Below are 56,272 nucleotides of genomic sequence, written 5' to 3'. Positions count from 1 at the left end.
CCAATTGCGTGAGCAGTGGCAAAACGAATTTGGTTTAAGCGCTTACGATGCGCAGTTGCTCACACAAGATCGCGATACTGCAAAAGTATTTGAAGATCTATTGGCAATCGTTGGTAAGCCATTAGCAAAAGCGGCAGCTAATTTAATTGCTGGCGAACTTGCATCATCATTAAATCGTGCTGGTATTGCAGCAGCAGAAGCACCATTAAAGGCTGAGCATTTGGCACCATTGCTGACTCGCGTAGCGGATGGCACCATCTCCAACAAAATTGCTAAAGACATCTTTGCGATTCTGTGGGAAGAGGCTATTGCAGGCAAGGCCATTAGCACTGTGGATCAAGTGGTTGACGCCAAGGGCTTGAAGCAAATTAGCGATAGTAGCGCAATTGAAGCCATCATTGATCAAGTATTGGCAGCTAATCAGAAGTCCGTGGAAGAGTTCCGCTCAGGCAAAGAGAAGGCGTTTAATGCATTAGTGGGCCAGATCATGAAGGCCTCGCAAGGCAAAGCTAATCCTGGCCAAGTAAACGAACTCTTGCGTAAGAAGCTGGGTTAATAAAAGAACATATTTAGAAAGCAATTGATGAGCGCAATAGATCCAAAACAAGCCGAGCAAGAAGAGTTGGTTGCTGAGTGGTTGCGAGTAACCCCGGGCTTTTTTGAGCGCTACGCCGATCTCTTTAATGAGATCCGAATTAAGCACCCGCATGAAGACCGTGCGATTTCTTTGCAAGAGCGTCAGATGACAGTGTTGCGTACACAGAATCAAGAGCTCAATCGTCGCTTAAGTGAGATGTTGCACTTTGGTAGTCGTAACGATAAAACTCAGCAAAGCTTAGTTGCTTGGTTGTTGCGTTTAATGAAAGCAAACAATAAAGCCGATGTAGAGGCTGCGATTACTTCTGGTTTGGCAGAAGTATTTGAAGTGGAATCTGCGCAATTACTTTCACCAAATTCTGCTTTTGGTCCCTGGGTTGATACGCCCTTGTGTGGCTCGGCAAAAGAACTAGCTGCTGCCAGCGTTGACTTACTCGCCAGCCAAACGACTATCGATCCTGAGTGGCAAAGCATGGTCGCTATTGGCTTGCCGCTTGGCAAAAGCATTGGCGCCAGTCAATCCCCTGCAGTGTTATTGCTGGCAAGTAAAGACGAGTCACGCTTTACGGCTGATATGGGCGCGTTCTATTTACGTCAGATTGCTGAATTAACTGCTGCAGCTTTGGATCGCATCCAGGCTTATGAAATTAAAGGCGACTGATCTTCACCCCCTCATGCAAGAGTATTTGCATGAGTTGCATGTGTTGCGTCAACTCTCGCCACATACGCTCAAGGCGTATGGCATGGATTTGAGCGACCTCCAAAACTTTGCTCTTGAAGACTCTATTGAATTATTAAAGGTAAGCAATGGTCATGTGCGTCGTTGGGCTGGTCGTTTGCATTCCAAAGGCAAATCCTCAAGAAGCATTGCGAGAGCGCTATCTGCATGGCGTGGCTGGTACGACTGGCTCAGCGAAAAGGATGCGCGACGTGATGTGCGCGCAGGCAAGGTAACAAGCACGCTCGTTGCCAATCCCGTCGATGATGTCATGGCACCCAAGCGCCTGAAGTCTTTGCCCAAAGCCCTATCTGTTGAGCAGGCCCTTACCTTGGTAAATCAAGCGGTCAAAGAGGCAGAAGAGAAAAAGGATTTGGAGTCGATTCGGGATGCGGCGATTATTGATTTGCTTTATTCATCGGGCTTGCGTCTTTCAGAGCTTCTCGGCATTGATGTGATGCAAAGTAAAGATCGTCAAAATGAATCTGCTGGTTGGTTGGATTGGGATGCTGCTGAGGTCACTGTTTTGGGTAAGGGCGGCAAGCGGCGTTCGGTTCCGGTTGGTGTGCCCGCCATGAAATCTCTTATGGCATGGCGAGAGCTGCGCGATGCCGTAAGCTACACCGAAGAGTCAATCGCACTATTTTTATCTGCCACAGGCAAGCGTTTATCGCCACGCACTGTGCAGGCGCGCTTACGCACCTTGGCAATGCGCGCCGGCTTACCAACGCATGTGCACCCCCATATGATGCGACATAGTTTTGCAAGTCATGTGCTGCAATCATCCCAAGATTTGCGCGCTGTGCAAGAGATGTTGGGCCATGCCAGCATCGCCAGTACCCAGATTTACACCTCGCTAGATTTTCAACACCTTGCTCAGGCATACGATAAAGCGCATCCACGCGCAAAGGCTGGCAAAGGTTGAGGAACTCGGTAAGATAGAAGGTTTCCCGCTTTGGGAAACTTTGGCCTCTAGATTTTGATTGGATCATCCATGGCATTAATTCCGGTAACCATTTTGACTGGCTTCTTAGGAAGCGGCAAAACAACTTTGCTCAAACACATTCTCACTGAAGAGCATGGCAAAAAAATTGCTGTGATCGAGAATGAGTTCGGTGAAGAAAATATTGATAACGATATCTTGGTGCAAGACAACCAAGAGAATATTGTGCAAATGAGTAACGGCTGTATTTGCTGCACCATTCGTGGTGACCTCGTTGAAGCACTAAATGAGCTTTGGGAACAGCGTAAGGATAAGAAGATTAGTTTTGATCGCGTTGTGATTGAAACGACGGGCGTTGCTAATCCCGGTCCTGTAGCCCAGACTTTCTTTATGGATGACGATGTTGCTGATCACTATGTCTTAGATGCTGTGGTTACCCTAGTGGACGCCAAGCATGGTCAGCAGCAACTCAATGAGCATGAAGAGGCGCAGCGCCAGGTTGGCTTTGCCGATCAAATCTTTATTACGAAGACAGATTTAGTTACTCCCGCAGAAGTAGACGCTTTGCGTAATCGTCTGATGCACATGAACCCAAGAGCGCCTATTTCTGGCATTTCTAAGGGTGTGGTGCCGTTGAATGCTGTTTTAGATCTCAAGGGCTTCAATTTGAATGCCAAGCTGGATATTGATCCTCACTTCCTGGAGCAGGATGACCACGATCATGAGCATTGCGGCCATGACCATAGTCACGATCATGATCACAGCACCTGCGGCCACGTTCATAGCCATGACCACCACCATGGTCATGCGGGCCATACAGACCGCATTCAATCCTTTGTTTTTCGTAGTGATAAACCCTTTGATCACAAAAAGTTGGAAGACTTCCTTGGTGGCATCTTGGAGGTCTTTGGAGAGAAGATGCTGCGCTATAAAGGCGTCCTCTATGTGAAGGGAAGTGCCCGAAAAGTAGTGTTCCAGGGGGTTCATCAGATGATGGGCAGCGATTTAGCTGGTCCTTGGGGTTCAGAACCCAAGCAAACCCGTATGGTATTTATTGGCATCGATTTGCCTAAAGACACCCTACTGGCTGGGCTCGAAGGCTGTTTGGCCTAGAAAGATTCGGGTACAATCCGCCGCCACGGTCAATATTATGAATATTGAGAAATATTGATTCGAGGGCTGTAAAAGTTTGGCAGAATGAGGCAATAATGCTTCAAACCAAGGAAGAATGAGATGACGGTAAAAACAGCAACAAAACCAGCAACTGCTGCAAAAGCAAGCAGTAAAGCTGCGAGCACAAAAGTTCCAAAAGGCGCGCCTTTAACGGAGGCTGAATTGCTCAAGATGTCCGAGAAGGACTACATGAATGCTGCCCAGTTAGATTTTTTCCGTCAAAAATTACTTACTCTCAAGGATGACATTCTAAAGAATGCCTCTGAGACAACAGAACACCTGCGTGAAAATATTTTGGTTCCAGATCCTGCGGATCGTGCCACGATTGAAGAAGAGCATGCTTTGGAATTGCGTACACGCGATCGCGAGCGCAAGTTGCTCAAAAAAGTAGAACAAGCTTTAGCGCGTATTGAATCTGGTGACTATGGCTGGTGTGAAGAAACTGGTGAGCCAATCGGCTTGAACCGTTTGATTGCAAGGCCTACAGCCAATTTATCTCTTGAGGCTCAAGAGCGTCGTGAACTCCGTCAAAAATTATTTGGCGAATAAATTTTAAGTAGCAATGACTAAGCATTTACCAACTATTAGCGATATCCCCCCTTTGTTGAAAGCGGAGATTCTGGCTGAGGCTTTGCCTTACATCCGTTCGTATCACGGCAAAACGATCGTGATTAAGTACGGTGGAAACGCCATGGTTGAAGAGCGCCTCAAAGAAAGTTTTGCGCGCGATGTTATTTTGCTCAAACTTGTTGGCATGAACCCTGTAGTGGTTCATGGCGGCGGACCACAAATTGATGAAGCTCTTAAGAAAATCGGTAAGACCGGTACCTTTATTCAAGGTATGCGCGTGACCGACGAAGAAACCATGGAAGTGGTGGAGTGGGTTTTGGGTGGTGAAGTGCAGCAAGACATCGTGATGTTGATTAACCACTTTGGTGGCCAAGCTGTAGGCTTGACTGGTAAAGACGGCGGACTCATCCGCGCCAAAAAAATGTTGGTTGCCGATGAAAAGAACGCTGGCGGAACAATTGATTTGGGATTTGTTGGTGAAATTGAGGCCATTAATCCTGCAGTTGTAAAAGCCTTACAAGACGATGCTTTTATTCCGGTGATTTCTCCGATTGGATTTAGCGAAGAAGGCCAGGCCTACAACATCAATGCAGACTTAGTTGCTGGCAAGATGGCTGAAATTTTGCACGCAGAGAAGTTGGTCATGATGACGAATATCCCAGGCGTGATGGATAAGAATGGCACCCTCTTAACCGACCTCACTGCCAGAGAAATCGATGGCTTGTTTGCTGACGGCACGATTTCTGGCGGCATGTTGCCCAAGATTTCCTCTGCTTTAGACGCAGCAAAGAGCGGCGTTAATTCAGTGCACATTATTGATGGTCGTATTGAACATTCTTTATTGTTAGAAATTCTGACCGAGCAAGCGTTCGGTACGATGATTCGTTCTAGGTAAGTAAATAAGCATGCGCGAATCTTTAGAGCCGGCAGATATTAACGACAGCAGTGCTGATGCTGGTAAGGCACGTAAGCGTCCCAAGCCGGGCGAACGCCGTCTGCAGATCCTGCAGGTCCTTGCAGAGATGTTGCAAAACCCGAAGGGTGAGCGCGTTACCACAGCTGCATTAGCAGCCAAAATTCAAGTTTCAGAAGCGGCCTTGTATCGCCATTTCGCAAGTAAAGCGCAGATGTTCGAGGGCCTCATTTCGTTTATTGAACAAACGGTCTTTGGTTTGATTAATCAGATCAACCAAAAAGAAGAGTCTGGCCTTGCTCAGGCACGCGGTATTTTGCAAATGCTTTTGTTCTTTGCAGAAAAGAATCCTGGTATGACTCGCGTTTTATTGGGCGATGCCTTGTTGCAGGAGGATGATCGTCTGCAAGAGCGTATTACTCAAGTCTTAGATCGCGTTGAAGCATCTCTTAAGCAGGCTTTGCGCATTGCCCAAACTCAAGGTGGCAATTGGTCGCAGCTTGGTCAAGAAGAGGTTAGCATTCGCGCTGCCATGTTGATGAGTTTTGTTTTGGGTCGTTGGCATCGCTTTGCCCGTAGCGGGTTTAAGAAGTTGCCCACCGAAGCTTCTGATGTTAGTTTGCGCCTTCTCCTGTCAGAATGAGCGAGCTAAATCTCTCTAGAAATACTATTCATTTTGCCGAGCCCCTGCCTTTGCAGAGTGGCGCTGTGTTGTCTGGCTACGATTTAGTCATTGAAACCTACGGCAAGCTTAACGCAGACAAAAGTAATGCTGTTCTAGTTTGTCATGCACTCAATGCGTCACATCATGTAGCCGGTCCAAGTCCAGAAGATCCGGCAGATATCGGCTGGTGGGACAACATGATTGGCCCAGGCAAACCTGTTGATACCAATCACTTCTTCGTTATCGGTGTAAATAATTTAGGTTCATGCTTTGGTTCAACTGGACCTATGAGTATTAATCCTGCAACTGGCAAGCCTTATGGCGCTGAGTTTCCAGTGGTCACTGTTGAAGACTGGGTGAACACCCAGGCGCGCTTGGCAGACAAGTTGGGTATTCGTAAATTTGCCGCCGTGATGGGCGGTAGTTTGGGTGGTATGCAGGCAATGGCTTGGGCCATTCAGTTTCCCAAGCGAATAGAGCATTGCGTTGTCGTTGCATCCACTCCAAAACTGAGTGCACAGAACATTGCATTTAATGAAGTGGCGCGCAATGCCATTTTGTCTGACCCCGACTTTCATGGCGGTAACTATTACGAGCATGGCGTAGTGCCTAAGCGCGGCTTGCGTTTAGCCCGCATGGTTGGTCACATCACCTATTTATCTGATGATGATATGGCCGAAAAATTTGGGCGCGAATTACAGCGCCCTAATGGCGAATCTAATGACTACCGCTTTAGTTTTGATGTTGAATTTGAAGTTGAAAGTTATCTCCGCCATCAGGGCGATAAGTTCTCAAACTACTTTGATGCCAATACTTATTTGCTGATTACCCGTGCGCTTGATTATTTTGATCCTGCACGTCGTTACGATGGCAGTCTTAATCGCGCCCTAGCTGAAGTGCAGGCCAAGTTTTTGGTGGTGAGCTTTTCAACAGACTGGCGCTTCCCGCCGAATCGTAGTCGCGAGATTGTGGAATCTTTGCTGAGCAATAAGAGTGAAGTGACTTATGCAGAGATTGATGCGCCTCATGGGCATGATGCCTTCTTATTAGATGATGCTCGATATCACAATCTGGTTCGAGCCTACTTCAAGCAAATGCGCGAGACTCAAGTATGAGCAATCAAAATAAACGCGCCGACTTTGCCGCTATTTCCAATTGGATAGCACCGAATACTCAAGTGCTGGACCTTGGTTGCGGCGATGGTAGTTTCTTAGAGTTTCTACAGAAGCAAAAGCCAGTTCATTCCTATGGTGTTGAGATTGATGATTCACGTGTGCTGTCATGCGTGCAAAAAGGTTTGAATGTTATCCAGCAGGACTTAGAAGGTGGTTTAGCACTTTTTGAAGACAGTAGTTTTGATACGGTTGTTTTGTCACAAACTTTGCAAACCATTCATCAAACTGAAAAGATTTTGCGTGAAGTTGTGCGTGTAGGAAAAGAATCGGTAATTTCGTTTCCTAACTTTGGTCATTGGTCGCACCGCCTTGCTGTGGGCTTAGGCCGTATGCCAGTCTCTAAGAGCCTGCCTTATCAGTGGTACAACACACCAAACGTGCGGGTACTCACTGTTACTGACTTTGAGAAGCTAGCCTCTAATCTTGGGCTAAAGATTCTCGATCAATGCATCTTGCACGAAGGTCGCCAAGTTACTTTGATGCCGAACCTTTTTGGCAGCCTTGCCTTATTCCGCATTCGTCGCGCCTAGGATAAAAATACAAAGGTGTTAACTGCAGTCCAATCTTGGATAAAAGATTTTCGGGTTTATCTCGAATGGCCTTGCTTGCGCATGCTATTCCTGGGCTTCTCCGCGGGCCTACCTTTGCTGCTAATTTTGGGAACCCTTAGTTTTTGGTTGCGTGAAGCCGGCATTGATCGCAGCACTATTGGCTACTTAACCTGGGTTGGTTTGATCTATGCCTTTAAGTGGATGTGGGCGCCTCTCGTAGATCGTTTGCAAATTCCCTTGCTAACGAAATTGTTTGGGCGCCGCCGCAGTTGGTTGCTCTTTGCACAAGCGCTCATCATTTTGGGTCTGGTTGGCATGTCGACTTCAGATCCAAAGCTCGCGCTCAATTCGATTGTCTGGTGCGCCTTGTTGGTGGCCTTCGGTTCTGCTACTCAAGACATTGCTTTAGATGCATTTCGGATTGAATCTGCCAATAGTGATTATCAGGCAGCTTTAGCTGCAACCTACCAAACCGGATATCGACTGGCTTTGATTTGGGCTGGTGCCGGCGTTCTTTGGCTTGCTGCTCGTGCTGAAACGGGTAGTGGATACGATGCGAGTGCATGGCAATTTGCTTATCTCTGCATGGCTGCATCTATTGGCGTCGGTGTGATTACAACCTTGCTAAGCAAAGAGCCGGTCAAGCATGAGTTAGCAAAAGTGCGTACCGCCAAAGCATGGCTATATCAAACGCTTGTTGAGCCCTTTGCAGAATTCATCACCCGCTATCGTTGGCATGCAGTATTGATTTTGTCTTTGATTGCCGTATATCGCATTAGCGATGTAGTGATGGGCATTATGGCTAATCCGTTCTATGTAGATATGGGCTACACCAAAGATGAGGTGGCAGCAGTCAGCAAAGTATTTGGAGTGGTTATGACTTTAGTGGGCGCATTTCTTGGTGGCGTACTTACATTACGATTTGGTGTGCTCCGCATTTTATTTGTAGGCGCTGTTCTCTCTGCGGTCAGCAACTTATTGTTTGCCTGGTTGGCAACACAAGGCCATGACTTGCATGGCTTGATTTGGGTAATTTCTGCAGACAACCTTAGCTCAGGTATTGCGAGTGCGGCCTTTATAGCTTTCTTATCTTCACTGACGAACATCCGCTACTCAGCCACTCAATACGCTTTGTTTAGCTCGATGATGTTGCTGCTGCCTAAATGGTTGGCGGGCTTCTCAGGGGTGTTTGTTGATAATTTCGGGTACCAGACATTCTTCTTTGGTACCGCCATTATTGGTGCTCCGGTGTTGCTCTTAATTTGGGCCACGATTCATTTCAAGATCGTGCAGATCAAAAAAGAAGGAGAGTAATCTCCCCCGCTGTTTTTTATTGCAATTTACTGCCGCTTAAATTTTCCAGTCGTAATCCACAGTGAGTGGTGCGTGATCTGAAAATTTTTCATCTTTATATACGGTGGTTTTCTTAGCGGTTTGCGCAATACCTGGTGTGCTAATGTGATAGTCAATGCGCCACCCCACGTTTTTTGCATAAGCCTGTCCGCGATTACTCCACCAGGTGTAACAAGTCTCAGTCGCTTCGGGCTCGAGCTGACGATAGACATCGACGTAACCTACTTTGCTAAATAGATTGGTTAGCCATGCGCGTTCTTCGGGTAAGAATCCAGAATTTTTGAGATTACCTTTCCAGTTCTTCAGGTCGATTTCTTGATGGGCAATATTGACGTCTCCACAAAGCACAATCTCTCGACCTGATTTTTTGAGGGCTACGAGATGTGGCAAAAAGCTATCAAGATAGCGGTATTTAGCCTCTTGACGCTCAGGCGAGCTGGAGCCAGAGGGCATGTAAACCGAAATAACAGAAAGCCCTTTAAAGCGCGCCTCTACATAACGCCCCTCGGCATCGAACTCTTCATTGCCGTACCCGTATAAGACCTCATCAGGCTTATGAGGGGTATAAATGCCGCAGCCGCTATAGCCCTTCTTCTCGGCATGGTGGAAGTAGGCATGCATACCATCGGGATTGAGAATGGCGTCTTCCAAATCATCGCGCTGGGCTTTGAGCTCCTGCATACAAATGAAGTCAGCCTTTTGCTTTACGGCCCATGGCAGAAAGCCTTTTTTGACTGCGGAACGGATACCGTTGAGGTTCGCGGAAATGATGCGTAACATGTAGGCCTATGAGCTCAAATAATTCAAATCAAGATAACTTTATACGTTTTGCCTTAGAGGCAAAGGTTTTGTCCTTCGGGGAGTTTAAAACCAAAGCTGGCAGACTCTCGCCTTATTTCTTTAATGCTGGTGAATTCAATGACGGCGCTCGTTTGAGTGCGCTAGGCCGCTACTATTCCAAAGCATTACAAGAGTCGAAGCTGCAATTCGACATGCTTTATGGCCCAGCCTATAAAGGAATCACGTTAGCAGCTGCTACAGCAATCGCTTTGGCTGATGATGGCATCAACGTTCCTTACGCCTATAACCGCAAAGAAGCCAAAGATCATGGTGAAGGCGGAGTCTTGGTGGGTGCTCCTGTTAAGGGGCGAGTAGTGATTATTGATGACGTGATTTCTGCTGGGACCTCTGTGAGAGAGTCGGTGGATCTGATCCGCAAGGCGGGTGCAGAACCTGCTGCAGTATTGATTGCTTTAGATCGTATGGAGCGTTCAGGTAACGCTGTGGATATTGGCGATAAATCTGCTGTGCAAGCAGTAGAGCTAGAGTTTGGTTTGCCAGTGATTTCGATTGCGAACCTGACTGGCTTGATGTCGTTTCTGACAGCATCAAGCGATACTCAGCTAACGAATTATTTGCCCGCAGTAAAAGCGTATCGCGAGAAGTACGGCATCTAAGAGCACTCGCTCTTAGATTTCTGTTTCACCTTCAAATACCGTGACTGCCGGGCCAGTCATGATGACTGATTGAGCAACACCGTCAACGGTTCCAGCCCAAGCAACCTGTAAGTCGCCGCCGCGTGTATGCACCTTTACTGGTGAATCTAATAAACCTCTGCGAATGCCAGAAACAACTGCCGCACATGCGCCGGTGCCACAGGCCAAGGTTTCACCAGCACCACGCTCAAACACGCGCAATTTAATTTCATTGCGATTGATAACTTGTAGGTAGCCTGCATTTACTTTTTTGGGGAACGCTGCAAACCCTTCAATCTCAGGACCTTCTTCAAGTACGGGCGCGCTATCAACATCGCCAACCACTTGAACTGCATGTGGATTGCCCATAGATAAAACACCAACCAAGCTGTCGTGTGTAGCTGGGTAGTTCAGCGGAAGCGCATATAGCGTCTCTTGAAACTCTTGTACGCTAGCCAAACCAGTTGCATTAAATGGAATGTGACTATGTTCAAAAATAGGCGCGCCCATATCCACCTCTACTTGCCCATCAGGATGAGATTTGAGGGTAAGCACGGTGTGCGCTACTTCAACGCGCAAGGGATTCTTATTGGAAAGACCTTGATCTAATACAAAACGTACAAAGCAACGAGAGCCATTGCCGCATTGCTCCACTTCACCGCCATCAGCATTAAAAATGCGATATCGAAAATCGGCATCTGGGCGCGTCGCTTTTTCAACCAGAAGAATTTGATCTGCGCCAATGCCGAATTGGCGGTGTGCCAATGCTTGCCACTGTTCACGCGTAATGCCGCTCAGGTCTTGATCGATGCCATTGAGCACAATGAAGTCATTGCCAGCACCATGCATTTTGGTGAAGCGTAGCTTGCGTAGTGGATTGTTTGTATTAATGCTCAAAATATTTCCATTTAATCGTAAAGACTCGGCTCGCCTGGCGGCCGATGTTTAAAGCGTTTATGTACCCAATAGTACTCCGCTGGTCTTTCACGAACAAGCTCTTCAATATATTGGTTGAGGCGCGCAGTATCCTGTTCCACATCATCGCTTGGAAAGTTAGGTAAGGGCGGACTGATGTGGCAGGTATAGCCTTTGCGATCTTTATTTAACGTAGTTGTCATAAGGCACACCTCAGCCCCGCTGAGCCTTGCTAGGCGGGATACAGAGGTAATGGTATTTGTTTGGATACCGAAGAAGGGAACAAAGACCGAATCCCGCGGCCCTAAATCAATATCAGGCGCAATAAAAATAAAGTTACCCGTTTGAATTTCGCGAATGAGATCGCGTAAGCGACTCTGTCTTTCAATGGACTTGCCACCAAAACGATTTCTCCATTCAATCATTTTTTGATTGAAGAAAGGATTCTTCATATTTTGATAAAGACCGGCACCGCGTGGCCAATCGTGTTGAGTAGCCAATACGGAAAGCGCCATAAAGCCACCTTCAAGGCCAACAAAGTGTGGATTAATGAGAAGGCGTGGTTTGCGATCTCCTAAGGTGATCGCTGATTCAATGGTGACGATATCGGTAATTTGTTTGCCACTACCAAGCCAGATGCGGCTTCTCTCTAGTACGCTGCGACCAAATAATTTCCAATGCTCAATTGCAAGCTTGTCTATTTCTTCTTCGCTCAGATTCGGAAAGCACAAACGCAAATTGGTTTTGACTACTTTGCTACGCCCATTCGGAATATGTGCTGCAAGCCAACCTAGGCCATAGCCAACATGGACAGTAATCGTATAGGGTAAAAAAGCAAAGAGGCGCAGAAGACTGAGCGCCAAGAAATTGAAAAGGTTTTGTAACCAGGTCATTCCAGAAATGATAACGAATTAATTTAATTGCTTGGAGGCAATTCTGCACCAGCGGGATGCTTGTAGCGGTTGTAGGACCATATGAATTGTTCTGGTGCAACAAGGACTGCATTTTCAATAGCAATGTTTAGCTCTGCGGCGGCAGTGTTGGCATCTTCAGATAACGGCGTAAGGCGAGTTGCTTGCATTAGCCAGCCTTGGCCGATACCTTTACGCTTAGCGGTAAACATCACGACTGGAGTGTTGTTGCGGTTAGCAAGACGAGCTGGCAATGGTGTTGTGTAAGCTGGGCGCCCGAAAAATGGTACCCACACACCCTCACCACCGCTAGGCACTTGATCAGGAAGAATGCCAATGGCCTCACCCCTTGTGAGTGCTCGAGTCATTTGACGTACGCCATTAAGGTTGGTCGGAACAAAATGCATATTGGGATAGGCGCGACCTTCTTCCACCACTTCATTGAGCCATTCTTGGCGTGACGGACGGTACAGAATGGTTGCAGGGAAATGTTGCGCCAAGACGCGGGGAATAATTTCAAAGCCGCCTAGATGGGGTGTAAGCATAACCAGGCCATGCCCTTCGCCAATCGCCGCTTCAACGACATCCCAGTTTTGCACATCAACTAATTTCAGTGCTTTTTGTGGGTTGCGCCAAATCCACAGGCTATCTGAAAACAGCATTCCAGATGCTCTAATGGCCTCCCAAAGCTTGAATGGCAATTTGCGAGCTTGGACTACGGCTTCATATTGAGGTCGAAAGAGTGAGCGGTATTGCTTTGAGCCAACATAAGCGAGCATGCCTAAAAAAGCCCCAATTACCTGAACCAAGGCAAGAGGAAGCACGGCAATCGTATTGAGACAGAGCTTAAGTAGGAGTTTTTGCACCCCCTAATGATATTCAATGCCGCTCTTACTGTGTGGATTTCAGCCTGCCTTGCCCAATTGGCAGCTTTTCGGATAGAATCCTTTCATCGCTGAGTTAAGGCAACTTGCAGGGCGATTCATAAATTCTGCTAAAGCGTCGCCGTTGTAGTTCCTGGCACGTCGAGTTGTCCCAATGATCGTGTTAATTAATAAAGGAATATGCAATGGCAAACGATTACTTCTTTACCTCAGAATCTGTTTCTGAAGGTCACCCCGATAAAGTAGCAGACCAAATTTCTGATTCGATTCTTGATGCTATCTTGGCTCAAGATCCAACTGCACGCGTTGCAGCAGAAACATTGTGCAACACCGGCTTGGTAGTTTTGGCTGGTGAAATCACTACTAACGCAAACGTTGATTACATCCAAGTTGCTCGCAATACTTTGCGTGAAATTGGTTACGACAATACTGATTACGGTATCGACTACAAAGGCTGTGCAGTATTGGTTGCCTATGACAAGCAAAGTCCTGATATCGCTCAAGGCGTTGATAAGGCTCATGACGATGGCTTGGATCAAGGCGCTGGCGACCAAGGTTTGATGTTTGGTTACGCTTGTGATGAAACTGCAGAGCTCATGCCTTTGCCAATTCATTTGTCACATCGTTTAGTTGAGCGTCAATCCCAATTGCGCCGTGATGGCCGTTTGAACTGGTTGCGCCCTGATGCAAAGTCACAAGTGACATTGCGTTATGTAGACGGCAAGCCTGACTCTATCGATACAGTTGTGTTGTCTACTCAGCATGATGAAGATATATCTCTCGAAAAGTTGCGCGAAGCAGTCATCGAAGAAATCATCAAACCAGTATTGCCTAAGCATTTAATCAAAGGTGCGATTAACTTCTTGGTTAATCCAACGGGTCGTTTTGTGATCGGCGGTCCACAAGGTGATTGCGGTTTAACTGGTCGCAAAATTATTGTGGATACCTACGGTGGCGCAGCTCCTCATGGCGGTGGCGCTTTCTCTGGAAAGGATCCGTCTAAGGTTGACCGCTCTGCAGCATACGCTGGCCGTTATGTTGCAAAGAACGTGGTTGCTGCTGGTTTGGCAAGCAAGTGCTTGATTCAGATTTCTTACGCGATTGGTGTTGCTAAACCAACTTCAGTAATGGTGAGCACATTTGGCACAGGCAAGATTTCAGATGAGAAGATTGCTCAATTGGTTTCTGAGCACTTTGACTTGCGTCCAAAAGGCATTGTGAAGATGCTTAACCTCTTGCGCCCAATTTACAAGAAGACTGCTGCTTACGGCCACTTTGGTCGTGAGGAGCCAGAATTTACTTGGGAGCAAACAGACAAGGCGGCTGCATTACGTGCCGCAGCAGGTCTGTAAGTAGGAAATACGCAGTTTGTAGGTGTATTGAGGCGAAATATGCCGTAATTGTTTACAATTACGGCATACCTTCAAGGAGCGTTGCAAGGAATGCTGAGACCCAGTACTTCCCCAGGCTTGAAGGGAGTGGATTCCTAAACGGAGTTTGCTAATTGCAACCGCGCTCGCTAACCCATGATTCAATGGCTAGCGAGTTTCTACTCCAGCATTGGATCGTATTTAGCTGGAGCATTAATGAATACCGTTTCTGATTTAAATAACTTTGTTGCAACTCGTTGCGCAATTGCTGATATCACTTTGGCTGACTTTGGCCGCAAAGAAATCGCGATTGCTGAAACTGAGATGCCTGGCTTGATCGCTATTCGTGACGAGTTTGCTGCACAACAGCCGTTACGCGGTGCACGCATTACTGGTTCATTGCATATGACCATTCAAACAGCTGTGCTGATTGAAACCCTGGAGGCACTTGGTGCTGAAGTTCAATGGGCATCTTGCAATATTTTCTCTACACAAGATCACGCTGCTGCAGCAATCGCTGCTAATGGCACTCCTGTATTTGCGATCAAGGGTGAAACCCTTGAGCAGTACTGGGACTTTACCCATCGTATTTTTGAGTGGGCTGATGGCGGATACACCAACATGATTTTGGATGACGGTGGCGATGCTACTTTGTTGTTGCACCTTGGTGCGCGCGCTGAAAAAGATCAAGCTTGCTTGAATCACCCAACTAGCGAAGAAGAAACCATTTTGTTCGCAGCCATTAAGAAGAAATTGGCGCAAGACCCGATTTGGTACTCAACACGCCTGGAAAAAGTAAAAGGCGTTACAGAAGAAACCACTACAGGCGTACATCGCTTGTATCAAATGTTCGCCAAGGGCGATTTGAAGTTCCCAGCAATCAACGTAAACGACTCCGTTACTAAGAGCAAGTTCGACAACCTCTACGGTTGCCGCGAATCTTTAGTTGATGCAATCAAGCGCGCTACTGATGTGATGGTTGCCGGTAAGGTTGCAGTGGTTTGTGGCTACGGCGATGTGGGCAAAGGTTCTGCACAGGCATTGCGTGCTTTGTCTGCTCAAGTGTGGGTTACTGAAGTAGACCCAATTTGTGCATTGCAAGCTGCGATGGAAGGTTACCGTGTTGTAACGATGGATTACGCCGCTGACAAAGCAGACATCTTCGTGTCGGCAACTGGTAACTACCATGTGATTACGCATGACCACATGGTGAAGATGAAGAATCAAGCCATCGTTTGTAACATCGGCCACTTTGATAATGAGATCGATGTTGCTGGTATTGAGAAATACAAGTGGGAAGAAATTAAGCCACAAGTTGATCATGTGATTTTCCCGGCAGCCAATGGCAAGCCTGAGAAGCGCATCATCATTTTGGCTAAAGGCCGCTTGGTTAACCTCGGTTGCGGTACAGGACATCCTTCTTACGTAATGAGCTCTTCATTTGCAAACCAAGTGATTGCGCAAATTGAATTGTGGAATGCAGTAGGTACAGATAAATACCCAATCGGTGTTTACACATTGCCTAAGCATTTGGATGAGAAGGTTGCACGCTTACAGCTCAAGACTCTCAATGCAGAGTTGACTGTGTTGTCAGATCAGCAAGCTTCCTACATTGGCGTAACGAAGGAAGGCCCATATAAGGCTGACCACTACCGTTATTAATCCAATCACTGTTCAATAGATACCTAGGCCCAAAATCATGGAATTAAGCGTCGAATTCTTTCCTCCAAAAACACCTGAAGGTGAGAGTAAGTTGCATCTTGTGCGTGAGCGTTTTTCTGAAACGCTTAAGCCTACGTTTTATTCCGTGACCTTTGGTGCCGGTGGTTCTACACAGTCTGGCACATTAAAAGTGGTGAGTGATATTCATGCTGCTGGTGCAGCGGTTGCCCCCCACTTATCTTGTGTTGGTAGCTCACGTGAAAGCGTGCGCGAGATGCTCAAGCAATATCAAGCCTTAGGCGTAAAGCGTATTGTGGCTTTGCGCGGTGACTTGCCATCTGGCATGGGCCAGTATGGCGAGTTTCATCATGCCAATGAATTAGTTGAATTTATTCGTGCAGAAACAGGCGATTGGTTTCATATCGATGTCGCTGCATATCCAGAAACACATCCACAGGCGAAGTCACCTGCTAGCGATGTTGATTTCTTTGTGCAAAAAATGAAGGCGGGCGCGAACTCTGCAGTCACCCAGTATTTTTATAACAGTGACGCCTACTTCCGTTTTGTGGATGAGGCATATGACCAGGGTGTTACTCAGCCGATCATCGCGGGCATTATGCCGATCACCAATAGCAGCCAGTTATTGCGATTCTCAGATGCATGCGGCGCAGAAATTCCACGCTGGATTCGTTTGCGTCTTCAATCTTATGGCGATGACATTGCATCTATTCGTGCATTTGGCGAAGAGGTGGTGACTGACTTGTGTGACCAGTTATTGACTGCTGGCGCGCCTGGAATTCATTTCTACTCGCTCAATCAGGCTGATGCAGTTTTGGCTATTGCAGATAACTTAGATTTAACGAAGTAATCCAGACTCCGTCAGGAGCATATCTAAGGGCTCATCGTGCGTTTGAGCAGCCCATTGAGAATCATCTAATTTTTGCCAATTAAACCCAATCCCCATGCAAATGAGGTTTGGGTTATTTTTTCGTAGCTGCGCCAGAGTGCGATCGAAGTAACCACCCCCGTAACCCAGACGCCAGTAATGTGTTTTGCCGTCAACTACAGAGCAAGACCAGCCAACACAGGGGATGAGGATGCAGTCAGGGGTCAGTTGCGGGCGCGCAGGATTTTCTGGGTTGGGCTCTGGTACGCCATGCTTGCTTGGAATTAATTGATCCCCTTGGCGCCATTCATAAAAATCCAGATGTTTATCGGGGCGCGCAAATGGCAGTGAAAGAGTCCTATAGGGGGCTTTTTTAGCCCAAGCAACCAAGGTAGAGCGCAAATCGATCTCATCCTGAATAGGCCAATATAGAGCGATAGATTGCCAGGAATCGCCTTGTTCCGATAGCAGTTCATTTAAGTGATCGATGAGGCGCGCTTGAATTTGAGCGTAATCATGCTCGACAGCAAACATAGTCCGTTGCTTCAATAAATTTTGACGAAGAGTTTTTGCTGAATTACCGTGCATATCGACCATTATCAGGCGAAAATTAAAGGATATAGTAATCAAGTTGTTGCCTGACTACAGTCAGGTAAATAGATATGGGGTTAGATAGTAAGAATGAAGTCCGCAATATTCAGTAGCAAGCACCTTTTGATGGCTAAGATTCTGATCTTGGGCCTAGCGCTTGGCATGTCTAGTAGCTTTGCAGAAAAAACCAAAAAGCCAAGCCTACCTAAGTCATATGAGAGCAAAGCTGCTCCCGCAGAAATTACCGATACCGATCGGATGTTTATTGATCTTCGTGAGGCTGCAAAAAAGAACGATGTATTTCGGACTCAGCAACTCTCTTCAAATTTAGCTAACTATCCATTTGATGATTACGTAACTTATTTCCGCATCAAGCCACAGTTGTTTGATAGCGCTGGAGGCGCACGTAATGACTATGGCGCGGATGCTCAAGTCGTTGCATTCTTAAATCAATATCAAGGCACTGCACTAGCAGATCGTATGCGCAATGATTGGCTTTTGGTTTTGGGTAAGCGCAGGGATTGGGCACGCTTTGATGCTGAGTACGCTAAATTTGTATTGGATGACGATACGCAAGTGAAGTGCTACTCCTTGCTATCTAAGTTGTCACAGGGCGAGAACCCAACTAAGCTAGCAATTGATTCGCGTTCAGTCTTATTGGATCCGGGTTACTTTGGGCAGGCTTGCCAAGAGTTGGTGCCCTCGCTAGTTGCTGCTGGTGGCATGACGCCTAGCGAAGCTAAGGCAATTGGCCGTGCTGCTAGTGAAAGAGGTTTTGACACTATGGCGCGCCGACTTGGTGGTGAAGATCCAATAGGGGATATTGTGAAAGCCGCTAAGGCAGATCCTGCTAAAGCCTATCGCGACTTTTCTCAAAATGCTTCGCGCTATAGCAAAGAGAACCAAGCAGTTGCATGGGGTGTAATCGGACAGTTTTTGGCTAAGAAGTTAGATCCCAATGCCGATGATGCTTATCGTTTGCAGCAAGAGCTTGGTTACAACGAACTACTTTCAGTTGAATCGCAAGAGTGGAAAGTGCGAGCTGGTTTACGTGCCAAAGATTGGCCCCTAGTAAAGAACGCGATTGATGGCATGAATCCAGCAGTGCGTGCTAAAGATCCCGCATGGACCTATTGGTATGGCCGAGCACTAAAGGCTGAGGGCCAGGATGCTAAAGCCAAAGATAGTTTTGAGTTGATTGCTGATCAATACAACTTTTATGGTCAACTGGCGCGTGAAGAGCTAGGTAAATCAAATCATGCGCCTGCCAAGACTAAGGTGACTGAGCAAGAGATTGATGCAATGGCAAGCCGTAAAGGATTTATTCGTGGTGAGCGTTTGTATGCCATGAACTTGCGCTTTGAAGGTAATCGCGAGTGGAATTGGGAATTGCGCAATATGACTGATAAGCAGTTATTGGCTGCCGCTGAGTATGCGAAGCGTATTCATCTATACGACCGTGTTGTGAATACCGCTGATCGTACAAAGCAAGAACATGACTTTAGTTTGCGTTACCCAACACCATTTAAAGAAGAGCTATCCCCCATTGCGCGTCAAATCGATTTGAATCTTGCTTGGGCATATGGTTTGATTCGTCAGGAGTCGCGCTTCATCATGAATGCTTCATCCTCTGTCGGTGCATCCGGCTTGATGCAGGTGATGCCTAATACTGCTAAGTACGTAGCCAAAAAAATTGGCATGACAAATTACACTAATGACAAGCTGAGCGACACTAATACCAACCTGACATTGGGTAGTAATTATTTAAATATGGTTCTCGTGGATCTAGATGGCTCTTGGGTTTTGGCTTCGGCGGCCTATAACGCAGGACCCTCTCGCTCAAAAGCTTGGCGTGAAAAATTATCAGGCCCAACCGAAGGCGCAATTTTTGCAGAAACCATTCCATTCACGGAAACACGTGTGTATGTAAAGAACGTACTCTCTAATGCAAATTACTATTCGTCTGTAATGAATGGCCAAACACAATCTTTAAAGCAAAAATTGGGTGTAATTGCGCCGAAGGCTGCGACTCAATCTGAACTTCCTTAAACAATTAATTGCCTCTCCAGGCAAAGAGAGCCTCATATGAAATACGACATCCTTCTGATTGGCGGCAATGGATTTGTAGGGCGAGTGATTGCGGCGCAACTCCAGCTTGCAGGCTATTCTGTATTGATTCCAACAGGCCACTTGGCTGCCGCACGTGAATTACGAATGCTGCCTAAGGTCCACGTTGAAGATGCTGATATTCATGATTTTGATGAACTGCAAAGTCTTTGTGGGCGTATTGATAAAAATGGAGCAGTGATCAATTTGGTTGGTGTTTTGCATGACAAGCCAGCTCAGCCTTATGGAAAAGTATTTAAAGCGGCTCATGTAGATTTGCCAAAAAATATTATTACGGCGATGCAGTTGCATGGCTTAAAGCGGTATTTGCACATGAGTGCACTAGGCGCAGATTCCAATGGCCCTTCCATGTATCAGCGCAGCAAGGGCGATGGTGAGGCTGCAGTCAAGGCAAGCAATTTAGATTGGACCATCTTTAGACCATCGGTCATCTTTGGTGCGCAAGATCAATTTATTAATTTGTTTTCTAAATTGACTAAGTTATTCCCTGCTATGCCTTTAGCCAACCATCAGGCTAAGTTTCAGCCGGTGAGTGTGGATGATGTTGCATCTGCTTTTGTGAAATCCTTATCAATGCCGCAAACAATTCATCAATCTTATGATTTGGTGGGCCCAACGGTTTATACGATGAAAGAAATCGTTGAGTTTGCCGCTCGAAGAGCAAAAACAAGTTGCGCCATTATTCCGGTACCCGCTTTTGTGGGCTATTTACAGGCACTCGCATTTGAGTTCTTGCCCGGACCCACTTTAATGTCTCGTGACAATATTGCCTCGATGCAATTACCTAATACTTTGCCCGCAAACAGTGTCGATGCACTGGCAGATGTATTCAAAATGAGTCGTCGTAGCCTAGAGGGCATGCAGTAATGAAAGTCTATGCAGTGGGCGGTGCTATCAGGGACACCCTGATGGGTTTGCCTGTGCACGATATTGATTATGTTGTGGTCGGCTCCAGCGTAGAAGAAATGATTGCGAAGGGCTACCGCCCTGTAGGAAAAGATTTCCCAGTCTTCTTGCATCCAGAGACTCAGGCTGAATACGCGCTTGCGCGCACTGAGCGCAAGACGGGCCATGGCTATAAAGGCTTCCATTTCTATGCCGATCCTTCCGTTACCTTGGAGCAAGACTTAGAGCGTCGTGATTTAACAATTAATGCAATGGCGCAAGAGGTAGGTGCAGACGGAAAACAGTTTGGACCAATTATTGATCCTTATAACGGTCAAGAAGATTTAGCTGCCAAAATATTCCGGCATGTGTCCGATGCATTTGCAGAAGATCCACTACGTCTATTGCGTATCGCTCGATTCTCTGCGCGTTTCCCAGAATTTAGCGTAGCAGAAGAAACACTCATAGCGTTAAAGGCAATTGTTCAGTCGGGCGAGTTAAATGCTTTGTCGGCCGAGCGTATTTGGCAGGAGCTAGCTAGAGGCTTGATTGCTGCAAAGCCCATGCATTTGTTCCAGGTCTTATTGACTACCGGTGCTGCTAGTGTGCTATTGCCGCCGACATTGGTCACCAAGTTATCTGAAGAGTCTTTTCGGGAGGCGTTAATTACGCACTTCTCATGTGCCAGTAATGGCTTGGATGAGCGTTGCGCAATTACCTTGATGGATTTGCCTGCTGGTGAAATTCGCTCTTGGGCTGATTGTGTTCGTATGCCAATCGAAGTGCGTGATTACTCTGAAATCTTTAGTGACCTGAGAGTTTTAGTAAATAAACACCTCCATCATTCTTATCAAGCTACAGATATTTTGGCTTGGTTTAACCGTGCAGATCTGTGGCGCAAGCCAGAGCGCGCTCAAGCAATTCTGAATCTTGCAGACAAGCTGGGGATGAATGTCTTGCCTTTAGTAAATGCAATGAAGAACACCCAAGCAATCAATACCGCAGAAATTATTGCAAGCATTGCAGCAGAGGATCGCTCAAATGGCGAGCGCATTGGTGGCGCCTTTGAGTCCGCAAGATTGGCTGCAATTACTGCAGCGTTGAATTCTTAAAGCAAGTTACTAGAGTCTATTTCTGCCGCGTAGACCTGGCAGATCTTCAAGGACATGGCCTGGCAGCAAACTTTCTAAGTTCTTAGAAAATGCAAAGGCCTTAAAGAGTTCACCCATCTCCGCTTCGGACAATAGTTTTTGTAGAGAGTTGGATATTGGAAGAAATGTTTCTGGGTCACTAGGATCGCCAATCTCAAGTGCGATATCGCCAATGCCTGCATCTAGTAGGTATGCAGCCTGATTAGTGAGATACACATCATCTACATTTTCTGTCAATGCACTACGTGCAATCTGTGACCAATCAACATGCGTTGTTAGGTCACAAAGACCTGGGAGATAAAAAGGGTCTTGAATCGCATGATGACGATGATGAGCCATCAGCGTACCCTCAAGTCTTTGGGGGTGATAGTACTCACTCTCCGGAAAGCCATAATCGAATGTCAGAAACAAGCCAACTTCTAAATGCTTTGCGACTTGCTGCATCCAAGCATTTGCCGGTGTGTGTAGTTCGGTGACATAGCCCTCAGAGAAGTTGCTGCTTAATAAACTCTTGGGAAGCAACTTTTGTTCAACGGGTGAACCCGCTTTCCAAGTGAGGGCCTCATTCTCGACGGCAACTCCATGCCAATACCAAAAGCCATCTTTAAAAATGATGGCATCACACGGAATGGCGTCAATCACTTCATTAGCAAGAATGATGCCTTTGAAATTTTTAGGTAATTTGCTAAGCCAATTGCGTTGTGTTGTTAGATTAAGTTGTTTAACCGTTGCATTAATGCTTTCCTGTTGACGCTGCGCTAAATCTGGCGAAATTTCAATAATGTCGTAGCGGTCTAATTGAAATCCAAGGTCATTTAGGCGTGTGAGTATGGATGTGGCTAATTTTCCTGTACCTGCACCAAACTCTAAAATTTGTGTGGGCAAGCCTTTGTCTTTGAGGCCCTCAAGTATCGGTAGGAGGGTTGAGCAAATAGCTGCGCCAAATAAGGGGCTCAACTCAGGGGCGGTGGTGAAATCCCCACCCGCACCCAGTTTGTGAGCCCCGGCGCTGTAATAGCCCATACCAGGCTCATATAAGGCCATTTCCATGTAGCGAGAAAAGGGCAGCCATCCGCCCTGAGAGGCGATTTGAGAGGCTATTTTGGCCTTTAGAAGCGCACTATGCTCCATTTCAAGGCTGGTCAAGGTAATATCCATAGCTCGCTAGTCTAAGAGAATTTAATTGAACCCTAGTTCAACATCCCTATCCCAGCAACCAAAGGCAGTTTTAGTGACTGGCGCCGCAAAGCGTCTCGGTCGAGAAATTGCCTTGCAGTTTGCCCGTCAGGGCTGGGATGTTGCTGTTCATTATGGGCGATCAGGTCAAGAGGCCGCCCAAACCGTTGAAGAAATTCAGGGATTTGGAGTTAAAGCTCAGGCTTTTCAGGCAGATTTAGCCGATGAAGTCTCGACGAATAATCTTTTTAAAGTCGTAAGTACTGCTTTTCCGCATCTGAGCTGCTTAGTCAATAGTGCCTCTATTTTTGAATATGATCGCGCCAGTTCAGATACCCCTTTAAGCGGAAAAAGCTTACAAGAGCATATGCAGGTCAATTTGACGGCACCAATTTTGTTATCTCAACTGATGTTTGAATATCAAAAAAGCAAGTCAAACAGATCAGAGGTTGTTCCATCGGTAATTCAATTGCTAGATCAAAAACTCATTAATCTCAATCCAGATTATTTATCTTATACGCTATCAAAAGCCGCACTACTTTCTGCTGTTGAATTATTGGCAATGGATTTTGCGCCGCATCTACGAGTGGTGGGATTGGCGCCTGGAATCTCGCTTCCATCTGGCGATCAAACGAATGATGGTTTTTCTAAAGCGCATCAAATGACACCACTAGGAAAATCTTCAACACCTGCAGATATTGCAATAGCAGCAGTATTTTTAGCGGAGTCTAGTGCTATTACTGGAACTACTTTATATGTAGATGGTGGACAGCATTTATTGCCCTCTACTCGCGATGTGATGTTCAAAACCAATTAAGTATTTTTAAAAAGTAAATTAAATGCACGCCATTCTTTCTCATCCTGCTCTTGTTGACTGCCGTCGCTTATTTTTGCGTGACTATGAAATCTATATCAACATCGGTGTTCATGACTTTGAGAAAAAAGCAGAGCAACGCGTTATCTTGAATGTAGATCTCTATATTCCTTTGGCGATGAATACGCCAACTCAGGATCAATTAGATGAGGTGGTGGATTACGACTTTATGCGTGAAACCATTAAGGCTAGGGCCTCTCAGGGCCATATTCATTTGCAGGAAACCTTCTGTGATGACATCGTGACAGCCATGCTGCTGCATCCTAAAGTGTTAGCTGCGCGCGTTAGTACAGCTAAGCCTGATGTGTATCCAGATTGCCACTCTGTAGGTGTTGAAGTATTTCGTATTAAGACGTCTTAGAGCAACAGTGCAGAAAAGGACGTAATAGTTATGGGCGATATTCGTAAAGTTGTCTTCGAAGAAAACAAGTTAGAGAAAAAACTCTGTCGCTTGGTTGGTCAAGCCATTGGTGACTTTGGCATGATTGAGAATGGCGATAAAGTGATGGTGTGCGTATCTGGTGGTAAAGATAGTTACGCCATGCTCGATATTTTGATGAAGTTGCGTGAGCGCGCACCAATCAATTTTGAAATCGTCGCGGTGAATTTGGATCAAAAGCAACCCAACTTCCCTGCGGAAATATTACCCAATTATCTAAAGGGTTTGGGTGTTCAATATCACATTGAAGAGCAAGATACTTACAGCATTGTGAAGCGTGTGATCCCTGAAGGTAAAACCACTTGTGGATTGTGCTCACGTTTGCGCCGTGGAATTTTGTATCGCGTCGCAGATGAATTAGGTGCAACAAAGATTGCATTGGGACACCATCGCGATGACATCTTAGAAACCTTGATGCTCAATATGTTTTATGCGGGCAAGCTCAAGGGCATGCCACCAAAGTTGCGATCTGATGATGGCAAACATATCGTCATTCGTCCTTTAGCCTACGTTCCCGAAAAGTTGCTAGAGCGTTATGCAACAGATATGAACTTCCCTATCATTCCATGCGATCTCTGTGGCAGTCAGCCCAATCTTCAGCGCCAGGTGATGAAAGAAATGCTGCGCGATTGGGAGAAAAAGCACCCAGGTCGAGTGGAGAACTTATTTCGCTCTATGCACCATATCGTCCCATCCCATTTGATGGATGGCGAGGCTTTTAATTTTAAAAGTCTGGAGATTTCCACCGAGCTCTCTGGGATTGCCGCTAGATCTGCTGGCGACAAGGCAATTGATGAGGCGGAATTAGACGAATTAGCCTGTGGAACCATGATTCAGGGGACTTATAATCCCCCTTTATGAATATCGTCATTTTGGCTGCTGGGCAAGGAAAGCGGATGAAATCCGCTCTGCCCAAGGTCCTGCAAAATCTAGCAGGCAAACCCCTCCTTCAGCACGTCCTCAGTACCGCACTTTCGCTACAGGATAAGAAGGCAAAAACAGGCCCTGTTGTTGTTGTTGGGCATGGGGCGGCAGACGTTAAATCATTTCTATTTAATGCCAGCAAAGAAAATCCAAGTTTTAGCAAAGTAGTGACTGCACTTCAGGCCGAGCAAAAGGGTACCGGTCACGCTTTATTGCAGGCATTGCCAAAATTAGATGTTCAAGAGCCCACATTAGTTTTGTATGGCGATGTTCCACTGACAGCAAAAAAGACTCTCGCAAAATTAGCAAAATTGGCGGATGGCGTGCGAAGTCAAGATAGTGCGCTTGCACTCCTGACGCAAAACTTAAGCAATCCAACTGGTTATGGCCGCATCGTGCGCGATGCCGATGGCTCGGTAAAAGAGATTGTTGAGGAGAAAGATGCAACTCCAGCGCAAAAACAGATTCAAGAAATCAATACCGGCATCATGGTGCTGCCAACAAACTCATTAAAAAAATGGTTAAAGGCTTTGCGTGCAAGTAATGCACAGGGCGAGTATTACTTAACCGATGTGATCGCCATGGCAGTCAAAGATGGCGTACCAATTCGGACAACACAGGCCGATGATGAGTTTGAGACTGTTGGCGTCAATAGTCGCGATCAACTGGCTGCACTTGAGCGCGTTCATCAACTTAATATCGCTAATCAATTAATGGATGCGGGCGTATCTCTGGCTGATCCGGCACGCATTGATGTGCGCGGTACTTTAGAGTGCGGTACGGATGTATCAATAGACGTTGGATGTGTATTTGAAGGCTGCGTTACTTTAGACGCTGGTACAAAAATTGGTCCTTATTGTGTGATTCGCAATAGCGTAATTGGTAAGGGCGTAGTGATTCATGCCTACAGCCATGTAGATGGTGCAAAAGTAGGCAATCAATCTCTGATTGGTCCATATGCCCGCTTACGCCCAGGTGCAGATTTATCAAACGACGTTCATATTGGTAACTTTGTTGAAGTCAAGAACAGCAAAATTGCTGCCAATAGCAAGGCCAACCATTTAGCTTATGTTGGTGACTCCATCGTTGGCTCAAGAGTCAATATTGGTGCCGGTACTATTACTTGTAATTACGACGGCGTTAACAAGCATCAAACAATCATTGAAGATGATGTTTTTATTGGCTCAGATACACAGCTCGTTGCGCCAGTGCGCGTAGGTCGCGGCGCCACATTGGGTGCCGGTACAACGCTCACTAAAGATGCGCCAGCAAACCAGTTGACTGTATCGAGGGCAAAGCAAATTTCATTTCAGTGGCAGCGTCCTGTAAAGCAAGAAAAAAAGAGTATTGTTAAAAAGCCAGCCGCCAAAAAAGTGGCAGCTAAAAAGGTAGCAACAAAAAAATCAGCGAAGAAGACCGCGAAGAAAGTGGTTAAAAAAGTAGTTAAGAAAACTGCAAAAGGTAAGAAATAATGTGCGGTATTGTTGGCGCAGCCTCCCATAAAAATATTGTTGATGTTTTGGTTGAGGGCTTACGCCGCTTAGAGTACCGCGGTTACGACTCTTGTGGTTTTGCGGTCATCAATGGCAATGATGCTAAACACCCAATTGAACGGGCGCGTACTACTGCACGCGTTTCTGAGTTAGCCGAGCAAGGCAAGGATTTTATTGGTACGCTTGGTATTGCCCATACTCGCTGGGCAACTCATGGCAAGCCAGATACACAAAATGCTCACCCACATATTTCCAATGGCTTAATTGCAGTTGTACATAACGGGATTATTGAGAACTACGAATCACTTCGCGCAGAATTAAAAGCTGCTGGGTATGTGTTTACTTCTGAAACTGATACGGAAGTGATCGCTCATTTAGTTCATCAGCAATATGTTGCTAGTGGGCAAAAAGATATTGCACGGTCAGTTAGAGCAGTGCTCCCAAAATTGCATGGCGCCTATGCTATCGGCGTAATTGCCCAAGACAACCCAAACACCCTGGTGGGCGCGCGCGTCGGATCACCTCTAGTGGTAGCAATCGGGGACCATGAGCACTTTTTAGCATCTGATGCCCTGGCTTTGGCCGGCCGTGCTCATTCCATGCTGTATTTGGATGAGGGTGATGTTGCAGTTCTTAAGGCGGATAGTGTTGAGGTGATTGATCAGGCGGGTAAGCCTGCCCAAAGAGAGTTGAAGCCTATGCCTGCGCAAGCTGACTCGGTTGATTTGGGGCCGTATCAGCACTACATGCAAAAAGAAATTTTTGAGCAACCTCGCGCAATCGGCGATACGCTGGCCAATATTGCTGAATTTGGTCCCAGTTTATTTAATGCAAGTCCTGAAGACTGGAAAGCCTTCGATCAAATTTTGATTTTGGCTTGTGGCACCAGCTACTACTCTGCTTGTGTTGCTAAATATTGGTTAGAGGACATCGCCGGTATTCCGACACAAGTTGAAATTGCAAGTGAGTACCGCTATCGGACTACCGTTCCTAATCCAAAAACGTTGATTGTTGTTGTTTCACAATCTGGCGAGACGGCTGATACCTTGGCTGCTTTACGTCATGCCAAGAGTTTGGGACATAAATACACTTTAGCAATTTGTAATGTGGCTAGTAGTGCCATGGTTCGTGAAACTGATTGGCATTTCTTGACCAAAGCTGGAGCTGAAATTGGTGTTGCTTCAACGAAAGCATTTACTACACAACTCTTGGCCTTATATCTCTTGGCAGTTTCATTGGCGAAACGTGCCGGCAGAATCTCTGCTGAAAAAGAAAAAGAATTACTTCGCGAATTACGTCATCTACCTAAAGCCCTGCATGCAGTGTTGGCGCTTGAGCCGCAAATAATTGCCTGGAGTGATGCTTTTGCTAAATGTGAAAATGCGCTCTTCTTAGGTCGTGGCTTGCATTACCCAATCGCACTAGAGGGTGCCTTAAAGCTGAAAGAAATTTCTTATATTCATGCAGAGGCATATCCTGCTGGGGAGTTAAAGCATGGACCGCTTGCATTGGTGACCGATAAGATGCCGGTAGTGACAGTTGCCCCAAAAGATGAGTTGCTAGAAAAACTCAAATCCAACATGCAAGAAGTAAAAGCACGTGGCGGCAAGCTCTATGTATTTGCTGATCATGACACCGAGATTGTGAATAGTGATGGCATTAACGTCATCCGCTTGCCGGAGCACTATGGCAATCTTTCGCCTATCCTGCACGTAGTTCCGCTGCAGTTATTGGCGTATCACACGGCCTGCGTACGTGGTACTGATGTAGACAAGCCTAGAAATTTAGCAAAGAGCGTCACAGTAGAGTAGGGCTAAAAAGTAATTTTTAAGCATGAAAAAAAGATTAACTACCTTATTCATGTTGATGTTTTTTAATATCAACTTTTGTCTTGCATCCAACGATCTGCCAAAGCAAGGCGACCTTATCAGTGGCAGCTATCAGGTGCATATAGATGGTCTCGCAGGAAAGAGCTTATTGAGATCTATTCCGCTGCCTGGAGGAGAATGGATTGTTGTTAGCGCCTGGGATAGACCATCAGTTAACAATGCATTAGCGGGTAACAGAATACAACCAGTGTCTCTAAGAGAAATGGTTTTGGCACAAGTTAATAAAAGCAATCAACTTGTTGCCGCAATATTTTTTACTACCAATTTAGAGTCACATGCCTACAGGTGGGACCCAAATTATTGTAATGATGTAAATGATAATTTTATTTACTCTAATCAATATGGAACGGATCTATGGCAACAGCGCTGCACTAACATTATGGCAACAGGGTATCTTCAGTCATCCACTCCAGGTCAAAATAAGGTCCGAGAGTTTTATAACTCCAAAGGAATTAAATTTGATTCAAATGCCCTTCGGGTGCAAACGTCTGAGTATGATCATCGGGGAAACATACTTCGTCTCGATCTCTTTTATTTTCCAAGCACCTATGGTTTAGAAAACCCCTCTGTTGGTAATTCAACTATGTCTCCATGGTTCAAAACAAATTACAAGCAAGATCCTAAAAAGGTGAAATTTATTGAGGGCCTACAGAAGTGGGCTGATGAGTACTCAAATCTCCAAAATAAATACTTCGGCGGATCCGATAAGCCGGTGGACAAGATAGATCTCTACAAATTTAGTAACTAATTGTTTTTAGGGCTTGAGCCTAAATTTTGTATGCTTGGTGGCTCCAAATTAGAACTTCTTTCAATTTCAATCTGCTATAGCTGAATAAATTTTCATTAGTTTGACATTCTCCTAAAGTTATGAACAAAATTCAGTAGATAAATCAGGGCTTTACGGAGCCCTGATTGCATTTTTGTGTTAAAATAACTCTTGTAAAAGAGGATATTTGTTGCAACTCATGTTTTCGTTGATAAGCCCAAGCTCAAGTTTGAAGTTAATCCCATTAATTTGTGTGGCGGTTCTCTCTGCGTGCGCGGTTGGACCAGACTTTAAGCAACCTGAGGCACCGAAGACCTCTTCATATACTGAAACCCCTCTTACCAAAAAACTCACAACTGCTCCTGGTGTGCCTGGGGGTAGTGATCAAGAGTTTGTTGAAGGTGCTGATATTGAAGCGCAATGGTGGGAGCTTTATAAATCTCCCGAGCTTGATGTACTTATTAAAAAAGCGCTTGAGCAAAATCCAAATTTAGGCGCAGCTGATGCAGCACTCCGCGCAGCCCAAGAAAACGTCAATGCACAAATTGGTGGGCAGTACTTTCCAGCAATTGGCGTTGGCGCAAATGCCTTAAGACAGAAGCAGCCATCAGCTGTTTACGGTTTGAACTATGGCACCGATACTTACAATCTGTACAACACCTCAGTAAATGTTACGTATAAGTTAGATGTATTTGGAGGGGCGCGTAGGGCGGTAGAAGGTGCGCGTGCGCAAGCAGAAGTGGCGCAGTTTCAGTTGGAAGGCGCTTATCTTTCTTTGACCGCCAATGTGGTAACTAGTGCCGTGAGGGAAGCAGCTCTTCGTGCGCAGATGCAGGCAACGGAAGAAATTTTGAAAGCTCAAACCAATCTTGCTGAAGTAACCGAGAAGCAATTAGTGATTGGTACGGTTTCAAAAGTTGACGTTACATCGCAGCGCACATTGGTTTCAAGCTCTCAAGTGGATCTGTTCAACTATGAAAGAAATCTAGCATTTGCACGCAACCAGTTGGCCGTATTGGTGGGTGAGATTCCTAGCAATGCAAATATTGCTAAATTTGATTTAGCAAATTTAAAATTGCCAGAGAAATTACCTCTCTCTGTGCCTTCCAGTCTTGTGCGCCAGCGCCCTGATGTACGAGCTGCAGAGGCACAACTAAAAGCGCAGAACGCTTTTGTGGGTGTCGCAACAGCCAACCTATTGCCGCAATTTAATATCACCGGATCGATTGGCGCTGCGGCACTGACATCAAGCAGTTTATTTGGGCCTAACTCATCTTTATGGACTCTGGGTGGCGGTATCTTGCAGCCGCTTTTCCAAGGCGGTCAGCTATTGGCGCAACGTCGTGGTGCAATTGCTAACTACGAGCAAGCTGCTTTTCAATATCAGGCAACTGTCTTAAATGCATTTCAAGAAGTGGCTAATGCGTTACGTGCTCTAGAGACTGGTGCTCAGGCACTTAAAGCAGCATCAGACGCAGAGCGTTATGCCTATGAAACTTTGGATTTAGTACAGCAGCAATACAAGTTAGGCACAGCAAGTTATTTAGCAGTGCTCTATTACCAAAATCAATATCAACAAGCAAAAGTGAAATCCGTTTCTGCACAAGCAACTCGTTTCTCAGATACAGCAGCATTATTTGCAGCGCTGGGTGGTGGCTGGTGGAATCGTGAAGGCCCCGCCTTTAAACCAAAAGACATAGCGAAAAAAGATCAAAATGAAACTTCTGGAACAAATTAAGAACAAGCTCATTGCTTTAGTTCTTGCCTTATGGGCATGGACAAAACGCAAAGCAATTGAGTGGAAATTACGCGAGAGAGCCATTGCTCTTTGGGAAAAGGCAAAAGCTTTTTGGGCTCGCATGGGGCAAAAATGGCGCGGCACTAAAGCACATGAAAAATTAATGGCTATGGAGCCACTACCCCGCCGTATGACCATCATGCTCTGCGGCGTGTTTCTGTTGCTGGGTTTAATTTTTGCTTTTAATCAGTTAAAGACCTTTTTAATTAAGAATTTTATTGCTGGAATGGGCTTACCTCCTGCAACGGTATCGACTATGGTGGTTGAGTCTTCTGAGTGGCAGCCCAAGTTAACGAGTGTTGGTAATGTGCGTGCATTTAGGGGCGTTGAGCTCAGCACTGAATTGGGCGGCCTTGTACAAACGGTACCTATTAAGTCTGGGCAGGACGTCAAAGAAGGTGATTTGCTGATTAAGTTAAATGACACTTCTGATGTCGCTCAGTTGAATTCATTAAAGGCCATGGCAGATTTGGCTAAGGTGATTAATGAGCGCGATAGGCAGCAGTTGGCAATTCAGGCAATTAGTAAAAACGTATTTGATACGAGTGCTGCAGATGCTAAATCGAAGCAGGCTCAGGTTGAGCAGCAGACGGCATTAGTAGCCAAGAAAAATCTTAAGGCGCCATTTAGTGGGCGCATCGGAATTGTGGCTATCAATCCAGGTCAATATGTGAACCCTGGAGATAAGTTGCTAACACTACAAACTTTGGATCCAATTTTTGTAGATTTCAATTTGCCGCAAAATAATGCTGAGCAAATTCAGGTTGGCCAAGAGGTGGTGGTGACGACCGATGCATTTAAAGATGCGAGCTTCACAGGCAAGATCACGGCCGTTAGTCCAAAGGTAGACACTAATACCCGCAATATTCAGGTTGAGGCTCAACTGGCCAACCCAGATAAGAAAATTCTGCCGGGCATGTTTGCTAACGTCAATATCAAGCTTGGCGATCAGGTGAAGTATTTAACTCTCCCGCAAACAGCAGTTACTTACAACCCTTATGGTTCAACTGTCTTTATTGCCAAACCAACTGGCAAGAAGGATAAGAAAGGCAATCCTACTCTTGAGGCACAACAAGTATTTGTCACAACTGGATTAACACGTGGCGATCAAGTGGCTATTCTCAAAGGTGTTGATGAGGGAGCAACCGTTGTTACTAGTGGTCAGCTGAAGTTAAAGAATGGCACGCCACTAATTATTAACAACAAGGTGCTGCCGGCAAACTCACCTGATCCAAAGCCGCAGGAATAAATAGCAGATGAATTGGACTGACATATTCATCCGTAGGCCGGTGCTCTCCATGGTGGTGAGCGCGCTGGTATTGATATTTGGACTGAAATCAATTGGCTCTTTGCCAGTAAATCAGTATCCCCAAACGCAGAATGCGATTGTGACTATCACAACAGCATATTTCGGCGCAGATCCAGAGACTATTGCAGGCTTTATTACTCAGCCACTAGAGGCCTCTATTGCTCAAGCTCAGGGTATTGATTACCTCTCTTCAACTAGCGTAAGTGGCGTTTCTACCATTATTGCTACCTTGAAATTGAATTACGACTCAAACGCAGCATTAACGCAGATACAAACTCAAATTAGTGCGGTTAAGAATCAGTTGCCACCCCAAGCACAGCAGCCGATCTTGACGGTGCAGGTTGGTCAATCTACTGCTGCAATGTACATGGGTTTCTATAGCGATGAAATTCCCAATAACGCAATCACCGATTACTTGTTGCGTGTTGTAAAGCCAAAGTTGGACTCTGTTGAGGGTGTTCAAAACGCAGAGATTACTGGTGGTCGTAAGTTCGCCTTACGCGCTTGGCTTGATCGAGAAAAGATGGCCGGCCTGGGTGTTGGTGCGGATGATGTCTACAACGCCTTGTTTGCAAATAACTATCTTTCGGCCGTTGGTAGCACCAAGGGCGATATGGTTGCGGTCGATTTAGTGGCTGGCACCGATCTGCACACCCTTGATGAGTTTCGTAGATTAGTTATCAAAAGAGATGGTGTAAATATTGTCTATTTAGAGCAGGTGGCAAACGTCACGCTGGGTTCTGAGGACTACAACACTAATGTGGCCTTTAGCGGCAAGCGCTCGGTCTTCATAGCGATTAAGGTGGCTCCACAAGCAAACCTGTTGGATGTAGCACAACGTGTTCGAGATGTAGTTCCTGATATTCAGAAGCAATTGCCAATTGGTATGACCGGCAAGATCGTTTACGACTCAACTAAATTTATTACTAGCTCTATTGACGAAGTTATTTCAACTTTGCTGGAAGCTTTGGTCATTGTGACCGTAGTGATTTACCTCTTCTTGGGCAGTGCACGTGCTGTTGCAGTGCCAGTCATTGCAATGCCTTTATCTCTTATTGGCACATTCTTCTTAATGCAGGTTTTGGGTTATTCCATTAACTTGCTCACCCTGTTGGCCTTGGTGCTGGCAATTGGTTTGGTGGTCGACGACGCCATTATTGTGGTGGAAAACGTTGATCGTCATATGAAAGAGGGCAAGTCGCCCTTAGAGGCTTCTTTAATTGCTGCGCGCGAATTGGGTGGTCCTATTTTGGCGATGACGGTCGTGCTGATTGCGGTGTACATCCCAATTGGCTTTCAGGGTGGTTTAACCGGCGCCTTGTTTACGGAATTTGCGTTTACTTTGGCCAGTGCGGTAGCGGTTTCTGGATTAATTGCGTTAACGCTCTCGCCGATGATGTGCTCTCGCATTTTTACTGAAGAACAAGAAGCCTCATCATTTGTGCAAAAAATTGATCGCATCTTTGATAAGGTGCATCACAGCTATCAAAGCACTTTGCGTGAATTATTGAGCACTTGGCAAGTCATCATTGTGATGGGCGTCATTTTGCTGGGTGGTGTTGCCTATCTTTACGCAACTGCACGTGCTGAATTGGCGCCAACAGAAGATCAAGGCATTGTTTTGATGCAGGCGTCCGGACCGCCTAATAGTACGGTTAACCAAATGCAGACTTATGCGGATCAAATTTACGCAATCGCTGCAGCAGAACCAGAGTATGAGCAGGCCTTTCAGATCACAAGTCCAACTTCTAGCTTCGGTGGTATTTTGCTCAAGGACTGGGGTGAGCGTAAGCGCAATGCCACGAAGTTTCAAGAAGACATGCAACAGAAGTGGAATACGATTGCAGGCGCACGTGTAGCCGCTTTCCAGTTTCCAGCATTGCCTGGTGCGCAGGGCTTGCCAGTTCAGGTGGTGATCAACACCACAGAATCGTATGCACAGCTCAATGAAGTATCCCAAGCAGTATTGGATAAGGCACGCCGTAGCGGTAACTTCTTCTTCGTCGATTCTGATTTGAAGATTGATAAACCGCAGGATGTTTTGGAAATCGATCGTGAAAAAGTAGCGGCTTTGGGGATGACTCAACAGCAAGTCGGCGCGTCACTCTCTGCTGCTTTAGGTGGCGGCTTTGTGAATTATTTCTCGGTATCCGGACGCTCTTATCGTGTAATTCCACAAGTGAAACAAGTTGATCGCTTAAATCCAGATCAAATCTTAGATTACTACATCCGCACCCCAAGCGGTGCTATGGTCCAGGCGCGCACTATTGCAACAATTAAAAAAAGAGTAGTGCCTCAATCAATTAACCACTTTCAGCAGTTGAACTCCGCGACGATCTCGGGCGTAAGCACACCGTTTATCTCACAGGCAGATTTGCTGGAGTTCATGCGCCAGACTTTGAAAGAAGTTGCGCCTAATGGATACAGCATGGACTATGCTGGCCCGTCACGTCAATTTATGGCTGAGTCCGGTGGCTTCCTAGTCACTATGTTCTTTGCGATCTTGATCGTGTTCTTGGTACTTGCGGCTCAGTTTGAAAGCTTCCGTGATCCGATTGTGATTTTGGTTTCTGTGCCGTTAGCTTTATTTGGTGCCTTGATCTTTATTAATCTAGGATTCACCACCTTAAACGTCTATACCCAGGTGGGGTTAGTCACACTGATGGGCTTGATTAGTAAGCACGGAATTTTGATTGTGGAATTTGCTAATGAATTACAAGAAGCTGGACGCAGTAAGCTTGATGCCATCGTAGAGGCTAGCAGCGTTCGTTTGCGCCCTATTTTGATGACGACTGCCGCGATGGTCTTGGGCGTGTTGCCATTGGTGATCGCCTCAGGTGCTGGCGCTGCGGGTCGACAGTCTATGGGTATTGTGATCTTTACCGGCTTATCGATTGGCACATTGTTCACACTCTTTGTGGTGCCCGCAATGTACTTATTTATCGGTGCCGATCACCACGCTAAGAAATTTAAACAGCAGTAAAAATACAAATCAGAGAAACTACTTAACGATATTAAGCTCTTTTTCGGCAATATCGTTAAGGCAAGTTTCTTCTTCAAGGCGTGTAAGCCACGCATTAATATTCTTAAGATCTGCGCGTTCTCCAGTTTGCTGTGGGAAGGTTTTATTTAGTAGAATCCAGCGGCTGACACAGAGGGCGAGAACGATATCGCCGATTTGAAATTGGTTGCCTGAGCAGTAATTTTTTTTGGCTAGTGTTTGATCAAGCATGCCAAGCAGTCGATTAGTTTCTTGATAGCCCTTCAAGATAGCTTGGTGATTACGTTCAGCTTCTGGGGTTCTGGTTAGCCCCAAAAATGCAATACGTAGCGCTGGCCACATCGTGCCCAATTGCCAATCCATCCATTTCTCAGATTCGTATTGAGTCTTGATGTTAGTAGTAAAGCGTCCAGCCTTGTCATGTTGACGTGCCAAGTAACGCATGATGGTATTGGACTCCCAGAGTACAACGTCACCATCTTCTAATGTGGGAACTAAACCGTTTGGATTGAGTTTTAAAAACTCAGGCGTGTTGTTGACCCCAAAGTGCAGCCCAGCATCAATACGCTCAAAATCTTTGCCTTCTTTAAGGCCCAACTCTGCAAGACACCACAATACTTTTTGTACGTTAATAGAACTTTTACGACCCCATAAACGCATCATGGTATTTCCTTGGAAGATAGCTGTAATTAGCTAGATTGGATTTCTGTGAAATCAAGACCAACAAATTTACTGCGCGCAAAAATGAGAGGCTCTCGTTCTGGATGATTTTTTAAGTTAATGACTTTAGCAACGATGATGTTGTGATCGCCGCCAATATGAACGCAAACAGTTTCACATTCGTAATAGGCTACGCAATGATCGATTTGAGTAAGTCCGCTAGCTGCAAGCTTATGGTCAATACCATTAAATTGATCCACTTTCACCGTAGCAAAATGCATTGCCAGATCTTCTTGCGAGCGTTCTAGGACGTGAATCAGGTGTTTTTTGCCAAGCTCAACCCAGGGCATGAGGCGTGAATGCTTTTTCAGGCTCCAGAGGATGAGTGGCGGTTCGAGCGAGACTGTATTAAACGAGCTAATGGTGATGCCGTGGGAATTATTTTCTTCATCCAGGCAAGTGATGACAGTGACCCCGGTGGCAAACGATGAAAAACCTTTGCGCAGCTCTTGTGAGGTAAATGGGGTCATTAGGCTTGTTTACTTTGCTTCAGTTTTTGCAGGAGCTGCAATGGTTGTGCCGGGAATAGGAATCAAGATTTCGTTTTCTTCAGCTTTTACGCACTTAAAGCGATATTCCTTGCCTGCTTTAGATAAAAAGCTGGCGCCTTCATAGAAATCATTTCTACAGGTTTTGGTTGCAAAATCCATAACATCCTGTGGAGCAGCGCTAGAGCTAATGAGGCGCATGTTGCCCATAGACATGTTGACCTGGGTTGAATAGCACCCAGACAGCATCAAGCCAGAAATCGTAGTTAATAGTAGAATTTTTTTCATGGAAACCTCCATAATCAGCAATGCTCGTTAGGATAAACCTATTAAGCAATTGCTGCGGGGAAATACCTCGCTCTAAAAGGATGAGATATGTTTAAAGCAATATTGGTAAATAAAGACGATCAAGGCTATCGTGCAGAATTGGCCCAGGTAGATGAGGCTAGCCTCCCAGAGGGCGATGTTCGTGTAAAGGTACTGTATTCCACACTTAACTATAAGGACGGCCTAGCCATTACCGGCAAAGGTCCAGTAGTGCGTAGCTTTCCGATGGTGCCCGGGATTGATTTTGCAGGCGAGGTAATAGAAAGTACTAGCCCTGACTTTAAGGCTGGCGATATGGTGCTTCTCAATGGCTGGGGAGTGGGCGAAGGACATTGGGGTGGTCTGGGGCAGCAGGCTCGTGTGAAGGCTGATTGGTTGATTCCATTACCAAAAGGATTTACTGCCAAACAAGCATTAGCAATTGGTACAGCCGGCTACACCGCGATGCTCTGTGTCATGGCATTACAAAAGCATGGACTTAAGCCAAGTGATGGTGAAGTTTTGGTAACAGGAGCTGCTGGAGGCGTGGGCAGCTTTGCCATTACGCTGCTCAGTAAGTTGGGTTTCACCGTTGTAGCCAGTACTGGTCGATTGGCCGAAGCGGACTACCTTAAAAAATTAGGTGCAGCCGAAGTAATTGATCGTGCCGCTCTATCTGCACCCGGTAAGCCGCTGGCAAAAGAGCGTTGGGCTGCTGTTATAGATAGCGTTGGTAGTCATACTTTGGCAAATGCTTGTGCACAAACCAAGAGTGATGGTGCAGTAGCGGCTTGTGGATTAGCGCAAGGCATGGATTTTCCATCCACTGTTGCGCCATTTATTTTGCGAGGCGTTACTCTTTACGGCATCAATAGTGTGACCGTGCCGCGTGCAAAAAGAATCGCTGCCTATGAGCAACTAAGCAAATTAGTGGATTTGAAAACTTTGGATGAAATCTCACATGAAATTTCACTTGAAGAATCCATTAAATATGCGCAAGAATTAATGGCAGGCAATGTACGTGGACGCTTGATTGTCGACGTTAATAAATAAAGAAAGAAGTAGAGTTATATAAAGAAGTTTTACTGCGGTGCTTGGGGTTTGCGAATAGATAGTTGTGCCCAAACCTCAAGCTTCTCGGGATTGGTCATATCAGACCAATCAGCAATCTCATTCAGGGTACGATAGCAGCCACGACAGTAACCATTTTCAGGATTAATGTCACACCAATTAATGCAAGGCGATGGAACTGTTGTCAAAGCAAACCTAGAAGCAAAAGATAAAAGAAATTACGTTAAATCATGAACACTCAAAACAAAGCAAGTGCTGAAGCTGAGATCCATTATCCATTAGGAGATGCACTTCCGGAAGTGGGTAGCAGTATTGAGGTTGCGCCAGGTGTTCGTTGGATTCGTATGCGCCTACCGTTTGCCTTAGACCACATCAATCTATGGCTACTACGCGATGAAATCGACGGCGTTTCAGGCTGGACAATGGTGGATTGCGGTATTGCTAATGATGAGACAAAAGCCTCGTGGGAGCAGGTCTTTGCTACTCAGCTTGAAGGCTTGCCAGTCTTGCGTGTCATCGTGACTCACATGCATCCTGATCATGTGGGCTTATCGCAATGGTTGTGTGAAAAATGGAAAGTGCCCTTGTGGATCTCTATGACTGATTACTTAACCGCTCAATGGTTAAGCTGCAAAGAGGGTGGCGCTGCAGTGGGCGCGCGTGCTGGTAGCGGAGGTTCTGCAGATCATTTTCAAAGACATGGATTAACGACACCAGAAGATTTAGAAAAAATTCGAGCGCGCTCTAATTACTACAGCAATATGGTTCCTGGAGTGCCGCGTCAATATCGCCGCATTATTGATGGTGAAAGTATTTCTATTGGTGGGCATTCTTGGCAAGTGATCATGGGGTATGGACATGCGCCTGAACACGCTTCTCTGTTTTGCAAAGAGCTTGGTGTGCTGATCTCTGGAGATATGCTGTTACCCCGCATCTCTACTAATGTCAGTGTTTACGACGCTGATCCAGATGCAGATCCTCTGGGACTGTATTTAGACTCTATTGAAAAATATTTAGCGTTGCCAGAAGATACTTTGGTATTACCTTCTCATGGAAAGCCATTTACAGGAATCAGACCGCGTATTGCGCAATTGAAGGCACATCATGATGAGCGCTTAGCAGATGCTTTGGGCGCATGTAAAAAACCGGCACATGCTCGAGAGATTGTGCCGGTCTTGTTTAAGCGCGAATTAGATATTCATCAACTTACTTTTGCGATGGGTGAGGCTATTGCTCATCTGAATTACCTACTTCATCGAGGTAAGTTGCGTCGCCAGCTTTGCGACGACGGCGTGTTGCGGTTTTCCGTGGTTTAGCGCTAGTCGTTTTTGTCTCGGACTCTTCTTTGGGTGTTGTAGCTGCTGCCCCTGCTGCAGAGACGGCATCGCCAAAGGATTTGAGGGCCATCATGGTGGCGTGCTGAACTTCTAAGCCTTGGATGGTCGACTTGAGGATGTTGAGATTCAAATTTAGCCAGTTTTCAACGCTTTTAAGGTCCTTAATGCGCTTTTCTAGCTCATCCACATCTAAGCCAGGGAAAGCAGCTCCAAAGCCGCCAGCAGCCTTAGACGCATCTGCTGTGAAGGGAAATTGCCCGGCCTGAGCTGCCGCACCTTGTCCCCACATGGTTTTAAACATATCTAGGCTTTGATTAAATTCGGGAATGGTTCCAAACATAGGGGCTCCGGGGTAAATGAAAAGTGGCTTTTCCAATAGAATAAGGGATTCTAGAGATTAATCCCGGTTTAACAATGCAATCTAATGGTTTGTCCCAGCCTTACACCCGCGGTCAAAAGCTTCCTGAGCTTTTAAAGCAGCGCATCCTCATTTTGGATGGTGCTATGGGCACCATGATTCAGCAATACAAGTTAACTGAGGCTGATTACCGTGGCTTGCCAGGTAATACCCGTTTCGCCGATCATCCTGGCGACATTAAAGGCAATAACGAGTTGCTCGTACTGACTCAGCCAGAAATTATTAGCAAGATTCATGAGCAGTATTTAGATGCTGGCGCAGACATTATTGAGACCAACACTTTTGGTGCAACTTCAGTTGCGCAAGAGGACTACAAAATGGCTGGTCTGGCACGTGAGATGAATGAGGTCTCTGCTAGATTGGCGCGCGCTGCTTGTGAAAAATACAGCACCCCAGATAAGCCACGATTTGCTGCGGGCGCGATTGGGCCAACACCAAAGACTGCAAGTATTTCACCTGATGTAAATGATCCAGGAGCACGCAATGTGACCTTTGATGCTTTGCGCGCCTCCTACCGTGAACAGATTGAAGGTTTATTTGCTGGTGGCGTGGATTTATTTTTGGTCGAAACTATTTTCGATACGCTCAATGCTAAAGCTGCACTCTTTGCTCTCGATGAATTTTTTGAAGAAACTGGTGAGCGTTTACCAGTCATGATTTCTGGAACGGTAACAGATGCTTCGGGACGTATTCTTTCTGGCCAAACTGTTGAAGCCTTCTGGAATAGCTTACGTCACATTAAGCCGCTCACGTTTGGTTTGAACTGTGCACTCGGTGCTGCACTGATGCGCCCTTATATCGCAGAGTTAGCGCGTATATGTGATGCTGCGGTGTCTTGTTACCCTAATGCTGGCCTGCCTAACCCAATGAGCGACACCGGCTTTGATGAGACGCCGGAAATTACATCTAGCTTGGTTGATGGTTTTGCAAAAGATGGTTTAGTCAATTTAGTTGGTGGCTGCTGCGGCACTACGCCAGATCATATTCGCGCAATTGCCAATGCTGTTGCCAAGCGCAAACCTCGTGCCTTTTATCGCGAGAATGCTGAGGTATCAGCATGAGCAAGATCGAGAAAAAAGCTATGCCAGCAATGAAGCTTTCTGGTCTCGAGCCATTTAACGTTACAGCCGATGTTGGCTTTGTGAACATTGGTGAGCGTACTAACGTCACTGGTTCAAAAGCATTTTCTCGCATGATTTTGAATAATCAATTTGATGAAGCGCTCGTAGTAGCCCGTCAGCAGGTTGAGAATGGTGCCCAAGTTATTGACATCAATATGGATGAGGCGATGTTGGATTCTGAAGCGGCAATGACTCGCTTCTTAAACCTGATCGCATCTGAGCCTGATATTGCCCGTGTGCCCATCATGATCGACTCCTCTAAGTGGAGTGTGATCGAGGCAGGCTTGAAATGTATTCAAGGCAAGCCAATTGTGAATTCGATTTCCTTGAAAGAGGGCGAAGAGTCATTTAGAAAACAAGCGCGCTTAATTCGTCGTTATGGCGCCGCTTCAGTGGTCATGGCCTTTGATGAAGTGGGTCAAGCGGACACATTCAAGCGCAAGACTGAAATTTGTCAGCGTTGCTATGAGATCTTGGTAAATGAAATTGGCTTTCCAGCTGAAGACATTATTTTTGATCCAAATATTTTTGCAATTGCTACTGGTATTGAAGAGCATGACAACTATGCTGTTGACTTTATTAATGCTACCCGTTGGATTAAAGAAAATCTGCCAGGTGCCAAGGTAAGCGGTGGCGTTTCTAATGTGAGCTTCTCCTTCCGCGGTAATGACCGTGTGCGCGAAGCAATCCATACAGTGTTTCTGTATCACGCCATTCAGGCGGGTATGGATATGGGTATTGTGAATGCTGGTCAACTGGGCGTATACGCTGACCTAGATCCTGAGTTACGTGAGCGTGTTGAGGACGTGGTTCTCAATCGCTTTAAAGAGAAAGATGGCAAAACTCCAACAGAGCGATTGCTTGATATTGCCGATCAATTTAAAGGTGGCGGCGCAAAGCAAGTTGAAAACTTGGTGTGGCGCGAAGCCCCAGTCCGTGAGCGCTTAACGCACGCCTTAGTGCATGGTATTACGACATTTATTGAAGAAGATACAGAAGAACTGCGCGCAGAAATTATGGGCGCTGGTGGTAGGCCTATCGAAGTGATTGAGGGCCCACTCATGGATGGTATGAACGTTGTCGGTGACCTATTTGGTGCCGGAAAGATGTTCTTGCCTCAAGTAGTTAAGAGTGCCCGTGTGATGAAGCAAGCGGTTGCTATTTTGATTCCGTATATAGAAGAAGAGAAGCGTCAACATATTGCTGCTGGTGGTGAGGCTAAAGCCAAAGGCAAGATTGTGATGGCGACTGTGAAGGGCGATGTGCACGATATTGGTAAAAATATTGTGACCGTTGTTCTGCAATGTAATAACTTTGAAGTTGCCAATATGGGCGTGATGGTTCCTTGCGCGGAAATTCTGAAGCGCGCCAAGGAAGAGAATGCAGATATCGTTGGTTTATCTGGCTTGATTACCCCATCGCTCGAAGAGATGACTTATGTTGCACAAGAAATGCAACGTGATGACTATTTCCGTGAGCGTCAAATTCCGCTCATGATTGGTGGCGCTACTACTTCTCGCGTACATACTGCGGTGAAAATTGCTCCGCATTACGATGGTCCCGTCGTCTATGTACCTGATGCATCCCGCTCGGTATCTGTGGCCTCTAGTTTGCTGTCTAATGAAAGCGCTAAGAAATTCATCCAAGATTTGCGTGATGACTATGTGCGTATTCGTGAGCAACATGCCAATAAGAAAGCTGCGCCAACCATTTCTTTAGAGGCGGCGCGCAAGAATCGCGAGATGATTGATTGGGCTTCATACGTTCCAGAAAAGCCAAAATTTATCGGCCGTCGCGTATTTAAAAACTTTGCACTAAGCGACATTGCAAAATACATTGACTGGACACCGTTCTTTCAGACTTGGGACTTGGCAGGTAAATTCCCCGCCATTCTCGATGACGAAGTTGTAGGAGTTGAGGCTCGCAAGGTATTTGCCGATGCCCAGGCTTTGCTCGATAAACTCATTAAAGGTCAGTGGCTACAAGCTGATGCTGTAGTTGCCTTCTATCCTGCCAATACGGTTGGTGATGACATTATTCTCTATAGCGATGAAACACGCGAGCACCCATTGTTTGTTTGGCATAACTTACGTCAACAATCTGAGCGTCCGGTTGTAGATGGCGTACGTAGACCGAATCGTTGTTTGGCTGATTACGTTGCGCCAAAAGATTCTGGTGTTGCGGACTACCTCGGTTGTTTTGCAGTCACATCCGGTCATGGTGTAGAAAAGAAAGTAGCTGAGTTTCAGGCAAAGCATGATGACTACAGCGCCATTATGTTGAAGGCTTTGGCGGATCGTCTCGCAGAAGCATTTGCGGAGTTAATGCACCATCGTGTGCGTACAGATCTTTGGGGTTATGCAACCGATGAGATTTTGACTAACGATCAAATGATTAACGAAGAGTACCGCGGTATTCGTCCGGCACCTGGTTACCCAGCCTGTCCTGCCCATGAGGTCAAAGAAGATTTATTGCGTGTTATTGGTTCAGAAGATATTGGCATGACTCTGACTGAGTCTATGGCGATGAATCCTGCTTCTAGTGTGAGTGGTTTTTATCTAGCTCACCCAGATGCGCGCTACTTTAATGTGGGCAAACTTTCTGATGATCAGGTTGAGGATTTGGCAAAACGTCGTGGCCAGAGTGTAGAAGATACCCGCCGCCAGCTAGCAAGCTTGTTGGACTAAACGCCCCACATGACGGGTTCGTCTTTGGACCTTGCTTGCTTCATGAGCTCTAGAAATGGGTAGGCTCTTTGCCCAAGGCGATCAGCCAGCTTAGGCTTCTCGGCACCACTTTCAGAGTCTTCATTCACTTTTGCTCGTTCCTCAAGATCTTTGAGAATGGCGGTTTCTAGCGCGGTGATCAGATCAGGGAGCTGCTCAACCGTCAGGATCCCGCGAGGATCCAGGGGGCGCCCCAAAATATCAAAAATTCGTTTGGTCAGATCCGCCAGCATGATGACGTCTGGACCAGCTTTTGAGCGAAATTGATAGATCATTTCGATAGCTTACCACCTGATAAACTCACTTATCTATGTTGTCTACTAATAAAAATCGTTTAATTGAAATGCTGAGTACTGCACTGGCAGGCTTGGCTCAGGAGCGCGGCCTAGAGGCGCCTCCTACACCCCGTTTAGAGCGCCCTAAGGCCGTTGATCATGGCGATGTCGCATGCAATATCGCCCTCCAGCTCTCGAAGGCTTGGAAGCTCAACCCGCGCGAGCTCGCTCAAGCCTTGGTTGAGCGTTTGCAGCAACAGAATGGCTTTAATGAGCTGATTGCATCTTGCGAAATCGCTGGCCCGGGTTTTATTAATTTCCGTCTGAGTAATGCTGCTAAAACTGCCGTAGTGCAGGAGATACTCTCCTCCGGTACGCATTTTGGCCAATCCGCTTTAGGTGCTGGGTCTGCACCAAGCGCCATGATTGAGTTTGTCTCTGCCAATCCAACCGGTCCCTTACATGTTGGTCACGGACGTCAAGCAGCGCTTGGTGATGCCTTAGCGAACTTATTAGCAACCCAGGGCATTAAAGTTCATCGGGAGTTTTATTACAACGATGCTGGTGTGCAGATTGCGAATTTAGCCTTATCAGTTCAGGCTCGTTTACAAGGTTTAAAGCCAGGTGATGCGAAGTGGCCTGAGCAAGCTTATAACGGCGAATATATTGCAGAGATTGCGACAGCTTTTAAATCTTCACCAGAATATAAAGACGACATTGAAGCGATCCGTCAGTTTGCAGTTGCATATCTTCGCAATGAACAAGACATTGATTTAAAAACCTTCGGCGTTAAATTTGATTGTTATTACCTCGAGTCTTCTTTGTACACCGACGGAAGTGTTGCTCAAATCGTTAGCGATCTTCAAAACATAGGCAAGACCTATGAGGCTGAAGGCGCGCTGTGGTTAAAGACTACAGATGATGGTGACGACAAAGATCGTGTGATGCGTAAGTCAGACGGCAGCTTTACATATTTTGTGCCGGATGTCGCGTACCACACCAGCAAGTGGAATCGTGGCTTTCAGAAGGTGATTAATGTGCAAGGTAGCGATCATCATGGAACGATTGCCCGTGTACGTTCAGGCTTGCAGGGTGTAGCGCAGAAGCGCGGTTGGGATATCCCTAAAACCTACCCAGATTATGTTTTGCATAAGATGGTGACTGTGATGCGTCATGGCGAAGAAGTCAAAATTTCTAAGCGTGCTGGCTCATATGTGACGGTCCGAGATTTGGTTGAGTGGTCTGGTGGCGTCACTCCAGAGATGACTCCTGAAGAGAGAGAATTGGCATTGCAGCGCGGACGTGATGCCGTGCGCTTTTTCTTGATCTCGCGTAAGGCAGATACCGAATTTGTTTTTGATATTGATTTAGCCTTGCAGCAGAATGATGAAAATCCAGTGTTCTATGTTCAGTATGCGCATGCGCGCATCAGTTCAATCTTGCAGCAATGGGGTGGACAAACAGCGGATTTAGCTGGAGCAGATCTATCGCTATTGCAAAGCAAGGCATCGGATCATTTGCTGCGTCGTTTAGCGGAGTATCCAGAAATGCTGACATCTGCTGCGGAAGAGTTAGCGCCTCATGCATTGGCTTTTTACCTGCGTGATCTGGCGGGAGATTTCCACACTTTCTACAATGCTGATCGCGTATTGGTAGATGATCAGAATTTAAAGTTAGCACGTCTTGCGCTGTTGTCTGCAACACGTCAGGTGTTGCAAAATGGCTTAAAAGTACTCGGAGTATCCGCGCCAGCAAAGATGTAATGGCGAGGTACGGGGTGTGGATGTAAGATGGAGAAATGATGAAAACACCGATTCAGAAAACTGGCTTCGTAAAGCGCATTGGCAGCATTGATAGCAAAAACACCCAATATGGCGGCACTATCCTTGGCTTTATTTTGGGTTTGGGCGCCGGTCTTGGAATTGCGTTTGTCATCGCCTTTTACCTTTCTAAAAATACCCCTCAAGAAAGACCGGGCATGCGTGCCCCGAGTCTTCCATTAACTATCAAGCCTTCTCCTGCGCCTGCTGAAGGCGAGGCGGCCACCCCTGCTGAGCCTGTAGATCTAAATAAGCCGCTTCAAGGTAAATCACCTGCGCCCACATCAGCCGATCCAATTGGCGATTTGGTGAACGGCAAGAAATCTGCCGACAAGCCTGCCGATGTAGCTCCGGCAGCAAAATCAGACTCGATTTATTTCTTGCAAGTAGGCGCATTTAATAAGCGCGCAGATGCAGACGCGCAAAAAGCCAATTTAGCTATTCAGGGAATTCAGGCGCAGTTAAGTGAGGTGACGGCTGATGGCAATACCCTCTGGCGTGTTCGTGTAGGTCCATATAACAGCGTTGAAGACAGTAATCCTGTTCGCGATAAATTGAATGGCATGGGCATTAAACCAACCTTAATCAAATCCAGTAAATCATGATTTCATTTAGCAAAAGATTCATTACAGTATTTGCACTCCTTTCTTTGAGTGGCTTTGTGGCTGCTCAAGGACAAAAAATTGAAGAAGGCTTTGATTACCGCATATTGCCTATTGCTCAGCCAGTAGAGACCAAAGGGAAGGTGGAGGTCATCGAATTCTTTTGGTATGGTTGCCCACATTGTTATGACTTTGAGCCTGAGCTAAGCAGCTGGGTAAAGCGTCAGCCTAAGGATGTTGTTTTCAAAAGAGTCCCCGTAGCTTTCCGTGATGACTTCATGCCGCACAGCCAATTGTTTTATGCCCTTGAGGCGATGGGCAAAGGCGATGCTCTCAATGAAAAAGTTATGTACGCAATGCATAAAGAAAATAAACGTCTTTTAACTGAGCCAGAGATTGCTGATTGGGTTGCATCCCAGGGAATAGACCGCAATACGTTCTTAGCTACTTATCGTTCATTTGCGGTGATTTCTAAAGCGCGTGCTGCAAAGCAAATGGCTGAAGCCTATCGAATTGATGGCGTACCTACTATTGTGATGCAGGGCAAATATGTGACTTCACCATCCATTGCTGGTACTAAAGCTAAGGCAATCTTGGTTATGGATTACTTGGAAGAAAAAATTCGTAAGAATAAGTACAAGCAATAACTTTGAGAAAGTAATGCTCTGGTGTTGCTTAGATTTTTACGAAGCGGCGCACAATCCAAAAGTAGATTGGATACGGCAAAATTCTGAGAAATTTTAAAAATCTTGAGAATCGTTTTGGGAAATGAATGTCAAATTCCCCTTTATGAATGCCATCCAAAATTTCTTTAGCTGCCTCTTCAGCGCTAATTAAGGCTGGCATTTCAAAGTCATTTTGTGCTGTTGCTTCTGTAGCAACGAAGCCAGGTGAAATCATATGTACGCTGACACCCTTAGGCAATAAGTCGTAATATAAATTCTCACAAAAATTGATGATTGCTGCTTTGCTAGGGCCATAGGCTAAAGCTTTTGGTAGGCCGCTATATCCTGCTACGCTGCCAACGATGGCAATGTGCCCTGAGTGGGCTTTCAGCATGTCGGGTGTAACCAATGCAACGGCTCTCATCGGCCCTAAAAGATTGGCGTCAATTGTCTTCTCAGCAATTTGGATATCAAAGCTATCTGCACGAAGGGGTGCATACATGCCAGATACGAAAAGTAGAAGATCTATACCACCCCAGACATTGAGGATAGCTTTATATCCTTCCTGTAGCTGTTCATTATTCGTAACATCTAGTGGAACAACAAGCGTTTGATTTGCTTCCCCATTGAGAGCAATTTGATTTAAGCGCTCTACTCTGCGGCTGGAGAGTGCAACTTTGGCACCTTGTAGTAGCAAAGCCTTCGCACAGGCCTCGCCAATGCCGCTGGATGCGCCAATGACCCAGACTCTTTTTCCTGGGAAATGATCTATGCCGGATTGTTTCATGCGCTTAGCGCATCGGTGGATGCTGTTGATGGTTGGTGGCTGAGGGTGAATTGCACGACATCAATATTGCGCTCTGTAAAGCCAGCTGCACAGTACATTAAGTAGAAGTTCCAGAGACGAATAAAGGCTTCGTCAAATCCTAATTGGCGCACTTCCTGAAGTTTGTGATTAAAGCTGTCTCTCCACAAGCAAAGTGTTTTTGCATAGTCAGAGCCAAAAGCAAATTCTTGCTCGATTCGTAAGCCGGCCTTTGCGGCGCTTGCCTTAAAGCTCTCCCGAGATGGCAACATTCCACCTGGAAAGACATATTGCTGAATGAAATCAGTATTGCGTCGATAGCGCTCGAAAAGATCTTCAGCAATAACGATAGTTTGAATGCAAGCTTTGCTACCAGCCTTTAAGCATTGAGCAATAGTTTCAAAGTATTCCGGCCAATGCTTTTCGCCGACTGCTTCAAACATTTCTACTGAGGCGATACCATCAAATTTTTCTTGGCAATCGCGGTAATCTTGAAGTCGCACTTCAAATGAAGTCGCACTTGCCATCTCATTTTGTACCGCTAGAAGACGTTTTTCAGCGAAAGCTTTTTGTTCTGTAGATAAAGTAAGGCCAGTTATTGACCTGTTGGTGCGCAGTGATTCTTCCATTACCCCACCCCAACCACAACCAATCTCTAGGAGATGGTCTCCAGGTTTGGTTTGAAGAGATTCTAGAATACGTCTAATTTTTGCGCGTTGAGCATCGGCCAATCCTTGTTTGTCTCCCTCGGAGAACCAGGCGCTGGAGTAGCTCATAGTGGAGTCGAGCCATAGGGTATAGAAGGCATTACCTAGATCGTAGTGAGCATGAATGTTTTTGCGACTACCTGTTTTGCTGTTATCCCTTAACCAATGTTTCAGGCGATAAAAAATAGATCCATACCAATTGCCGTAGATGGCCTTTTCAAGGATTGTTCGATTACGAATAGCCAACTCAAGTAATGCCTTGAGATCAGGGGTATTCCATTTGCCTTGAATATAGCTCTCTGCAAAACCAATGTCTCCATGGGACATGATTTCTTTAAATACCGACCATTCCAGAATATGAATTTCAGCATGCAGTTGATCGTTGCGATTACCAAATTCTTTTTTGTCCCCATCCGGTAGGGTCAACTTCAAGTAGCCGCTGCTAAGCTGGGTCAAGAGCGTTAAAAGTGCCTTGGCGCTAATTTGATATTTATGTGAAGAGCTATCTCGCTCTTGCGGGCGAGAAAAATTTAATCTCGAGAGAAGGGATTGTCCTGGGCGATTCATCTGCTAACTTCAAGTTCTGGTGGTTTGGGCTTTGAATGAAAGGGTACACCTTTTATCCATAATTTCAATGCTTGCCAATGAATGCGGAAAATGACACCTAAACTCATCAAAGGGTAGCGGAGCATTGCCGAAATGATATTAGCCCGACTTAGTGGGCGGCTGGTGCCGCTAATGCTGGTATTGATGAGGGGTAGGCCGTCTTCATGGAGTTCAATGCGATAAACACTGTTTTTACCGCTACTACTGTCTTGTGGAAATAAGAAGCGGAAATGGTATTCGCCTTTTACTTCACAAAATGGAGAGACGTGAAATACTTTCTTGCTGGTAAGTGTCTCACCTGAGTGCAACTCCTCGCCTGAATCTTTGTGCAGTAAGTAGCAATGACGTTCGCCAAAAGTATTATTTACTTCAGCAAGTACCGCTTGTACTTTGCCATCGGCTCGAGTGCAGATCCAGAAACTCACTGGATTGAAGACATACCCCAAGACCCTTGGAAAGGTTTGCAACCAGATTTCACCGTCTATGTGTGGGATTTGGTTATCAGCAAGAATTTTTTCAATCCAAGCAAGGCTATTCGCCTCTCCTAGGCCATGGTCCTTATCAAAAAATGCACATAACCCCCAGCTGTTATCGCTAAGGCCGTCATCTTTGAGTAAATTTGGATTGGCCTTACGAGTGCGCATTGGAATAGATACGGTGAACACTCCATAGCCAAACGCATTCTTAGCTGGCCGAATGCGCTGGTGCTTAACTACCCCAAAGTTAATCTTTGCTTGCGACATTAACTATCTTGTTTGACCTTAATAGGTTGACGAATACTCTCAATTAAAGCCTCTGCAACCAGTTCACCCGAGCGCAATCCATCCTCATGAAAGCCAAAGCCCGTCCAAGCACCGCAATACCATATAGATGATGAGCCTTGAATCAAAGGGAGTTCTTTCTGAGCCTGGATTGCGCTCATATCAAATACAGGATGCGAATAGTGAATCTCTTGATGCACTAGTTTCGGATCCGGCTCTTCGGAAGGATTTAGGCTAACAATAATTTGTACATCTTTAAGTTGGTCTGGAAGCGGTTGCAAGCGATTAATTAAATAATTTACGCTGACGTGTTGCCTTGCATTTGGCTGATCACCAGATTTAGCGGTGTAGTTCCAGGCAGCCCAACAACGTTTTGCCTCTGGCAAGAAGTGGGTGTCTGTATGTAAGATGGCGCGATTTTTTTGATAGGGAATGGCTGCCAAAATATTTCTGGCTTGCTGATCAATACCGTGAACCATGTCTAGTGTTTGATCGCTGTGACAAGCCATGATGACTTCATCAAAGTAGGCTGAGCCAGCCTGAGTGATAACTTCCACTTGACCGTTATCATGACCTGCATTAACTCGCAGAACACGTTCGCGCTTGATGGTTGCACCATGCTTTTCTATCGCAGCAACAATTCGTTTTACGTACTCGCGCGAACCGCCCTTGATGGTTAGCCATTGTGGGCGATTCTGAATTTGCAAAAGACCATGGTTATGGCAAAAACGCACCATAGTTTGAATGGGGAATTCAAGCATCTGCTCTACTGAGCATGACCAGATTGCGCCAATCATTGGCAGGAAATAATTTTCTTTAAAACTTTGGCTAAAACGGTGACGTTTTAAAAAATCTGCAATTTTTTCATCTGGTTCTTTGTACTGGTGGCCAGCATCAATTTGCTCTTGCGCTAGCTGAGTGGCTAAACGGTTAAAGCGCAAGATGTCATAAGCCATACGCCAAAAAGAGGGGGACAGAAGGTTGGAGCGCTGACCGAAAAAAGAGTTGATGTCGTTGCCTGCCCACTCAATCTTTTTATTTGAGCCTGATTTCATAGAGTCATCAATAGAGACAGAAAATGACATCTCTGAAGGGGCTACAGGGGCTTTAATTTCCTCGAATAGTCGAACTAGGCGGGGATATGTTTTGCGATTGAAAACTAGAAAGCCAGTATCCACACCCTGGGTCACTTTTTCCCCATTGATGTTGTAAGCGAAATCTACTGTATTGCTATGCCCGCCAATATGATCACCAGATTCATATAGGGTAATTTCAAATTCAGGATGTTGTCTTAAGGCGTATGCGCAACCTAGTCCGGAGATACCTGCGCCAATGATGGCAATTCGTTTTTGACTCACTGGACCTTTTCTCCTAAAAGCTTTTCAATTTGATTGGTGATACTACTGCTAGTTGGTTTTGTCATGCTGCCGTAAGAATCAATCACATTACCATTGCGATCAATCAAGTACTTATAAAAGTTCCATTTAGGTGTTGTACCAGTTTTGGCAATCAACATTTTAAATAAAGGATTTGGGTTGCTACCTGAGACTGCGCTTTTAGAAAACATTGGGAACTTCACGTCATAGGTGTTTTTACAAAAATCAGCAATGTCTTTATTGCTCCCCGGCTCTTGTTGTCCAAAATCATTAGAAGGAAAACCAAGCACTACAAAACCTTGGTCCTTATATTTGGCGTAAATCTTCTCAAGACCCTCGTATTGACTTGTAAAGCCGCAGAAACTAGCTGTATTTACTACCAGAATGACTTTGCCTTGATATTGGCAAAGGTTCTGTGGTGCCTCATCCTGTAAACGTGGGAAGGTATGAGAGAGGAGTGGGCTGCAGCTGTTTGCGGCATTGGCAATTTGCAGGCCGGATAGGAGGGCGCATAAGCCAAAGAGCCAATTCATTAGATTGCGATGCATATTGCGCCTTTAAATTTCACTAGTTAGAGACCAAGTCTAAGACATTCTGGCTAATATCGCTGGCATTACAAAATTGCCATTAATATTGAGTTATGAGCCAGTTACTACCACCCTCTTTCGAAGCTAAAGTTTGTTCGCCCGATGAGCTTGCAGTTCGCTTAGCAAATCTACCAAGGCCACTAGTATTTACTAATGGGGTCTTTGATATTCTGCATCGTGGGCATGCCAGTTATTTGGCTCAGGCACGCGCTTTGGGTGCTAGTTTAGTAGTCGGCGTAAATTCGGATGCTTCGGTGAAGATGTTGGGTAAAGGTGATGACAGGCCTATTAATACAGAGGCTGATCGTCAGGCCTTGTTGGCAGCGCTGGAGAGTGTTGATATGGCCGTGTTGTTTACCGAACAAACGCCAGTCAACTTAATTGAAAAAATTCGTCCTGATATTTATGTCAAGGGCGGAGATTATGAAATCGATACCTTAGCAGAGACTCATCTAGTAAAAAGCTGGGGCGGTAAGGCAGTTGCCATACCGTTTTTGTATGAGCGCTCCACCACAAGCCTACTGGGCAAGATTCGCTCTTAAATATTTTGTAGTAGCCACGCCCAAACGCCGCGAAGTACCAAGCTCTCAGTTTGTTCAATCGGCCAATTCTGCAAGTCAGATTTTTTTATTTGAGCAAGAAGAACTTTTGCATTGCCACCATCAAGCCAAATTCTTTCAACCGGATGATTCAATTTTTTTGCCTGTAATAACGCGTAGTGAATGGCGCCAATCTGAGCTGCATCACATCCACCAATAATGGCTTCATTAGTTGTAGATCCAAATTCTTGCTGAAATTCTTCACGAATTGCTAAAGGGAGTTGCGCAGTTTTGCTCTGCAGGCTTTCTTGCATTAGCCCAAGGCCAGGCAAAATCCATCCGCCGTAATGCACGCCATTAGATCCAAGCAAGTCAATCGTAGTGGCCGTACCGGCATTTACAACCAGGGTGTTATTGGTGGATAAGGCACGGGCGCCAATGAGGGCTGCCCAGCGATCGGCACCGAGCTTACTGGCATCTTGATAAAGGCTACGCATCCCCGAGAATGTGCTGTCACCTTTTAATTGCTGCCAATGCAAATCACTCCATTGTGGAAACAATGACTTGAGATTGGTGATAGCCTCATCTCCGGCTACACAGCTAAAGCCAATAGCATCAGGCTTTGGAAGTGTCTTCGCAATATAGTCGGCCAATTCCTCGCGATGTTCTGCTGACTGCAAAGACTTGCTGCTAATAGAGCCCGAGTAAGCCCACAACTTCTTTTGTTGGGCGCTTGGATTTTGATTGGATTCCACAGCAGCCCATTTGAGGCGTGTATTGCCAACATCAAAGAATAAATAAAGGCTCATGATTGAATCCGCAATGAAACATCACCCGCATGAATGGCGATCGTTTTGTTTTCTTTTTGCAATAGTAATGCCCCAGATTCATCAACACCTTTTGTGACGCCGTATATAGCATCTTTACCGGCGCCTGAAATGCAAACAGCTTGATCTCGATATGCATCCCACTTCATCCATGATTCCATGCATGGTTTAAATCCATGTAGATCGAATTTGGTGAGATGTTGCTCAAGCGAGGCAATTAATTTCAACCAAAGGTATTCAACATCTGGCAAGGAGTCTGTAATCTGGCTAAGAGAGCTTGCTTTAAGTCCACTGTCGAGACTAGCCTCAATTTTTTCTGCATTACGTAAGTTGATACCTACCCCAATAATCATCCAAGTTGAATCACCTGCTTTTGCTTGACCACCTTCAATCAGAATGCCAGCGAGTTTGGCGTTATTTAGTAATAAATCATTTGGCCACTTTAGGCGAAGACCTAATTCGTGAAGTTTTGATTCATTAAGGTCACAAGCTTGTGCAATCCCAGATATGACAGCTAGACCAACTAACAAACTCAAACCACTCAGTTCTGCAGGAGTTCTTTTAAACGGAAAGGCTAAAGAAAAGCAAAGAGAGTCTTCGGGATTAGCTAGCCATGATCGACCAGCTCTTCCTTTACCTGCTGTTTGTTTGTGGGCAATGCGTGCCACTGGATCGATTAACTCTCCGGCGCGCCAACGCCCCAAAAGATCATCATTGGTCGATCTGGTCTCGATAACGCGCTCAAGTATGCAATTTGCAGTCATTCCGCCATTGTAGAAAGGTCTGACCTAGAATTGTGGGATGGATCAAAAAGATCAACGACCGCGGAAGTTGGTATGGCCTTTACAGGCTATGCCATTAGCTAGGGCTATGAGCCTAAGTTACGCGCTCCTGATTATCTATGTGAGCCTTAACCCCTTTGATTTTGATTTCCGCAACGGAATATCTGCCTGGGCCTGGCTGGATGCCCCTTTGCCTCGTTTTATTACTTTGTTTGATGTGGCGGTCAATATCCTTGCTTACATCCCTCTTGGGTTTTTGGTGATGTTTGCTGCCTACCCACGTTGGCGTAATTTTGTAGCTCTGGCTATCGCACTAGGCTTGAGTGCCGTACTTGCATTAGGGGTAGAAACCTTGCAATCTTGGTTGCCCACACGTATCCCCAGTCAAATGGATTGGTGGGCGAATGTCTTGGGAGGTTTATTGGGCGGCTTATTGGCTATTCCACTAGGGCCGCAGTGGCTCTCTGGTAGCGCTATTCGCCGTCGTTTTGATCAATGGTTTGGCTTGAATTGGGCGGCGTGCGCATTATTTTTATTGTTTCCATGGTCGCAAATTTATCCTCAAAGCTCTTGGCTCGGAACGGGCGTTTGGGGACACGCCATATTTGGCTCAGTAGATTGGGGTACTTGGGTGATTAATCATGTTGCTCAGGAGGTCGTGATTACATCCCTATGTTGGCTCGGCGTTGCCTTACTACTGTCGCTTGGGTTGCGAGCCAAGGCGCCTCAGTGGCGCATCCTCAACGGTCTATTGGGTTTGACGGTGCTCATCAAGATATTGTTTACGGCACTTCAGTTTGGTGCTGAATTTAGTTTGAATTGGTTAACTGCAGGGGCCCTATGGGGAATGGTGCTGGGCAGCATCTTATTAAGGTGGGCACTAAAGTTGGAGCCAGAACTTAAATTTTGGCTAGCTTTGACCTGTTTAGTGGGCACTACATTAGCGGTCAACATATTGCCTGACAATCCTTACTTCATTCTGACACTAAGACATTGGTATCAGGGGCGCTTATTGCACTTTAATGAGCTCATGCAGTGGGTTTCAGTAGTATGGTTACCTCTAGCGCTGATTTGGATGCTTCGCAGTGCCAGGGAATTTAAATCGAAACATTGATGAATATAATTTTTCTATGAGTTTTTCACACCACCTATTTTTTTGCTTAAATCAACGCAGTAATGGCGAAGACTGCTGCGATCAGCACAATGCTTTTGCGCTATTTGATTACGCCAAAAAAAGAGTTAAAGAGCTTGGAATTGCGGGCCCAGGAAAGATTCGCGTTAACAAGGCCGGATGCTTAGATCGCTGCGCTGATGGTCCTGTCATGGTCATTTATCCACAAGGTGTTTGGTACACCATGGTTGATGTAGATGATGTTGAAGAAATTATCCAGTCACATTTAATTGCAGGTCGCCCGGTTGAGCGCTTGCAGTTGGCTTAGTGATTTAAATGATTGAAAGTGTTTTATGAATAGTCGTACAAAAGTAATTCATATTAAAGGTATTGTTGGATCAATGGAGATGTCGATTGATCTTCCTGATGAATTAAAAAACGATCCTAATTTTGCAGTCCGCGGTCTAGCACTCGTTGCTCACCCACATCCTCTAATGGGTGGAACAATGGATAACAAAGTTGCGCAAACCATGGCGCGTGCATTTAACCAACTGGGTTATGTTAGCGTGCGTCCAAACTTTCGCGGCGTAGGTGGAACCGAGGGTGTGCATGACGATGGTGTTGGTGAGTTGGAAGATTTACTGCACGTGACTGACTGGATGCGTACCCCATCAAGCTGGGGTGAATTTGAGATGACTGCAAATCAAGCCTGGGCGGCGAACGCGAATACTTTGCCATTAGTTGTTTCTGGTTTTTCTTTTGGAAGTTTTGTTGGCAGTCATTTGGTGCAAAGACTTTCAGAGCTGGGACGCCCAGCTGAACGCCTTGTCATGGTAGGTAGTGCTGCTGGCAAGTGGACGCTGGCCCAAGTTCCTGCGGATACGATATTGATTCACGGCGAATTAGATGAAACGATCCCATTAATTGATGTTTTGGATTGGGCGCGCCCACAAGAATTAACAGTGCAGGTAGTTCCTGGCGCTGATCATTTTTTCCACCGTCGCTTACATTGCATTCGCAACATCATTACGGGTGCTTGGTTGGGCATGCCAGATCACCGCAAATAATTACAAATCAAATTAGATATAGAGAGTTAAAGCATGACTGAAGAAAAGTCTTTAATTGAGTATCCCTCATTATTTCCAATCAAGGTAATGGGTAAAACAAACCCTGAATATCTCCCTGCGATCATTCATATTGCTAAGCAATTTGATCCTACGTTTGATGAGAGTAAGGTAGAGCAACGCCCATCAAAGGACGGAAATTATCTTGGTATTACTTTGCCAATTACTGCGACCAGTCGTGAACAGTTAGATGAGCTCTATAGAACTTTATCTACCCACCCATTAGTTAGCGTCGTTCTCTAATTTGTTGATGGCGGCTTTGGTAAAACAACTTGGATTGGCAGAGTACGCATCGACGTATGAGGCAATGCAACT

General features: G+C 45.9%; 58 protein-coding genes and 1 riboswitch (2 of these 59 only partly in view). Of the genes, 39 read left to right on the top strand and 19 right to left on the bottom strand.

The window, feature by feature from the left end:
• From gatB to JaK3_RS01115, 10 genes are all read left to right on the top strand, one after another.
• Nucleotides 1-556, top strand: partial view of an Asp-tRNA(Asn)/Glu-tRNA(Gln) amidotransferase subunit GatB gene (gene gatB / locus JaK3_RS01160; RefSeq protein ID WP_068319839.1) — the final stretch only. 917 nt of this gene lie to the left of the window's left edge; the window shows 556 of its 1,473 coding nt (coding positions 918-1,473); its start codon lies beyond the left edge, outside the window; the stop codon is at nt 554-556.
• Nucleotides 557-583: 27 nt separating this feature from the next.
• Complete coding sequence (locus JaK3_RS01155; RefSeq protein ID WP_068319836.1) at nt 584-1,258, top strand: DUF484 family protein; 675 nt, start codon at nt 584-586, stop codon at nt 1,256-1,258.
• A complete protein-coding gene (locus JaK3_RS01150) occupies nt 1,239-2,240 on the top strand; it encodes a tyrosine recombinase XerC (protein ID WP_068319833.1) in 1,002 nt (333 codons plus the stop codon). The genes JaK3_RS01155 and JaK3_RS01150 overlap by 20 nt, the downstream gene beginning before the upstream one ends.
• Nucleotides 2,241-2,309: 69 nt before the next feature.
• Complete coding sequence (locus JaK3_RS01145) at nt 2,310-3,371, top strand: CobW family GTP-binding protein (protein ID WP_068319830.1); 1,062 nt, start codon at nt 2,310-2,312, stop codon at nt 3,369-3,371.
• A 120-nt stretch (nt 3,372-3,491) separates the two neighbouring features.
• The gene (dksA, locus tag JaK3_RS01140) at nt 3,492-3,980 is read left to right on the top strand and encodes an RNA polymerase-binding protein DksA (protein ID WP_082786339.1); all 489 of its coding nucleotides are present in this window, start codon (nt 3,492-3,494) and stop codon (nt 3,978-3,980) included.
• A gap of 13 nt (nt 3,981-3,993) precedes the next feature.
• Entirely contained in the window at nt 3,994-4,896 is a 903-nt protein-coding gene (gene argB / locus JaK3_RS01135; RefSeq protein ID WP_068319828.1) for an acetylglutamate kinase, read from the top strand.
• 10 nt (nt 4,897-4,906) lie between these two features.
• Nucleotides 4,907-5,557, top strand: coding sequence for a nucleoid occlusion factor SlmA (gene slmA / locus JaK3_RS01130; protein WP_068319826.1), 651 nt, complete (start codon nt 4,907-4,909; stop codon nt 5,555-5,557).
• Nucleotides 5,554-6,693 (top strand): homoserine O-succinyltransferase MetX, encoded by a 1,140-nt coding sequence (gene metX, locus JaK3_RS01125; protein ID WP_068319824.1) that lies wholly within the window; start codon nt 5,554-5,556, stop codon nt 6,691-6,693. Before slmA ends, metX begins: the two co-directional genes overlap by 4 nt.
• Nucleotides 6,690-7,283 carry a methionine biosynthesis protein MetW gene (metW, locus tag JaK3_RS01120; RefSeq protein WP_068319822.1) on the top strand — a complete coding sequence of 198 codons (594 nt, stop codon included), beginning with the start codon at nt 6,690-6,692 and terminating at the stop codon, nt 7,281-7,283. Before metX ends, metW begins: the two co-directional genes overlap by 4 nt.
• 15 nt (nt 7,284-7,298) lie before the next feature.
• On the top strand, nt 7,299-8,618 hold the full coding sequence (locus JaK3_RS01115) for an AmpG family muropeptide MFS transporter (RefSeq protein WP_068319820.1): 1,320 nt from the start codon (nt 7,299-7,301) through the stop codon (nt 8,616-8,618).
• A gap of 36 nt (nt 8,619-8,654) precedes the next feature.
• On the opposite strand, the gene JaK3_RS01110 is transcribed toward JaK3_RS01115, so the two are convergent.
• A complete protein-coding gene (locus tag JaK3_RS01110; protein WP_068319818.1) occupies nt 8,655-9,437 on the bottom strand; it encodes an exodeoxyribonuclease III in 783 nt (260 codons plus the stop codon).
• Between the two features lie 8 nt (nt 9,438-9,445).
• Here JaK3_RS01110 and pyrE point away from each other — a divergent pair, with 8 nt between their 5' ends.
• On the top strand, nt 9,446-10,114 hold the full coding sequence (pyrE, locus tag JaK3_RS01105; protein WP_068319816.1) for an orotate phosphoribosyltransferase: 669 nt from the start codon (nt 9,446-9,448) through the stop codon (nt 10,112-10,114).
• A gap of 12 nt (nt 10,115-10,126) precedes the next feature.
• Here pyrE and dapF read toward each other — a convergent pair whose 3' ends face one another.
• The 3 genes from dapF to JaK3_RS01090 are packed head-to-tail and all read right to left on the bottom strand — an operon-like array spanning nt 10,127 to nt 12,824.
• The gene (dapF, locus tag JaK3_RS01100; protein WP_068320642.1) at nt 10,127-10,981 is read right to left on the bottom strand and encodes a diaminopimelate epimerase; all 855 of its coding nucleotides are present in this window, start codon (nt 10,979-10,981) and stop codon (nt 10,127-10,129) included.
• A gap of 59 nt (nt 10,982-11,040) precedes the next feature.
• On the bottom strand, nt 11,041-11,940 hold the full coding sequence (locus JaK3_RS01095; protein WP_068319814.1) for an LpxL/LpxP family acyltransferase: 900 nt from the start codon (nt 11,938-11,940) through the stop codon (nt 11,041-11,043).
• Between the two features lie 23 nt (nt 11,941-11,963).
• Entirely contained in the window at nt 11,964-12,824 is an 861-nt protein-coding gene (locus tag JaK3_RS01090; protein ID WP_068319812.1) for a lysophospholipid acyltransferase family protein, read from the bottom strand.
• A gap of 203 nt (nt 12,825-13,027) precedes the next feature.
• On the opposite strand from JaK3_RS01090, the gene metK reads away from it, so the two are divergent.
• The 3 genes from metK (at nt 13,028) to metF (ending at nt 16,742) form a co-directional block, all read left to right on the top strand.
• A complete protein-coding gene (gene metK, locus JaK3_RS01085) occupies nt 13,028-14,194 on the top strand; it encodes a methionine adenosyltransferase (RefSeq protein WP_068319810.1) in 1,167 nt (388 codons plus the stop codon).
• Between the two features lie 67 nt (nt 14,195-14,261).
• Nucleotides 14,262-14,367: riboswitch (S-adenosyl-L-homocysteine riboswitch) on the top strand.
• A 61-nt stretch (nt 14,368-14,428) separates the two neighbouring features.
• Entirely contained in the window at nt 14,429-15,874 is a 1,446-nt protein-coding gene (gene ahcY, locus JaK3_RS01080) for an adenosylhomocysteinase (protein WP_068319808.1), read from the top strand.
• A gap of 37 nt (nt 15,875-15,911) precedes the next feature.
• Complete coding sequence (metF, locus tag JaK3_RS01075) at nt 15,912-16,742, top strand: methylenetetrahydrofolate reductase [NAD(P)H] (RefSeq protein WP_068319806.1); 831 nt, start codon at nt 15,912-15,914, stop codon at nt 16,740-16,742.
• On the opposite strand, the gene JaK3_RS01070 is transcribed toward metF, so the two are convergent.
• Nucleotides 16,731-17,348, bottom strand: coding sequence for a 5-formyltetrahydrofolate cyclo-ligase (locus JaK3_RS01070; protein WP_240480845.1), 618 nt, complete (start codon nt 17,346-17,348; stop codon nt 16,731-16,733). The genes metF and JaK3_RS01070 overlap by 12 nt on opposite strands.
• Nucleotides 17,349-17,441: 93 nt before the next feature.
• Here JaK3_RS01070 and JaK3_RS01065 point away from each other — a divergent pair, with 93 nt between their 5' ends.
• From JaK3_RS01065 to JaK3_RS01055, 3 genes are read left to right on the top strand one after another with little or no spacing between them, the layout of a single operon-like run.
• Nucleotides 17,442-19,400 carry a lytic transglycosylase domain-containing protein gene (locus JaK3_RS01065; RefSeq protein ID WP_068319802.1) on the top strand — a complete coding sequence of 653 codons (1,959 nt, stop codon included), beginning with the start codon at nt 17,442-17,444 and terminating at the stop codon, nt 19,398-19,400.
• Between the two features lie 36 nt (nt 19,401-19,436).
• The gene (locus JaK3_RS01060; protein WP_068319800.1) at nt 19,437-20,345 is read left to right on the top strand and encodes a complex I NDUFA9 subunit family protein; all 909 of its coding nucleotides are present in this window, start codon (nt 19,437-19,439) and stop codon (nt 20,343-20,345) included.
• Nucleotides 20,345-21,475, top strand: a complete 1,131-nt coding sequence (locus JaK3_RS01055; protein ID WP_068319798.1) for a tRNA nucleotidyltransferase/poly(A) polymerase-related protein — start codon at nt 20,345-20,347, stop codon at nt 21,473-21,475. The genes JaK3_RS01060 and JaK3_RS01055 overlap by 1 nt, the downstream gene beginning before the upstream one ends.
• 9 nt (nt 21,476-21,484) lie before the next feature.
• Here JaK3_RS01055 and JaK3_RS01050 read toward each other — a convergent pair whose 3' ends face one another.
• Complete coding sequence (locus JaK3_RS01050; protein WP_068319796.1) at nt 21,485-22,672, bottom strand: class I SAM-dependent methyltransferase; 1,188 nt, start codon at nt 22,670-22,672, stop codon at nt 21,485-21,487.
• A 25-nt stretch (nt 22,673-22,697) separates the two neighbouring features.
• Here JaK3_RS01050 and JaK3_RS01045 point away from each other — a divergent pair, with 25 nt between their 5' ends.
• The 9 genes from JaK3_RS01045 to JaK3_RS01005 all read left to right on the top strand — a co-directional run bounded on the left by JaK3_RS01045 (nt 22,698) and on the right by JaK3_RS01005 (nt 35,165).
• The gene (locus JaK3_RS01045; protein ID WP_068319794.1) at nt 22,698-23,507 is read left to right on the top strand and encodes an SDR family oxidoreductase; all 810 of its coding nucleotides are present in this window, start codon (nt 22,698-22,700) and stop codon (nt 23,505-23,507) included.
• Between the two features lie 22 nt (nt 23,508-23,529).
• Nucleotides 23,530-23,925, top strand: a complete 396-nt coding sequence (locus JaK3_RS01040) for a dihydroneopterin aldolase (RefSeq protein ID WP_068319792.1) — start codon at nt 23,530-23,532, stop codon at nt 23,923-23,925.
• A gap of 30 nt (nt 23,926-23,955) precedes the next feature.
• Nucleotides 23,956-24,864 carry a tRNA 2-thiocytidine(32) synthetase TtcA gene (gene ttcA, locus JaK3_RS01035; RefSeq protein WP_068319790.1) on the top strand — a complete coding sequence of 303 codons (909 nt, stop codon included), beginning with the start codon at nt 23,956-23,958 and terminating at the stop codon, nt 24,862-24,864.
• The gene (glmU, locus tag JaK3_RS01030; protein ID WP_068319788.1) at nt 24,861-26,399 is read left to right on the top strand and encodes a bifunctional UDP-N-acetylglucosamine diphosphorylase/glucosamine-1-phosphate N-acetyltransferase GlmU; all 1,539 of its coding nucleotides are present in this window, start codon (nt 24,861-24,863) and stop codon (nt 26,397-26,399) included. Before ttcA ends, glmU begins: the two co-directional genes overlap by 4 nt.
• The gene (gene glmS / locus JaK3_RS01025; RefSeq protein ID WP_068319786.1) at nt 26,399-28,231 is read left to right on the top strand and encodes a glutamine--fructose-6-phosphate transaminase (isomerizing); all 1,833 of its coding nucleotides are present in this window, start codon (nt 26,399-26,401) and stop codon (nt 28,229-28,231) included. Before glmU ends, glmS begins: the two co-directional genes overlap by 1 nt.
• A 22-nt stretch (nt 28,232-28,253) precedes the next feature.
• Nucleotides 28,254-29,057, top strand: a complete 804-nt coding sequence (locus tag JaK3_RS01020) for a hypothetical protein (RefSeq protein ID WP_068319784.1) — start codon at nt 28,254-28,256, stop codon at nt 29,055-29,057.
• 217 nt (nt 29,058-29,274) lie between these two features.
• Complete coding sequence (locus JaK3_RS01015) at nt 29,275-30,813, top strand: efflux transporter outer membrane subunit (RefSeq protein ID WP_068319778.1); 1,539 nt, start codon at nt 29,275-29,277, stop codon at nt 30,811-30,813.
• 169 nt (nt 30,814-30,982) lie between these two features.
• The gene (locus JaK3_RS01010) at nt 30,983-32,122 is read left to right on the top strand and encodes an efflux RND transporter periplasmic adaptor subunit (protein ID WP_068320640.1); all 1,140 of its coding nucleotides are present in this window, start codon (nt 30,983-30,985) and stop codon (nt 32,120-32,122) included.
• A gap of 7 nt (nt 32,123-32,129) precedes the next feature.
• Complete coding sequence (locus JaK3_RS01005; RefSeq protein ID WP_068319776.1) at nt 32,130-35,165, top strand: efflux RND transporter permease subunit; 3,036 nt, start codon at nt 32,130-32,132, stop codon at nt 35,163-35,165.
• Between the two features lie 18 nt (nt 35,166-35,183).
• On the opposite strand, the gene JaK3_RS01000 is transcribed toward JaK3_RS01005, so the two are convergent.
• The 3 genes from JaK3_RS01000 to JaK3_RS00990 are packed head-to-tail and all read right to left on the bottom strand — an operon-like array spanning nt 35,184 to nt 36,679.
• Nucleotides 35,184-35,846, bottom strand: a complete 663-nt coding sequence (locus tag JaK3_RS01000; protein WP_082786337.1) for a glutathione S-transferase family protein — start codon at nt 35,844-35,846, stop codon at nt 35,184-35,186.
• A gap of 26 nt (nt 35,847-35,872) precedes the next feature.
• Nucleotides 35,873-36,373: a flavin reductase family protein gene (locus JaK3_RS00995; protein ID WP_068319774.1), complete on the bottom strand. Its 501-nt coding sequence runs from the start codon at nt 36,371-36,373 to the stop codon at nt 35,873-35,875.
• 9 nt (nt 36,374-36,382) lie between these two features.
• A complete protein-coding gene (locus JaK3_RS00990; RefSeq protein WP_068319772.1) occupies nt 36,383-36,679 on the bottom strand; it encodes a hypothetical protein in 297 nt (98 codons plus the stop codon).
• Between the two features lie 87 nt (nt 36,680-36,766).
• Here JaK3_RS00990 and acuI point away from each other — a divergent pair, with 87 nt between their 5' ends.
• On the top strand, nt 36,767-37,750 hold the full coding sequence (acuI, locus tag JaK3_RS00985; protein ID WP_068319770.1) for an acrylyl-CoA reductase (NADPH): 984 nt from the start codon (nt 36,767-36,769) through the stop codon (nt 37,748-37,750).
• A gap of 29 nt (nt 37,751-37,779) precedes the next feature.
• Here acuI and JaK3_RS10465 read toward each other — a convergent pair whose 3' ends face one another.
• On the bottom strand, nt 37,780-37,956 hold the full coding sequence (locus JaK3_RS10465; RefSeq protein WP_082786336.1) for a DUF1289 domain-containing protein: 177 nt from the start codon (nt 37,954-37,956) through the stop codon (nt 37,780-37,782).
• 42 nt (nt 37,957-37,998) lie between these two features.
• On the opposite strand from JaK3_RS10465, the gene JaK3_RS00980 reads away from it, so the two are divergent.
• On the top strand, nt 37,999-39,084 hold the full coding sequence (locus JaK3_RS00980; RefSeq protein ID WP_068319768.1) for an MBL fold metallo-hydrolase: 1,086 nt from the start codon (nt 37,999-38,001) through the stop codon (nt 39,082-39,084).
• On the opposite strand, the gene JaK3_RS00975 is transcribed toward JaK3_RS00980, so the two are convergent.
• Nucleotides 38,996-39,445 (bottom strand): PhaM family polyhydroxyalkanoate granule multifunctional regulatory protein, encoded by a 450-nt coding sequence (locus JaK3_RS00975; protein ID WP_068319766.1) that lies wholly within the window; start codon nt 39,443-39,445, stop codon nt 38,996-38,998. The genes JaK3_RS00980 and JaK3_RS00975 overlap by 89 nt on opposite strands.
• Before the next feature lie 74 nt (nt 39,446-39,519).
• On the opposite strand from JaK3_RS00975, the gene JaK3_RS00970 reads away from it, so the two are divergent.
• A complete protein-coding gene (locus JaK3_RS00970) occupies nt 39,520-40,584 on the top strand; it encodes a homocysteine S-methyltransferase family protein (protein ID WP_068319764.1) in 1,065 nt (354 codons plus the stop codon).
• Complete coding sequence (metH, locus tag JaK3_RS00965) at nt 40,581-43,331, top strand: methionine synthase (RefSeq protein WP_068319763.1); 2,751 nt, start codon at nt 40,581-40,583, stop codon at nt 43,329-43,331. The genes JaK3_RS00970 and metH overlap by 4 nt, the downstream gene beginning before the upstream one ends.
• Here the strand turns inward: metH and JaK3_RS00960 are convergent.
• On the bottom strand, nt 43,328-43,645 hold the full coding sequence (locus JaK3_RS00960) for a DUF1840 domain-containing protein (protein ID WP_068319757.1): 318 nt from the start codon (nt 43,643-43,645) through the stop codon (nt 43,328-43,330). The genes metH and JaK3_RS00960 overlap by 4 nt on opposite strands.
• A gap of 35 nt (nt 43,646-43,680) precedes the next feature.
• Here JaK3_RS00960 and argS point away from each other — a divergent pair, with 35 nt between their 5' ends.
• Genes argS through JaK3_RS00945 form a run of 3 tightly spaced genes read left to right on the top strand, consistent with a single transcriptional unit; the run spans nt 43,681 to nt 46,714 of the window.
• Nucleotides 43,681-45,408: an arginine--tRNA ligase gene (gene argS / locus JaK3_RS00955; RefSeq protein WP_068319756.1), complete on the top strand. Its 1,728-nt coding sequence runs from the start codon at nt 43,681-43,683 to the stop codon at nt 45,406-45,408.
• A gap of 35 nt (nt 45,409-45,443) precedes the next feature.
• Nucleotides 45,444-46,070, top strand: coding sequence for an SPOR domain-containing protein (locus tag JaK3_RS00950; protein ID WP_082786335.1), 627 nt, complete (start codon nt 45,444-45,446; stop codon nt 46,068-46,070).
• Nucleotides 46,067-46,714, top strand: coding sequence for a thiol:disulfide interchange protein DsbA/DsbL (locus tag JaK3_RS00945; protein WP_068319752.1), 648 nt, complete (start codon nt 46,067-46,069; stop codon nt 46,712-46,714). The genes JaK3_RS00950 and JaK3_RS00945 overlap by 4 nt, the downstream gene beginning before the upstream one ends.
• A 28-nt stretch (nt 46,715-46,742) precedes the next feature.
• Here the strand turns inward: JaK3_RS00945 and JaK3_RS00940 are convergent, their stop codons facing one another.
• The 5 genes from JaK3_RS00940 to JaK3_RS00920 form a co-directional block, all read right to left on the bottom strand.
• Complete coding sequence (locus JaK3_RS00940; protein WP_068319743.1) at nt 46,743-47,519, bottom strand: SDR family NAD(P)-dependent oxidoreductase; 777 nt, start codon at nt 47,517-47,519, stop codon at nt 46,743-46,745.
• Nucleotides 47,516-48,700, bottom strand: a complete 1,185-nt coding sequence (locus JaK3_RS00935; protein ID WP_240480844.1) for an SAM-dependent methyltransferase — start codon at nt 48,698-48,700, stop codon at nt 47,516-47,518. The genes JaK3_RS00940 and JaK3_RS00935 overlap by 4 nt, the downstream gene beginning before the upstream one ends.
• Before the next feature lie 107 nt (nt 48,701-48,807).
• Nucleotides 48,808-49,593: a DUF1365 domain-containing protein gene (locus JaK3_RS00930; protein ID WP_068319737.1), complete on the bottom strand. Its 786-nt coding sequence runs from the start codon at nt 49,591-49,593 to the stop codon at nt 48,808-48,810.
• Nucleotides 49,593-50,969, bottom strand: a complete 1,377-nt coding sequence (locus JaK3_RS00925; protein ID WP_068319735.1) for an NAD(P)/FAD-dependent oxidoreductase — start codon at nt 50,967-50,969, stop codon at nt 49,593-49,595. The genes JaK3_RS00930 and JaK3_RS00925 overlap by 1 nt, the downstream gene beginning before the upstream one ends.
• Nucleotides 50,966-51,520 (bottom strand): glutathione peroxidase, encoded by a 555-nt coding sequence (locus JaK3_RS00920; protein WP_420865680.1) that lies wholly within the window; start codon nt 51,518-51,520, stop codon nt 50,966-50,968. Before JaK3_RS00920 ends, JaK3_RS00925 begins: the two co-directional genes overlap by 4 nt.
• Nucleotides 51,521-51,627: 107 nt before the next feature.
• On the opposite strand from JaK3_RS00920, the gene rfaE2 reads away from it, so the two are divergent.
• On the top strand, nt 51,628-52,116 hold the full coding sequence (gene rfaE2, locus JaK3_RS00915; protein ID WP_068319731.1) for a D-glycero-beta-D-manno-heptose 1-phosphate adenylyltransferase: 489 nt from the start codon (nt 51,628-51,630) through the stop codon (nt 52,114-52,116).
• Here rfaE2 and JaK3_RS00910 read toward each other — a convergent pair.
• A complete protein-coding gene (locus JaK3_RS00910) occupies nt 52,113-52,922 on the bottom strand; it encodes a type III pantothenate kinase (protein ID WP_068319730.1) in 810 nt (269 codons plus the stop codon). The genes rfaE2 and JaK3_RS00910 overlap by 4 nt on opposite strands.
• Entirely contained in the window at nt 52,919-53,704 is a 786-nt protein-coding gene (locus JaK3_RS00905) for a biotin--[acetyl-CoA-carboxylase] ligase (RefSeq protein ID WP_068319727.1), read from the bottom strand. The genes JaK3_RS00910 and JaK3_RS00905 overlap by 4 nt, the downstream gene beginning before the upstream one ends.
• Nucleotides 53,705-53,741: 37 nt before the next feature.
• Here JaK3_RS00905 and JaK3_RS00900 point away from each other — a divergent pair, with 37 nt between their 5' ends.
• The 5 genes in view from JaK3_RS00900 to lipB are tightly spaced (at most 33 nt apart) and all read left to right on the top strand, a layout consistent with a single transcriptional unit that may run on beyond the window.
• Nucleotides 53,742-54,836, top strand: a complete 1,095-nt coding sequence (locus JaK3_RS00900; protein WP_068319725.1) for a VanZ family protein — start codon at nt 53,742-53,744, stop codon at nt 54,834-54,836.
• Nucleotides 54,837-54,852: 16 nt separating this feature from the next.
• Nucleotides 54,853-55,161, top strand: coding sequence for a (2Fe-2S) ferredoxin domain-containing protein (locus tag JaK3_RS00895; RefSeq protein WP_068319723.1), 309 nt, complete (start codon nt 54,853-54,855; stop codon nt 55,159-55,161).
• A gap of 25 nt (nt 55,162-55,186) precedes the next feature.
• The gene (locus JaK3_RS00890) at nt 55,187-55,900 is read left to right on the top strand and encodes an alpha/beta hydrolase (protein ID WP_068319721.1); all 714 of its coding nucleotides are present in this window, start codon (nt 55,187-55,189) and stop codon (nt 55,898-55,900) included.
• 33 nt (nt 55,901-55,933) lie between these two features.
• Nucleotides 55,934-56,200, top strand: a complete 267-nt coding sequence (locus JaK3_RS00885) for a YbeD family protein (RefSeq protein WP_068319720.1) — start codon at nt 55,934-55,936, stop codon at nt 56,198-56,200.
• Nucleotides 56,201-56,207: 7 nt separating this feature from the next.
• Nucleotides 56,208-56,272, top strand: the 5' portion of a protein-coding gene (gene lipB, locus JaK3_RS00880) for a lipoyl(octanoyl) transferase LipB (protein WP_068319718.1). 580 nt of this gene lie beyond the right edge of the window; the window shows 65 of its 645 coding nt (coding positions 1-65); the start codon lies at nt 56,208-56,210; its stop codon lies off the right edge, out of view.

Origin of the sequence: Polynucleobacter yangtzensis (genome assembly GCF_001595965.1) — a bacterium.
Classification (GTDB): Bacteria; Pseudomonadota; Gammaproteobacteria; order Burkholderiales; family Burkholderiaceae; genus Polynucleobacter; species Polynucleobacter yangtzensis.
The sequence above is the reverse complement of the archived record's forward strand: the minus strand, read 5'-3'. Positions and strand labels throughout refer to the sequence as shown.

Excerpts from the sequence above, each read along its gene's own strand:
- JaK3_RS01155 (WP_068319836.1), top strand. The coding sequence starts at position 584 with ATGAGCGCAATAGATCCAAAACAAGCCGAGCAAGAAGAGTTGGTTGCT.
- JaK3_RS01150 (WP_068319833.1), top strand. The coding sequence starts at position 1,239 with ATGAAATTAAAGGCGACTGATCTTCACCCCCTCATGCAAGAGTATTTG.
- JaK3_RS01145 (WP_068319830.1), top strand. The coding sequence starts at position 2,310 with ATGGCATTAATTCCGGTAACCATTTTGACTGGCTTCTTAGGAAGCGGC.
- dksA (WP_082786339.1), top strand. The coding sequence starts at position 3,492 with ATGACGGTAAAAACAGCAACAAAACCAGCAACTGCTGCAAAAGCAAGC.
- argB (WP_068319828.1), top strand. The coding sequence starts at position 3,994 with ATGACTAAGCATTTACCAACTATTAGCGATATCCCCCCTTTGTTGAAA.
- slmA (WP_068319826.1), top strand. The coding sequence starts at position 4,907 with ATGCGCGAATCTTTAGAGCCGGCAGATATTAACGACAGCAGTGCTGAT.
- metX (WP_068319824.1), top strand. The coding sequence starts at position 5,554 with ATGAGCGAGCTAAATCTCTCTAGAAATACTATTCATTTTGCCGAGCCC.
- metW (WP_068319822.1), top strand. The coding sequence starts at position 6,690 with ATGAGCAATCAAAATAAACGCGCCGACTTTGCCGCTATTTCCAATTGG.
- JaK3_RS01110 (WP_068319818.1), bottom strand. The coding sequence starts at position 9,437 with ATGTTACGCATCATTTCCGCGAACCTCAACGGTATCCGTTCCGCAGTC.
- pyrE (WP_068319816.1), top strand. The coding sequence starts at position 9,446 with ATGAGCTCAAATAATTCAAATCAAGATAACTTTATACGTTTTGCCTTA.
- dapF (WP_068320642.1), bottom strand. The coding sequence starts at position 10,981 with ATGCATGGTGCTGGCAATGACTTCATTGTGCTCAATGGCATCGATCAA.
- JaK3_RS01095 (WP_068319814.1), bottom strand. The coding sequence starts at position 11,940 with ATGACCTGGTTACAAAACCTTTTCAATTTCTTGGCGCTCAGTCTTCTG.
- metK (WP_068319810.1), top strand. The coding sequence starts at position 13,028 with ATGGCAAACGATTACTTCTTTACCTCAGAATCTGTTTCTGAAGGTCAC.
- ahcY (WP_068319808.1), top strand. The coding sequence starts at position 14,429 with ATGAATACCGTTTCTGATTTAAATAACTTTGTTGCAACTCGTTGCGCA.
- metF (WP_068319806.1), top strand. The coding sequence starts at position 15,912 with ATGGAATTAAGCGTCGAATTCTTTCCTCCAAAAACACCTGAAGGTGAG.
- JaK3_RS01070 (WP_240480845.1), bottom strand. The coding sequence starts at position 17,348 with ATGCACGGTAATTCAGCAAAAACTCTTCGTCAAAATTTATTGAAGCAA.
- JaK3_RS01065 (WP_068319802.1), top strand. The coding sequence starts at position 17,442 with ATGAAGTCCGCAATATTCAGTAGCAAGCACCTTTTGATGGCTAAGATT.
- JaK3_RS01060 (WP_068319800.1), top strand. The coding sequence starts at position 19,437 with ATGAAATACGACATCCTTCTGATTGGCGGCAATGGATTTGTAGGGCGA.
- JaK3_RS01055 (WP_068319798.1), top strand. The coding sequence starts at position 20,345 with ATGAAAGTCTATGCAGTGGGCGGTGCTATCAGGGACACCCTGATGGGT.
- JaK3_RS01050 (WP_068319796.1), bottom strand. The coding sequence starts at position 22,672 with ATGGATATTACCTTGACCAGCCTTGAAATGGAGCATAGTGCGCTTCTA.
- JaK3_RS01040 (WP_068319792.1), top strand. The coding sequence starts at position 23,530 with ATGCACGCCATTCTTTCTCATCCTGCTCTTGTTGACTGCCGTCGCTTA.
- ttcA (WP_068319790.1), top strand. The coding sequence starts at position 23,956 with ATGGGCGATATTCGTAAAGTTGTCTTCGAAGAAAACAAGTTAGAGAAA.
- glmU (WP_068319788.1), top strand. The coding sequence starts at position 24,861 with ATGAATATCGTCATTTTGGCTGCTGGGCAAGGAAAGCGGATGAAATCC.
- glmS (WP_068319786.1), top strand. The coding sequence starts at position 26,399 with ATGTGCGGTATTGTTGGCGCAGCCTCCCATAAAAATATTGTTGATGTT.
- JaK3_RS01020 (WP_068319784.1), top strand. The coding sequence starts at position 28,254 with ATGAAAAAAAGATTAACTACCTTATTCATGTTGATGTTTTTTAATATC.
- JaK3_RS01015 (WP_068319778.1), top strand. The coding sequence starts at position 29,275 with ATGTTTTCGTTGATAAGCCCAAGCTCAAGTTTGAAGTTAATCCCATTA.
- JaK3_RS01010 (WP_068320640.1), top strand. The coding sequence starts at position 30,983 with ATGGAGCCACTACCCCGCCGTATGACCATCATGCTCTGCGGCGTGTTT.
- JaK3_RS01005 (WP_068319776.1), top strand. The coding sequence starts at position 32,130 with ATGAATTGGACTGACATATTCATCCGTAGGCCGGTGCTCTCCATGGTG.
- JaK3_RS01000 (WP_082786337.1), bottom strand. The coding sequence starts at position 35,846 with ATGATGCGTTTATGGGGTCGTAAAAGTTCTATTAACGTACAAAAAGTA.
- JaK3_RS00995 (WP_068319774.1), bottom strand. The coding sequence starts at position 36,373 with ATGACCCCATTTACCTCACAAGAGCTGCGCAAAGGTTTTTCATCGTTT.
- JaK3_RS00990 (WP_068319772.1), bottom strand. The coding sequence starts at position 36,679 with ATGAAAAAAATTCTACTATTAACTACGATTTCTGGCTTGATGCTGTCT.
- acuI (WP_068319770.1), top strand. The coding sequence starts at position 36,767 with ATGTTTAAAGCAATATTGGTAAATAAAGACGATCAAGGCTATCGTGCA.
- JaK3_RS00980 (WP_068319768.1), top strand. The coding sequence starts at position 37,999 with ATGAACACTCAAAACAAAGCAAGTGCTGAAGCTGAGATCCATTATCCA.
- JaK3_RS00975 (WP_068319766.1), bottom strand. The coding sequence starts at position 39,445 with ATGTTTGGAACCATTCCCGAATTTAATCAAAGCCTAGATATGTTTAAA.
- JaK3_RS00970 (WP_068319764.1), top strand. The coding sequence starts at position 39,520 with ATGCAATCTAATGGTTTGTCCCAGCCTTACACCCGCGGTCAAAAGCTT.
- metH (WP_068319763.1), top strand. The coding sequence starts at position 40,581 with ATGAGCAAGATCGAGAAAAAAGCTATGCCAGCAATGAAGCTTTCTGGT.
- JaK3_RS00960 (WP_068319757.1), bottom strand. The coding sequence starts at position 43,645 with ATGATCTATCAATTTCGCTCAAAAGCTGGTCCAGACGTCATCATGCTG.
- argS (WP_068319756.1), top strand. The coding sequence starts at position 43,681 with ATGTTGTCTACTAATAAAAATCGTTTAATTGAAATGCTGAGTACTGCA.
- JaK3_RS00950 (WP_082786335.1), top strand. The coding sequence starts at position 45,444 with ATGATGAAAACACCGATTCAGAAAACTGGCTTCGTAAAGCGCATTGGC.
- JaK3_RS00945 (WP_068319752.1), top strand. The coding sequence starts at position 46,067 with ATGATTTCATTTAGCAAAAGATTCATTACAGTATTTGCACTCCTTTCT.
- JaK3_RS00940 (WP_068319743.1), bottom strand. The coding sequence starts at position 47,519 with ATGAAACAATCCGGCATAGATCATTTCCCAGGAAAAAGAGTCTGGGTC.
- JaK3_RS00930 (WP_068319737.1), bottom strand. The coding sequence starts at position 49,593 with ATGTCGCAAGCAAAGATTAACTTTGGGGTAGTTAAGCACCAGCGCATT.
- JaK3_RS00920 (WP_420865680.1), bottom strand. The coding sequence starts at position 51,520 with ATGAATTGGCTCTTTGGCTTATGCGCCCTCCTATCCGGCCTGCAAATT.
- rfaE2 (WP_068319731.1), top strand. The coding sequence starts at position 51,628 with ATGAGCCAGTTACTACCACCCTCTTTCGAAGCTAAAGTTTGTTCGCCC.
- JaK3_RS00910 (WP_068319730.1), bottom strand. The coding sequence starts at position 52,922 with ATGAGCCTTTATTTATTCTTTGATGTTGGCAATACACGCCTCAAATGG.
- JaK3_RS00905 (WP_068319727.1), bottom strand. The coding sequence starts at position 53,704 with ATGACTGCAAATTGCATACTTGAGCGCGTTATCGAGACCAGATCGACC.
- JaK3_RS00900 (WP_068319725.1), top strand. The coding sequence starts at position 53,742 with ATGGATCAAAAAGATCAACGACCGCGGAAGTTGGTATGGCCTTTACAG.
- JaK3_RS00895 (WP_068319723.1), top strand. The coding sequence starts at position 54,853 with ATGAGTTTTTCACACCACCTATTTTTTTGCTTAAATCAACGCAGTAAT.
- JaK3_RS00890 (WP_068319721.1), top strand. The coding sequence starts at position 55,187 with ATGAATAGTCGTACAAAAGTAATTCATATTAAAGGTATTGTTGGATCA.
- JaK3_RS00885 (WP_068319720.1), top strand. The coding sequence starts at position 55,934 with ATGACTGAAGAAAAGTCTTTAATTGAGTATCCCTCATTATTTCCAATC.